This window comes from Massilia sp. P1_C10 (assembly GCF_056406475.1).
This window is the reverse complement of record NZ_JBFUAC010000008.1, coordinates 1-54,502: the sequence shown is the minus strand read 5'-3', so window position 1 is coordinate 54,502 and position 54,502 is coordinate 1. Positions and strand designations below refer to the sequence as shown.

General features: G+C 64.1%; 57 protein-coding genes, 1 tRNA gene, 1 rRNA gene, 2 pseudogenes and 1 riboswitch (1 of these 62 cut by a window edge). Of the genes and pseudogenes, 30 read left to right on the top strand and 31 right to left on the bottom strand.

The window, feature by feature from the left end; translation table 11 throughout:
- Positions 1-1,048 carry the 5' portion of a M1 family metallopeptidase gene (locus AC1D02_RS17205; protein WP_477319061.1) on the bottom strand. The gene continues 641 nt to the left of window position 1, outside the view, so 1,048 of the gene's 1,689 nt are visible here — the first part of the coding sequence; the start codon lies at positions 1,046-1,048; its stop codon lies off the left edge, out of view.
- Positions 1,049-1,191: 143 nt separating this feature from the next.
- Between AC1D02_RS17205 and AC1D02_RS17200 the strand changes: the two genes are divergently transcribed.
- Positions 1,192-2,364 carry a serine hydrolase domain-containing protein gene (locus tag AC1D02_RS17200; RefSeq protein WP_477319059.1) on the top strand — a complete coding sequence of 391 codons (1,173 nt, stop codon included), beginning with the start codon at positions 1,192-1,194 and terminating at the stop codon, positions 2,362-2,364.
- An 84-nt stretch (positions 2,365-2,448) separates the two neighbouring features.
- Here AC1D02_RS17200 and AC1D02_RS17195 read toward each other — a convergent pair whose 3' ends face one another.
- From AC1D02_RS17195 to AC1D02_RS17180, 4 genes and pseudogenes are all read right to left on the bottom strand, one after another.
- On the bottom strand, positions 2,449-3,165 hold the full coding sequence (locus tag AC1D02_RS17195) for a carboxylesterase family protein (protein WP_477319057.1): 717 nt from the start codon (positions 3,163-3,165) through the stop codon (positions 2,449-2,451).
- A 49-nt stretch (positions 3,166-3,214) separates the two neighbouring features.
- A complete protein-coding gene (locus tag AC1D02_RS17190; RefSeq protein WP_477319375.1) occupies positions 3,215-3,454 on the bottom strand; it encodes a PsiF family protein in 240 nt (79 codons plus the stop codon).
- Positions 3,449-3,568 (bottom strand): annotated as a pseudogene (locus AC1D02_RS17185) (PsiF family protein); the annotation flags it as partial. The gene AC1D02_RS17190 and the pseudogene AC1D02_RS17185, both read right to left, overlap by 6 nt.
- A gap of 124 nt (positions 3,569-3,692) precedes the next feature.
- On the bottom strand, positions 3,693-4,079 hold the full coding sequence (locus AC1D02_RS17180; protein WP_477319055.1) for an SRPBCC family protein: 387 nt from the start codon (positions 4,077-4,079) through the stop codon (positions 3,693-3,695).
- A gap of 136 nt (positions 4,080-4,215) precedes the next feature.
- Here AC1D02_RS17180 and AC1D02_RS17175 point away from each other — a divergent pair, with 136 nt between their 5' ends.
- Both AC1D02_RS17175 and AC1D02_RS17170 read left to right on the top strand, forming a co-directional pair.
- Positions 4,216-4,575, top strand: coding sequence for a DUF1428 domain-containing protein (locus tag AC1D02_RS17175; protein ID WP_477319053.1), 360 nt, complete (start codon positions 4,216-4,218; stop codon positions 4,573-4,575).
- A 31-nt stretch (positions 4,576-4,606) separates the two neighbouring features.
- Positions 4,607-6,373, top strand: coding sequence for a SagB family peptide dehydrogenase (locus AC1D02_RS17170; protein ID WP_477319051.1), 1,767 nt, complete (start codon positions 4,607-4,609; stop codon positions 6,371-6,373).
- A gap of 79 nt (positions 6,374-6,452) precedes the next feature.
- Here AC1D02_RS17170 and AC1D02_RS17165 read toward each other — a convergent pair whose 3' ends face one another.
- Positions 6,453-7,916 (bottom strand): amidohydrolase family protein, encoded by a 1,464-nt coding sequence (locus AC1D02_RS17165; RefSeq protein ID WP_477319049.1) that lies wholly within the window; start codon positions 7,914-7,916, stop codon positions 6,453-6,455.
- A 178-nt stretch (positions 7,917-8,094) separates the two neighbouring features.
- Here AC1D02_RS17165 and AC1D02_RS17160 point away from each other — a divergent pair, with 178 nt between their 5' ends.
- From AC1D02_RS17160 to AC1D02_RS17150, 3 genes are read left to right on the top strand one after another with little or no spacing between them, the layout of a single operon-like run.
- Positions 8,095-8,472: a hypothetical protein gene (locus tag AC1D02_RS17160; protein WP_477319047.1), complete on the top strand. Its 378-nt coding sequence runs from the start codon at positions 8,095-8,097 to the stop codon at positions 8,470-8,472.
- On the top strand, positions 8,469-10,142 hold the full coding sequence (locus AC1D02_RS17155) for a M48 family metalloprotease (protein WP_477319045.1): 1,674 nt from the start codon (positions 8,469-8,471) through the stop codon (positions 10,140-10,142). Before AC1D02_RS17160 ends, AC1D02_RS17155 begins: the two co-directional genes overlap by 4 nt.
- On the top strand, positions 10,139-11,665 hold the full coding sequence (locus AC1D02_RS17150) for a CHASE2 domain-containing protein (RefSeq protein ID WP_477319043.1): 1,527 nt from the start codon (positions 10,139-10,141) through the stop codon (positions 11,663-11,665). The genes AC1D02_RS17155 and AC1D02_RS17150 overlap by 4 nt, the downstream gene beginning before the upstream one ends.
- Positions 11,666-11,717: 52 nt before the next feature.
- Here the strand turns inward: AC1D02_RS17150 and AC1D02_RS17145 are convergent, their stop codons facing one another.
- Entirely contained in the window at positions 11,718-11,870 is a 153-nt protein-coding gene (locus tag AC1D02_RS17145) for a hypothetical protein (RefSeq protein WP_477319041.1), read from the bottom strand.
- A 37-nt stretch (positions 11,871-11,907) separates the two neighbouring features.
- Positions 11,908-13,083, bottom strand: coding sequence for a GGDEF domain-containing protein (locus AC1D02_RS17140; RefSeq protein WP_477319039.1), 1,176 nt, complete (start codon positions 13,081-13,083; stop codon positions 11,908-11,910).
- A 303-nt stretch (positions 13,084-13,386) separates the two neighbouring features.
- Between AC1D02_RS17140 and AC1D02_RS17135 the strand changes: the two genes are divergently transcribed.
- Positions 13,387-15,036 carry a M28 family metallopeptidase gene (locus AC1D02_RS17135; protein WP_477319037.1) on the top strand — a complete coding sequence of 550 codons (1,650 nt, stop codon included), beginning with the start codon at positions 13,387-13,389 and terminating at the stop codon, positions 15,034-15,036.
- Positions 15,037-15,088: 52 nt separating this feature from the next.
- Here the strand turns inward: AC1D02_RS17135 and AC1D02_RS17130 are convergent, their stop codons facing one another.
- Genes AC1D02_RS17130 through AC1D02_RS17120 form a run of 3 tightly spaced genes read right to left on the bottom strand, consistent with a single transcriptional unit; the run spans position 15,089 to position 16,254 of the window.
- Positions 15,089-15,478, bottom strand: coding sequence for an MAPEG family protein (locus tag AC1D02_RS17130; RefSeq protein WP_477319035.1), 390 nt, complete (start codon positions 15,476-15,478; stop codon positions 15,089-15,091).
- Positions 15,479-15,495: 17 nt separating this feature from the next.
- On the bottom strand, positions 15,496-15,918 hold the full coding sequence (locus AC1D02_RS17125; RefSeq protein WP_477319033.1) for an SRPBCC family protein: 423 nt from the start codon (positions 15,916-15,918) through the stop codon (positions 15,496-15,498).
- Positions 15,919-15,921: 3 nt separating this feature from the next.
- Complete coding sequence (locus AC1D02_RS17120; RefSeq protein WP_477319031.1) at positions 15,922-16,254, bottom strand: ArsR/SmtB family transcription factor; 333 nt, start codon at positions 16,252-16,254, stop codon at positions 15,922-15,924.
- A 187-nt stretch (positions 16,255-16,441) separates the two neighbouring features.
- Between AC1D02_RS17120 and AC1D02_RS17115 the strand changes: the two genes are divergently transcribed.
- Together AC1D02_RS17115 and AC1D02_RS17110 are read left to right on the top strand one after the other, a co-directional pair.
- Positions 16,442-18,505 carry a M13 family metallopeptidase gene (locus tag AC1D02_RS17115; RefSeq protein WP_477319029.1) on the top strand — a complete coding sequence of 688 codons (2,064 nt, stop codon included), beginning with the start codon at positions 16,442-16,444 and terminating at the stop codon, positions 18,503-18,505.
- A gap of 79 nt (positions 18,506-18,584) precedes the next feature.
- A complete protein-coding gene (locus tag AC1D02_RS17110) occupies positions 18,585-19,121 on the top strand; it encodes a DUF2058 domain-containing protein (RefSeq protein ID WP_477319027.1) in 537 nt (178 codons plus the stop codon).
- 10 nt (positions 19,122-19,131) lie between these two features.
- Here AC1D02_RS17110 and AC1D02_RS17105 read toward each other — a convergent pair whose 3' ends face one another.
- Entirely contained in the window at positions 19,132-20,067 is a 936-nt protein-coding gene (locus AC1D02_RS17105; protein WP_477319025.1) for a bestrophin family protein, read from the bottom strand.
- Between the two features lie 176 nt (positions 20,068-20,243).
- Between AC1D02_RS17105 and AC1D02_RS17100 the strand changes: the two genes are divergently transcribed.
- Positions 20,244-21,008: a lysostaphin resistance A-like protein gene (locus tag AC1D02_RS17100; RefSeq protein ID WP_477319023.1), complete on the top strand. Its 765-nt coding sequence runs from the start codon at positions 20,244-20,246 to the stop codon at positions 21,006-21,008.
- Here AC1D02_RS17100 and nudC read toward each other — a convergent pair.
- Positions 20,953-21,822 (bottom strand): NAD(+) diphosphatase, encoded by an 870-nt coding sequence (gene nudC / locus AC1D02_RS17095; RefSeq protein ID WP_477319021.1) that lies wholly within the window; start codon positions 21,820-21,822, stop codon positions 20,953-20,955. The genes AC1D02_RS17100 and nudC overlap by 56 nt on opposite strands.
- Before the next feature lie 83 nt (positions 21,823-21,905).
- On the opposite strand from nudC, the gene AC1D02_RS17090 reads away from it, so the two are divergent.
- The 3 genes from AC1D02_RS17090 (at position 21,906) to AC1D02_RS17080 (ending at position 23,252) form a co-directional block, all read left to right on the top strand.
- Positions 21,906-22,259, top strand: a complete 354-nt coding sequence (locus tag AC1D02_RS17090; RefSeq protein ID WP_477319019.1) for a winged helix-turn-helix transcriptional regulator — start codon at positions 21,906-21,908, stop codon at positions 22,257-22,259.
- Positions 22,249-22,878, top strand: a complete 630-nt coding sequence (locus AC1D02_RS17085; RefSeq protein ID WP_477319017.1) for a GNAT family N-acetyltransferase — start codon at positions 22,249-22,251, stop codon at positions 22,876-22,878. Before AC1D02_RS17090 ends, AC1D02_RS17085 begins: the two co-directional genes overlap by 11 nt.
- Positions 22,879-22,964: 86 nt before the next feature.
- The gene (locus AC1D02_RS17080) at positions 22,965-23,252 is read left to right on the top strand and encodes a hypothetical protein (protein ID WP_477319015.1); all 288 of its coding nucleotides are present in this window, start codon (positions 22,965-22,967) and stop codon (positions 23,250-23,252) included.
- Positions 23,253-23,260: 8 nt separating this feature from the next.
- Here AC1D02_RS17080 and AC1D02_RS17075 read toward each other — a convergent pair whose 3' ends face one another.
- Positions 23,261-24,724: an ATP-binding protein gene (locus AC1D02_RS17075; protein WP_477319013.1), complete on the bottom strand. Its 1,464-nt coding sequence runs from the start codon at positions 24,722-24,724 to the stop codon at positions 23,261-23,263.
- Between the two features lie 227 nt (positions 24,725-24,951).
- Positions 24,952-25,923 carry an alpha/beta fold hydrolase gene (locus AC1D02_RS17070; RefSeq protein WP_477319011.1) on the bottom strand — a complete coding sequence of 324 codons (972 nt, stop codon included), beginning with the start codon at positions 25,921-25,923 and terminating at the stop codon, positions 24,952-24,954.
- A gap of 111 nt (positions 25,924-26,034) precedes the next feature.
- Between AC1D02_RS17070 and AC1D02_RS17065 the strand changes: the two genes are divergently transcribed.
- A complete protein-coding gene (locus AC1D02_RS17065; RefSeq protein WP_477319009.1) occupies positions 26,035-26,718 on the top strand; it encodes a hypothetical protein in 684 nt (227 codons plus the stop codon).
- Positions 26,719-26,832: 114 nt separating this feature from the next.
- Here the strand turns inward: AC1D02_RS17065 and AC1D02_RS17060 are convergent, their stop codons facing one another.
- Both AC1D02_RS17060 and AC1D02_RS17055 read right to left on the bottom strand, forming a co-directional pair.
- On the bottom strand, positions 26,833-27,192 hold the full coding sequence (locus AC1D02_RS17060; RefSeq protein WP_477319007.1) for a GYD domain-containing protein: 360 nt from the start codon (positions 27,190-27,192) through the stop codon (positions 26,833-26,835).
- 617 nt (positions 27,193-27,809) lie between these two features.
- Positions 27,810-28,565, bottom strand: a complete 756-nt coding sequence (locus AC1D02_RS17055; RefSeq protein ID WP_477319005.1) for a toll/interleukin-1 receptor domain-containing protein — start codon at positions 28,563-28,565, stop codon at positions 27,810-27,812.
- A 739-nt stretch (positions 28,566-29,304) separates the two neighbouring features.
- Here AC1D02_RS17055 and AC1D02_RS17050 point away from each other — a divergent pair.
- The 4 genes and pseudogenes from AC1D02_RS17050 to AC1D02_RS17035 all read left to right on the top strand — a co-directional run bounded on the left by AC1D02_RS17050 (position 29,305) and on the right by AC1D02_RS17035 (position 31,543).
- The gene (locus tag AC1D02_RS17050; RefSeq protein ID WP_477319003.1) at positions 29,305-29,694 is read left to right on the top strand and encodes a plasmid mobilization protein; all 390 of its coding nucleotides are present in this window, start codon (positions 29,305-29,307) and stop codon (positions 29,692-29,694) included.
- Positions 29,684-30,097: pseudogene (locus AC1D02_RS17045) on the top strand (relaxase/mobilization nuclease domain-containing protein); the annotation flags it as partial. The gene AC1D02_RS17050 and the pseudogene AC1D02_RS17045, both read left to right, overlap by 11 nt.
- A gap of 328 nt (positions 30,098-30,425) precedes the next feature.
- Entirely contained in the window at positions 30,426-30,923 is a 498-nt protein-coding gene (locus AC1D02_RS17040; protein ID WP_477319373.1) for an IncQ-type mobilization protein MobB, read from the top strand.
- A 5-nt stretch (positions 30,924-30,928) separates the two neighbouring features.
- The gene (locus AC1D02_RS17035; protein WP_477319371.1) at positions 30,929-31,543 is read left to right on the top strand and encodes a DNA-primase RepB domain-containing protein; all 615 of its coding nucleotides are present in this window, start codon (positions 30,929-30,931) and stop codon (positions 31,541-31,543) included.
- A 63-nt stretch (positions 31,544-31,606) separates the two neighbouring features.
- Here AC1D02_RS17035 and AC1D02_RS17030 read toward each other — a convergent pair whose 3' ends face one another.
- From AC1D02_RS17030 to AC1D02_RS17015, 4 genes are all read right to left on the bottom strand, one after another.
- Complete coding sequence (locus AC1D02_RS17030; protein ID WP_477319001.1) at positions 31,607-32,389, bottom strand: hypothetical protein; 783 nt, start codon at positions 32,387-32,389, stop codon at positions 31,607-31,609.
- Entirely contained in the window at positions 32,389-32,688 is a 300-nt protein-coding gene (locus AC1D02_RS17025; protein WP_477318999.1) for a hypothetical protein, read from the bottom strand. Before AC1D02_RS17025 ends, AC1D02_RS17030 begins: the two co-directional genes overlap by 1 nt.
- Positions 32,689-32,849: 161 nt before the next feature.
- Complete coding sequence (locus AC1D02_RS17020; RefSeq protein WP_477318997.1) at positions 32,850-34,049, bottom strand: tyrosine-type recombinase/integrase; 1,200 nt, start codon at positions 34,047-34,049, stop codon at positions 32,850-32,852.
- A 178-nt stretch (positions 34,050-34,227) separates the two neighbouring features.
- A tRNA-Phe gene (locus AC1D02_RS17015) sits at positions 34,228-34,303 on the bottom strand.
- Between the two features lie 110 nt (positions 34,304-34,413).
- Between AC1D02_RS17015 and AC1D02_RS17010 the strand changes: the two genes are divergently transcribed.
- From AC1D02_RS17010 to AC1D02_RS16995, 4 genes are read left to right on the top strand one after another with little or no spacing between them, the layout of a single operon-like run.
- Entirely contained in the window at positions 34,414-35,646 is a 1,233-nt protein-coding gene (locus AC1D02_RS17010; RefSeq protein ID WP_477318995.1) for an FAD-dependent monooxygenase, read from the top strand.
- 28 nt (positions 35,647-35,674) lie between these two features.
- Positions 35,675-36,397: a DsbC family protein gene (locus AC1D02_RS17005; protein ID WP_477318993.1), complete on the top strand. Its 723-nt coding sequence runs from the start codon at positions 35,675-35,677 to the stop codon at positions 36,395-36,397.
- Between the two features lie 59 nt (positions 36,398-36,456).
- Positions 36,457-37,026, top strand: a complete 570-nt coding sequence (locus AC1D02_RS17000; RefSeq protein WP_477318991.1) for a nucleotidyltransferase family protein — start codon at positions 36,457-36,459, stop codon at positions 37,024-37,026.
- Between the two features lie 53 nt (positions 37,027-37,079).
- Entirely contained in the window at positions 37,080-38,888 is a 1,809-nt protein-coding gene (locus AC1D02_RS16995; RefSeq protein ID WP_477318989.1) for a M61 family metallopeptidase, read from the top strand.
- 71 nt (positions 38,889-38,959) lie between these two features.
- Here the strand turns inward: AC1D02_RS16995 and AC1D02_RS16990 are convergent, their stop codons facing one another.
- The 9 genes from AC1D02_RS16990 to rpe form a co-directional block, all read right to left on the bottom strand.
- Positions 38,960-39,547 (bottom strand): hypothetical protein, encoded by a 588-nt coding sequence (locus tag AC1D02_RS16990; RefSeq protein WP_477318987.1) that lies wholly within the window; start codon positions 39,545-39,547, stop codon positions 38,960-38,962.
- 108 nt (positions 39,548-39,655) lie between these two features.
- Positions 39,656-40,162 carry an energy transducer TonB gene (locus tag AC1D02_RS16985; protein ID WP_477318985.1) on the bottom strand — a complete coding sequence of 169 codons (507 nt, stop codon included), beginning with the start codon at positions 40,160-40,162 and terminating at the stop codon, positions 39,656-39,658.
- A gap of 2 nt (positions 40,163-40,164) precedes the next feature.
- Positions 40,165-40,965 (bottom strand): indole-3-glycerol phosphate synthase TrpC, encoded by an 801-nt coding sequence (trpC, locus tag AC1D02_RS16980; protein ID WP_477318983.1) that lies wholly within the window; start codon positions 40,963-40,965, stop codon positions 40,165-40,167.
- 10 nt (positions 40,966-40,975) lie between these two features.
- Complete coding sequence (locus AC1D02_RS16975) at positions 40,976-41,608, bottom strand: LysE family translocator (protein ID WP_477318981.1); 633 nt, start codon at positions 41,606-41,608, stop codon at positions 40,976-40,978.
- Positions 41,609-42,643 (bottom strand): anthranilate phosphoribosyltransferase, encoded by a 1,035-nt coding sequence (gene trpD / locus AC1D02_RS16970; RefSeq protein WP_477318979.1) that lies wholly within the window; start codon positions 42,641-42,643, stop codon positions 41,609-41,611.
- Between the two features lie 17 nt (positions 42,644-42,660).
- On the bottom strand, positions 42,661-43,224 hold the full coding sequence (locus tag AC1D02_RS16965; RefSeq protein ID WP_477318977.1) for an anthranilate synthase component II: 564 nt from the start codon (positions 43,222-43,224) through the stop codon (positions 42,661-42,663).
- 1 nt (position 43,225) lies between these two features.
- The gene (trpE, locus tag AC1D02_RS16960) at positions 43,226-44,722 is read right to left on the bottom strand and encodes an anthranilate synthase component I (RefSeq protein WP_477318975.1); all 1,497 of its coding nucleotides are present in this window, start codon (positions 44,720-44,722) and stop codon (positions 43,226-43,228) included.
- Between the two features lie 187 nt (positions 44,723-44,909).
- On the bottom strand, positions 44,910-45,608 hold the full coding sequence (locus AC1D02_RS16955) for a phosphoglycolate phosphatase (protein ID WP_477318973.1): 699 nt from the start codon (positions 45,606-45,608) through the stop codon (positions 44,910-44,912).
- The gene (rpe, locus tag AC1D02_RS16950; protein ID WP_477318971.1) at positions 45,608-46,279 is read right to left on the bottom strand and encodes a ribulose-phosphate 3-epimerase; all 672 of its coding nucleotides are present in this window, start codon (positions 46,277-46,279) and stop codon (positions 45,608-45,610) included. Before rpe ends, AC1D02_RS16955 begins: the two co-directional genes overlap by 1 nt.
- A 149-nt stretch (positions 46,280-46,428) precedes the next feature.
- Here rpe and apaG point away from each other — a divergent pair, with 149 nt between their 5' ends.
- Positions 46,429-46,803, top strand: a complete 375-nt coding sequence (gene apaG / locus AC1D02_RS16945; RefSeq protein WP_477318969.1) for a Co2+/Mg2+ efflux protein ApaG — start codon at positions 46,429-46,431, stop codon at positions 46,801-46,803.
- Here the strand turns inward: apaG and AC1D02_RS16940 are convergent, their stop codons facing one another.
- Positions 46,804-47,043, bottom strand: coding sequence for a hypothetical protein (locus AC1D02_RS16940; RefSeq protein WP_477319394.1), 240 nt, complete (start codon positions 47,041-47,043; stop codon positions 46,804-46,806).
- Between AC1D02_RS16940 and mltA the strand changes: the two genes are divergently transcribed.
- The 7 genes from mltA to AC1D02_RS16905 all read left to right on the top strand — a co-directional run.
- The gene (gene mltA, locus AC1D02_RS16935) at positions 46,934-48,145 is read left to right on the top strand and encodes a murein transglycosylase A (protein ID WP_477318967.1); all 1,212 of its coding nucleotides are present in this window, start codon (positions 46,934-46,936) and stop codon (positions 48,143-48,145) included. The two genes, AC1D02_RS16940 and mltA, sit on opposite strands and share 110 nt — an antisense overlap.
- Positions 48,146-48,359: 214 nt before the next feature.
- Positions 48,360-48,446, top strand: a riboswitch (cyclic di-GMP riboswitch).
- A 165-nt stretch (positions 48,447-48,611) separates the two neighbouring features.
- On the top strand, positions 48,612-49,109 hold the full coding sequence (locus AC1D02_RS16930) for a spore coat protein U domain-containing protein (protein WP_477318965.1): 498 nt from the start codon (positions 48,612-48,614) through the stop codon (positions 49,107-49,109).
- A complete protein-coding gene (locus tag AC1D02_RS16925; protein WP_477318963.1) occupies positions 49,096-49,869 on the top strand; it encodes a fimbrial biogenesis chaperone in 774 nt (257 codons plus the stop codon). Before AC1D02_RS16930 ends, AC1D02_RS16925 begins: the two co-directional genes overlap by 14 nt.
- A gap of 33 nt (positions 49,870-49,902) precedes the next feature.
- On the top strand, positions 49,903-52,662 hold the full coding sequence (locus tag AC1D02_RS16920) for a fimbria/pilus outer membrane usher protein (protein WP_477318961.1): 2,760 nt from the start codon (positions 49,903-49,905) through the stop codon (positions 52,660-52,662).
- Positions 52,649-53,125: a spore coat protein U domain-containing protein gene (locus tag AC1D02_RS16915; RefSeq protein ID WP_477318959.1), complete on the top strand. Its 477-nt coding sequence runs from the start codon at positions 52,649-52,651 to the stop codon at positions 53,123-53,125. The genes AC1D02_RS16920 and AC1D02_RS16915 overlap by 14 nt, the downstream gene beginning before the upstream one ends.
- A gap of 84 nt (positions 53,126-53,209) precedes the next feature.
- The gene (locus tag AC1D02_RS16910) at positions 53,210-53,986 is read left to right on the top strand and encodes an enoyl-CoA hydratase (RefSeq protein ID WP_477318957.1); all 777 of its coding nucleotides are present in this window, start codon (positions 53,210-53,212) and stop codon (positions 53,984-53,986) included.
- 388 nt (positions 53,987-54,374) lie between these two features.
- Positions 54,375-54,502 (top strand): 16S ribosomal RNA (locus tag AC1D02_RS16905); the annotation flags it as partial.

Sequence of the window (54,502 nt, the reverse complement as noted above, 5' to 3'; positions counted from 1 at the left end):
GCTGCATGTAGCTGCCCAGGCCTTCGTGGATCCACATGTCGTCCCAGTTGGCGTTGGTTACCTGGTTGCCGAAATACTCGTGGGCGAATTCGTGCTGCAGCAGCTCGTCGTAGCCGTACATGGTCTTGGCGTAGCCGTTGCCGTAGGCGTTGATGGTCTGGTGCTCCATGCCCAGGTGCGGCGTTTCGACCACGCCCATCTTTTCGTCGCCGAACGGGTAGGGGCCGATGCTGCTCTCGAAGAAGTCGAGCACCAGCGTGAATTCCTTGATCAGCTCCCTGGCCTTTGCTTCGCTGCTCGGCAGGTACCAGAAGCGCAGCGGGATGGTGTTGCCGAAGCGGCTGCGATAGTCCTCCGACAGCAGCTTGTACGGGCCGACGTTGACCGAGATGCCGTAGGTGCTCGGATTCCTGGCGCGCCAGTGCCAGGTGCGCCAGCCGTCGGCTTCGTCCATGCCCATCGCGACGCCGGCGCCGGCCGCCACCAGCGGCGCCGGCACGGTGAAGTGCTGGTCGATCACGCGCGCCTTGCCCATCGGATGGTCGATGCACGGCCAGAACAGGTCGCAGCCTTCGCCCTGCACGGCGCTGGCCACCCACGGCTGGCCGTCCGGCGTGGTCGACCAGACGAAGCCGCCGTCCCACGGCGCCTTCTTCGCCACGTGCGGCGCGCCGTGCCAGCGCACCCGCACGCCGAACTGGGCGCCGGCCGCGACCGGCTTCGGCAGCGTGATGGCGAGGCGTCCGTCCGGATTGCTGTACGCGGCAGCGGCGCCGTCGACCGTCACCGCGTCGATGGTGAAATTGTTGTCGAGGTCGAGCACGAAGCGCGACAGCGGCGCCGTCGCCTGGAACGTCAACGTAGCGTCGCCGCGGATGGTGCGCGAGTTCGGCTCGATGCGCAGCGCCAGGTCGGCCTTGTCGAACACGACGGCAAGCTGCTCGGGCGCGCGCTCGGCGCCGGAAGCGACGGTGCGTTCGGAGAGCCTGGGCGGGGCGGCGCAGGCGGCCAGCAGCAGGCAGGCACAGGCGATCAGAGTGGTTTTCATGGGAGCGGGGCGGTTGAGGGTGGGGAAATTTACCACGGGCAGGAATGGTGTTGCAATCGAACAGGTCTGCTAAAGTACAACGCTTGAAGAACTCAGGCTATTCCACGATGACTGTATGTACGCCCTTTGCCAAACGCGCGCTCATGATTGCTAGCGTCTCGACCACCCTGCTGGCCGCCGGCTGCGCGACGCTGCCCGGCCCGCAGCTCGACCACGCGCGCTTCGCCGAGATCGACCGGGCGATCGAGACGGTGATCGCCGACAAGCGCATGCCGGGAGCGGTGTTCCACCTGGAGCGCAACGGCGAGTCGTACGAGAAAGCGTACGGGTCGTTCACCTACGACAAGAATGCGCCGAAAGTGCACATCGACACCATCTACGACGCCGCGTCGCTGTCGAAGATCGTGTCGACCGCGCCCTCCATCCTGTTGCTGGCCGAGCAGGGCAAGATCGACCTCGAAGCGCCGCTGATCCGCTACTTCCCCGAATGCGGCGGCAAGGGCAAGGACGGCATGACGATCCGCCACCTGCTGACGCACAGCTCCGGCCTGCCGGCGGGCATCCCGGCGCTGCCGGCGTGGGAGGGCCAGGCGGCCGCGCACGCGCTGGCCTGCGCGCGCGACATCACCGACCCGCCGGGCGCCGCCTTCCGTTACTCGGACGTCAACTTCATCCTGCTGGGCCAGCTGGTGCAGAAGGTGTCCGGCATGCCGCTCGACGAGTTCGCCCAGCAGCACATCTTCAAGCCGCTGAAAATGACCGAGACCGGCTACCTGCCGCTGGCGCGCTTCCCGCTGGGCCGGATTGCGCCGACCCACGTGTCGCCGCTGAAGGACGAGGACAAGGCGCTGCATCCCGAGCTCGAGCATGGCGAGGTGCTGCAGGGCGTGGTGCACGACCCGACCTCGCGCCGGATGGGCGGCGTGGCCGGTTCGGCCGGCGTGTTCACCACCGTGCACGACTTGGCGCGCTATGCCCGCATGCTGCTGGCCGGCGGCGAGCTGGACGGCGTGCGCGTGCTGTCGCCCGAGAGCGTGCGCTTGCTGACCACGGTGCAGTCGCCGCCGGGCATCGCGCAGCTGCGCGGCATGGGCATGGACATCAACTCGCCGTTCGCGCGTCCGCGCGGCACGCTGTTCCCGATCGGCAGCTACGGCCACACCGGCTTCACCGGCTGCATCCTGTGGGTCGATCCGACCTCGCGCACCTTCTACGTGTTCCTGTCGAACCGCGTCTACCCGGATGACAAGGCGAATATCTTGCCGCTATACGGGCAGCTGGGTACGTTGGCCGCGCAAGCCGCCATGGGACGCTAATCGCCTGTCGTTCCGGCGAAGGCCGGAACCCATGCTGAGTATGCTCATGTTCAGCATGGGCTCCTGCCTTCGCAGGAGCGACATTCATGGTTTGCGGTGCTTGAGAAACCAGTCGAACAGCCCCGCGTCGGGACCGTACGCATACACCCAGGCGTCCACGTGGCCTGCGTCCGGCAGCACGGTATACTTCACGTTTCCGCCCGCGGCCTTCAGCGCCGCCACCATGCGCGCCGATTCCCCCTCCGGCACCGCGTCGTCCTTGGCGCCGTGGAAGGCCCAGGTCGGCACGCGCTTCATCTCACCGGCCATGACCGCGTTGCCGCCGCCGCAAATCGGCGCCACCGCGGCAAAATAGTCGGGGTAGCGGATCGCGAGGTCCCAGGCGCCGTAGCCGCCCATCGACAGGCCCGTCAGGTAGACGCGGCTGCGATCGACGTTGTACCTGGCCAGCACCTCGTCGATCATCCCCTTGAGCAGGTTGGCGTGAAACCACTCGCCGTCGGGCGCCTGCGGCGACACCACCATGAACGGGAAGCCGGGATCCTTTTCCGCCAGCGCGGGCGGGCCCCAGGCCTTTACCTTGTTCAGGTCGGTGCCGCGTTCGCCCGAGCCGTGCAGGAAAATGATCAGCGGGACGGGGGCGCCGTTGGCGGAGTATGTTTTCGGGAGGAAGGCCAGGTAGGGGACCTTCGAATGCACGGCGACGGTGTGCGCTTGCTGGCCTGTGGCGGCAGGCGTGGATGGCGCGATTGTCAGCGCCAGGCTGGCGGTGAGCATGTGGAACAGAGTGCGTGCATTCATGGCGGCGATCAGAAAATGGGGCCAGGTCCTGCGGACCTGCCCCCCTGCATCACTTCGCGCTCAGGCAGGTCTTCATGAAGGCTTTGCGGTCGTCGCCCTTTTTGCCCGTGGCTTCGGTATTGCAAACCTTCATCTTGTCCTGCTGCGTCATCGGTGCCGCGGCGCTCAGGCACGTCTTCATGAACGCCTTGCGCTCGTCGCCTTTCTTGCCGGCTGCATCCGCATTGCAAGTCTTCATTTTCGACTGCTGCGCCGTCATCTCGGGCTTGGCGCTCAGGCATTCCTTCATGAAGGTCTTGCGCTCGTCGCCTTTCTTGCCGGTGGCGTCGTGGTTGCAGGTCGCCATCCTGGTTTGCTGCGCGGTCTGCGCGGCCGGCGCCGCGGCGAATGCTGCGGCGGACATCGACAGTGCGAGACAAGCGATAAACAGTCGTTTCATGGTGTTTTCCCGTGGTGGTTGAACATGATAGTGAAATGTCATCATGCTACCAATCCACAAAAATCTCAAGGGAAACACCGTTGGAGGACTATCCCAGCGCCTTGGCCAGCGGTTCCCAATACATCTTGTGCCAGCCGGCCTCCAGGTGGGGCTTCATGTCCTCGCCGATGCCGCTGTGGTCGAACACCAGTTTGGTGCCCGCGCCCGACGGCGTGAAGTCGAAGCGCGCGATCGAAAACATCCCGGCCGGCCAGTTGCCGGCGCGCCAGGCCTGCACCATGCGCTGGTTCGGCACCAGTTCCAGGATGTGCCCGGTGATCATGCCGCCGAACAGCGACAGCGCGCCGCCCGCCCTGGCGTCGATCTCGGCCGGCGCGCCCGTCATCGACTGGAATTGCGCCGCATCGGTCAGGGTGGAATAAACTTTTTCCGGCGGCGCGGCGAACTCGATTTCCTGGTGCAGGGAGGTGAACATGGCGGTCCTTTGCGAGGTTGGTGAAAAGGCAAATCGTACTCCCAACGTGCGCACGGCAGCGCTCACTTGCCTTTTCACCAAGGGCTGCTAATCTAGACCTTCCAATTCGATGAGAGAACCAACAAGGAGAATCGCCATGTCTTACGTAGACGGATTTGTGGTCCCCGTGCCGCGGGAAAAACTGGATGCCTATCGCACCATGTCGCAGAAGTGCGGTGCGATCTGGAAGGAGTACGGCGCGCTGCGTTTTCGCGAGTGTGTCGCCGACGACGTGAAGCCGGGCCAGTGGACTTCGTTCCCGCAAAGCGTCAAGCTCGAAGAGAACGAAGTGGTGGTGTTCTCGTGGATCGAATATAACAACCGCGCGGAACGCGACGACATCAACGAGAAGGTGATGAAGGACCCGCGCCTCGCCGACTTCATGAAGCCCGAATCGATGCCGTTCGACGGCAAGCGCATGATCTACGGCGGCTTCGAGTCGATGGTCGACCTGTAGACGGCGGCGTCGATTTCGGGATCGGCCGGCCATGGTCCCGAAAATCGCCTGGGTGCTCGCGCCGCTGATGGTGTTTGGCGTGCTGCTGGCGATTGCGGCCGCGCGCGGGCGGCTGCCTTCGCGCCAGGCGTTCAACGTGCAAACCAGCGTGCTGCTGATGGCCTACCTGCTCACCACGGCGGGGCTGGGGATTTTTTGGGTGGCCAACCAGCAGCTGCCCGTGTTCGACTGGCACTACCTGTTCGGCTACTGCACGGTGCTGCTGGTCTCGATCCACCTGTGGTTCAACTTCCCGATCGCATGGCGCTGGCTGCGCGGGCCGAAGCGCGCGTCGCATGCGGCGCCCCCCGGCGTATTCAAGCCACTTGGCGTCGCCGCCGCGCTGGCTGCGGCGTTTTTGCTCGGCACGCGCCAGGGCGGCGAAGTCGCGGCGCCGCTGCCGGTGGCCGACGCCATGGTGCGCTATCACGAGCTGTCGTCCGATTCGCGCCGCAGCGTGTTCGCGCGCGCGCCCGGCATCGACTGGGGCGCGCCGCCGCCGGTATTCAAGGCGTATCCAAATGCGCGCCACGTCGCGCTGCCGCGAGATGAAGTCGGCACGGTGTCGCTGGGCGAGGCGTGGCGTGCGGTGCGGCCTCGCTCGGCCCCGCTGCGGCTGGCCGAACTCGGCGACATCCTGTTCCTGTCGGCCGGCGTCACGGCGCGCCGCGGCGGCAATGCGCTGCGCGCCGCGCCGTCGTCGGGCGCGCTGTTTTCCAGCGAACTGTATGTGCTGGCGCGCGAGATCGATGGCCTGCCCGCCGGCGTGTATCACTACGACCCCGACCTTCACCGCCTCGACATCATCGGTCCGGCGCCTGCGTTGTCCGATGCCGACGCGACGATCGTGGCCACCTCGGTGTTTCGGCGCACCGGCTACAAATATCGCGACCGCGCCTATCGATACGTGACTGCCGACACCGGGCACCTGCTGGAGAACATGCGCCTGGCCGGCCGCGCGGCGGGAATGCAGGCGGAGCTGGCCGCGCGCTTCGACGAGGCGCAACTGGCGCGCGCGATCGGCGTCGATGGCGTGGAGGAGGGCGTGCTGGCGGCGATGACGCTGCGGCGCGGCGAGGCGCGCACGCCGGCGCCGCGGCTGGTGGGGACGATGGCGCCAGGCGCCGGTGCGCTGGGCGTTACCAGCGCCGTGCAGCAGGCCACATCGCTGCGCATGGCCGCAGAACCGGATGCTGCTGTCGCCATCGCACTGCCGGCGCCGCAGCCGGCCGCCATGGCGTTGAAGCGCGTGATCGGCGAGCGCCGCAGCCAGCGTCGCTTTCACGCCGATCCGGTGCCGCTGGCGGCGCTGTCGTCCATCCTGGCCGGCATGGCGCAAGCGCCGCAGCTGTCCGACGCGGTCCGCATCCACATCGTGGTCAACCGCGTCGACGGGCTGGCGCCCGGGGTCTACCGCTACCTCGCGCGCCACGCGCTCGAACGGGTGCGCGCGGGCGACTTTGCCGCCGCGGCGCAATCGGCCGCGCTGTCGCAGGAAGTGATCGGCGGGGCGGCGGTGGTGCTGGTGCTGTCGGCCGAACGTGGGCCGATGCTGGGCGAAGGCGCGCGCGGCTATCGGCAGGGCTACCTGGAAGCGGGCATGGTGGGCGAGCGCTGGCTGCTCGGCGCGGCCGCGCGCGGGCTGGCGGCGTGCCCGGTGGGCGCGTTCTACGACGACGAGGCAGCCGCGCTGATCGGCGTCGACCCGAAGCGCCAATGGGTGCTGCATTTCGCGGCATTGGGACTGCCCGCCACATAGTTCAAGCCGCGGACCAAGAGCTGGGGTCAGGTCCGCCGGACCTGACCCCAATTTGGACTCCTCTTCAACTCTCGAAATTTCAGCGGATGCCCACCATCCCGCGCACCGAGGCATTCAGCTTGACCGGGTCGAAGCCCACGCCGTCCTTGAAGACGATTTCGACGTTCTCGACGTCGGCGATGCGGCGGGTCGGATCGCCCTTCAGCACGACGATGTCGGCCTGCTTGCCCGCCTCGATGGTGCCGATCCGGTCCAGCCGGCCCAGGTAGCGCGCGCCGTTGGCGGTGGCGATGCGGATCGCCTCGACCGGCGTGAAGCCGGCTTCCACCAGCAGCTGCAGCTCGCGCTGGTCGCCGAAGCCAGGCAGCACGCCGCCATTGCCGGTCGGGTCGGGGCCTGCCATCAGCAGGCCGCCGGCGCGCACGAACGCCAGTTCGAACGCCATCTCCTTCTTCAGCGCCGCTTCCAGCTTGGCCGCGCGCTCGGGCGTGGTGGCGGCGGCGGCGCGCGCGGCCAGGTGGCTGCGCAGCGATTCGGACGACATCATCGCCATCTGCCGGCGCGACAGCAGCGGCCGCGTCGCGACGAACGATTCGAACACCGGCAAGGTGGAAGTGACGGCGACCTTGCGCGCGACCAGATCGCGGATCAGCGCCTGCACCGGTTCGCTGGCGATGTCGCGCGACTCCCACGACGCGGCGATCGCGGCGCCCGACGGGCACACGTCCTGCTTGCGGTTCGGGACAAATTCACTGTCGGTGAAAATCGGCCCGTGTTCGAGGTTGTCGATGCCGAGCGCCGCGGCCTGGCGCCAGTCGACCGCGCACAGGTGGCCGGTCACCTTGGTGCCGTGCTTGTGCGCCTCGTCGATCGCCGCGCCCAGCACCGGCGCAGAGATGTTCATGTAGGCCTTGAACGAGGTCATGCCCTCGCTGGCCCAGAACGCGACGGTCTTGCGCACCTGGCCGGTCTGTTCCATCAGTGCCAGCTGCGGAAAGAAGCTGTCCTTGCCTTCGAGGTAAGGGCCGGTGACGTCGATGTGCGGGCCGGGAATCTGCTGCGCGTCGATCATGCGGCGGATATTCAGGTCGGTGTACGGCTCGATGCTCCCGGTGGTGCGCATGGTGGTCACGCCGGCCGCCAGGTACATGCGGGGCGCGCTGAACGCCAGCTCGGTGACGAAAAAGCCGGGCGGCGGGATCTTGTCGTCTTCGTCCATGTTGATCGACGCCGTGTACATCAGGTGGTTGTGCATGCCGACCAGTCCTGGCATCACGCTGCGCCCGGCCAGCTCGACCACGTGGGCGCCGGGCGGCGGCGCCTTGGCCGCGTCGGTGATCGCTGCGATGCGGCCATTCCTGACGATGACAGTGCGATGTTCCTGCGCCGGGCCGCCGGTGCCGTCGATCACCTTCACGTCGGTCAGCGCGATCAGCGGCTGGTCGAACCGGATGAACTTGCGCACTTCGGGCGACGGCGCTTGCGCCATCGCGTTGGCGCCGATGACCGACGCCAGGAAAACCAGTTTGCCGCAGAATCGCATTGCGTCACTCCCGAAAAGTCTGGAGCGCATCGTGCCACGGAAGTGGCGGCGCGGCAACGATCAGCCGTGGCAGCATCGAAAAATTGCCGAAAAATAATTATTATCTTCACAAATATGCATAGTTGAAATAGACTAACTTTTCATTAATTCCATAACAATATTTCAAAGGAATCGATTCATGAGATTGCGTACCTTGACATGCGGCGTCGCCGTCGCCCTCGCTACGGTCGGCCTGAGCGCCGGCGCCGCCGAACCGGTTGGTACCATCGTCGCCATCAGCGCGATCAGCAGTCCGCGCCTGAGTTTGTATTCGGGGACGACGGTCGACAGCAAGGTCAAGGAACTGCCGAAGGACACCGTCCAGATGCCGTTGAAGGTGTCGGACGTGGGCGAAGGCGAACGTTTCCTGCGGATCGAGCTCGATGGCGACCGCTACTGGGTGCGCAAGGTGCAGGTCGATGTGCTGCGCGCCGTCACCACCGGCTGCCTGGCCGCAGCCGCCGCGCCGACCGAAACCGGCGGCATCCGCGGCGCCAACCGCGGCTGCGCCAAATGACGCGCGCCGGCGCCATCGCCGCCATCGCCGTGTGCTGCGTGTGCATGTCGGCGGCGCTTGCCCAGGAAGAGCCGGCGCCGGCCAGCCAGGGCAATTTCTTCAGCAAGATGTTCGGCACCGACACCCGGCCTCAGCTTGAGCGGCTGCGCGCCAAACCGTACCAGCCCTCGAACCAGGCGATCGGGGTCGAGCGCGACCTCCTGAACCAGCGCGCATCCGCCTATGGCCTGGTCAGCGCGGACGGCCTTGAGAAATACGCGAACCGCGTGCTTGACAAGCTCAAACAGGCGGCCGGCATTCCGGGCCTGCCTGGCTCGGTGTACCTGCTCGCAACCGACGACCTGGCGGCCGTCACTACGGCCGACGGCAACATCTACATCAGCTACCGCTGGTTCGAAAACCTGAACCAGTCGACCTACGCGGTGGGGCAGGAAGACACGCTGGCGGGATTGCTGGCGCACGAACTGGGGCACATCGCGCTGGGCCATCACAACAGCGACATGTTCTCGATTGCCGCCAAATGGGCGCAGCGCTATTACACCCAGGCGATCGCCATCAAGACCGCGCTCGAACAGAAATCGAATGGCGCCGTGGCGCTGCCCGCGGGCGCGGTGCAGAACGTGAAGAAGATGCAGTTGATGGTGGAGGTGATGGACAAGATGCTGCATCCGGCCTGGAAGCGCGGACAGGAGGAGGAGGCCGATGCGTTCGCGGTCGACGTGACCAAAGCGGCCGGCTACACCTACCAGGAAGGCGTGAAGCGCTTCCTCGAGATTAACAACAGCGCCGCGCAGGCGCAGCAGGAGCGCGAGAAGCAGCGCCTGACCGCGATGCAGTCTGATGTCGACGCCTCGCTCAAGGCGGGCAACCTCGACGCCGCCATCAACGGCGTCGGCAAGCAGCTTGGCGACCAGATGAAATCGATGCTCGGCGCGACCCATCCCGATCCGGTCGCGCGCACCGCGAAGCTGGGCGAGTACGTCGCCAAGTACCACAAGTCCGACTGGTACGAAGATGCGGAGCCGGCGCCGTCGAAGGAGTACCTTCGCGAGGCCAAGACGACGCAGAACGCCGAGCTGTTCGAGATGTACAACAAGGCGTTCGAACTGGAGAACCAGTTCGCAACGCTCGATCCCGACAAGATCCGCAAGGCGGTTGCCGACGGCGACAAGCTGACGCGCAAGATCGGGCTGAAGAATGTCGACCGCAACAACTGGCTGCTGTTCTACGAATACGCGCGTGCGATGCGTTTCGCCGCCGAACTGGCGCCGTCGGCCAGCGTGGCCGAAGCGCCGGCGCCGGTAGCGGTGGCGCCCGCGAAGCCGGGCAAGAAGGGGAAAGCGGCGCCGGTGCAGGCGCCCCGCGAAGCGCCCGGCCTGAAGCAGGAAGAACTGGACCTGGCCCTGACCAGTGGCGAGGCGGCGATGAGCTTCAAGCCTTACGAGGACAGCATCAAAATCGCGCTCAAGGCGGGCAACCGCGCGCAGGCGCTTGAGCTGTTGACCAAGACCGACAAGAAGTTCGATCTGGCGCGCAGCACGCTGCCCAAGACCATCGCGTTTTACCGCCAGGCGGGGAAGCCGGAACGCTCGTCCGAGCTGGCCACGCTGTGCGAGACGCGCTACATGGACATGCGCGACGAATGCCGGAACGCGGCCAAAGCCCAATGAGCGGCCAGGAAACCGACAAGATGGGCGGGCCGCGCAAGTTCTGGTGGACGTTCGGCTTGTACCTGCTGGTCGGGCTGACGCTTGCCTATATGTCGGACTGGCTGCCGGTCAGCGAAGGCGCTAAGCGCGTTTTGACGCGCGTGTGGGGACCGGTGCTGACCGCCGATTATCCGGCGACGGGGCGCGAACAGATCACGGTGCTGGTAGCTGACGATGACGATCTGCGCGAATACGGAGAGGTGTGGCCGGTGTCGCTGGGATTTCATCAGCGCCGCCTGCAGGAGCTGCTGAAGTTTCGGCCGAAGGCGGTGTTCTTCGATATCGTGTTCCTCGACGATCGCAAGGATCCGGACCTGGAAGGCTTCATCGACGCGGCGTGTCGCGCCAGGGTGGCCGGCGTGCCGATTTTCGTCGGATCGCTGACAAGCGCCGGCATTACGCAATCGCGCACCGAACGTGCAATGATGACGCGCCAGGTCGAGGTGGGCGGGCGCAGTTTGCCCTGCGTCGAGCCGGCCTATCTGAATCTGCGGATCGACGGTTTCGACCAGTCCGTGTGGGAATACGACCTCGCGATCGGCGCGCACCACGACGCGGCCCATGACGGCGCGCCGCAATACCTGTCGCCGGCGGCGCGCCTGTACTCGGTCGAGCATCAGCTCGACGCCGCGGAATTGCACGAGCCGCTGGCGCTGGTGTGGGGTACGGCGCCCGACCCGCTCAACCTCGAGTGGCTCAATAGCGACTCCGGCGCCGAACGCAAAGGCGTGCCGTGCGCGTCGACCTGGCACTGGTATCGGGTGCTCCCGGTCGGCAAGGTGGGGCCGCCGCTTTGTCCGTACCAGCAGTTGTTGCCGCTGCGCACACTGAAGGGCAATCACGGCTTGAGTGGCGGGGACCTGCGCGCAGCGATCGAGGGCAAGTACATCATCTACGGCACCAACCTGCAAAGCACCGCCGACCTGATCGTCTCGCCGTATCACGGGCGGATCGCCGGCGCCTTTCTTCATGCGATGGCGCTCGATAACCTGCTTTCGTTCAAGGGTAAACCGAAAGCGGCAGGAGAATTCGGCCACCCGTGGTGGGGCGCGGCGACCTTGTTCATTACGTTTGCGGTGGTGGTGATCTCCGCCTTCCTCGCGCTTAATTCGCTGCGGAAGCGCACGCCATTCGCGGATCATTGGGCGGAGCTGGGCGGGCCCATGGCGAACCGGCGGGGGCGGCTGGGCGTGCTTGGCCCGGCGCTGCGAGCCTGGCTCAAACCTCGGCTGATTGCGGGCGCGATCGGCCTGGCCATTATCGGCGCGCTGATCTTCGTTAGCTACTACTGGCTCAGGCTCGGTCCTCTGGTCTGGATCGAATATGTGCTGTTTCCGATCGCTCTGGAGATGCTGCATGTCGGAGAAGGGATCGAACGTCGCTGGGAGAGTTTGATGGCGCTGTTCGAGAAGCCCGCCGGTGGAAAAAAGCACCACGGCGACGCCACGCCGCCGCCGCAGGCCGATCGCGCCAGCGCGAGCTAGCCGGCTCGCGCGAAAGATGCAGCTGCCGGTTCTACCCGGACCAGTCCGTAACTCATGTTGTCGAACCAGGCGCCGAACAGCAGCGGCAGTCCTGACGTAAGCCCGCGGCGAACGGCATTTGCCAAACGCGTTCGCTCGGGTCAAAGGTGATCAGGTGGCGCAGCTCGGCCAGCAGCAGCGATTGCAGTTTGTTCGAACGCGTCATCGATCGGCCTTCCGGGAATTCCAGCCGATTATTTAGGTCAAATGATGAATTCGGGCGCTGGCCTGCCCGCGGGACCTGAGTAGGCCAGGTGGTCGCTGTCGCACACCACGCGGTTGCGCCCACCCGACTTGGCCATGTACAGCGCCGCGTCGGCGCGCGCGATCAGCTGTGCAATGGTCTCGCCGTCGCGGTATTGGGCAACGCCGATCGACACCGACAGGCCAAGGTCGGCGCAGATATCGGTGAACTTCAGCGTCTCGACGTGCGCGCGGATGCGCTCGACCAGCACGGCAGCCGCTTCGATCCGGGTTTCGGGCAGCATCAGCAGGAATTCCTCGCCGCCGTAGCGCCCGAACGCGTCGATGTCGCGCACCTGGCGCGCGACCGCATGGGCGAAGGTGCGCAGGACGGTGTCGCCGGCGGAGTGGCCGAAGGTGTCGTTGACGCGCTTGAAGTAGTCGATGTCGAGCAGGCAGACGCAAAACGCGCGGCCGGCGCGCGCGTTGCGGTGCTGCTCGCGTTCGATCAGTTCGAGCAGGTGGCGGCGGTTATGGCTGCCGGTCAGTTCGTCGCGAATGGCCAGCGCATTGATGTAGTCGAGCGCCTTCTCAAGCTTGATGAAGCCGCGCGTCTTGGTCACTTCGAACATCAGCACGAAAAACACAACGACCACGAACAGGCCCAGTTCCACCACGAAGTACAACAGCGACATGTTGGCGATCGGCGGCGCCGGCAGCGCGACTCCCATCAGCGGCAGCGCATATAGCAAGGCCAGCGTGATGCCGCTCATGGCAAGCCAGAACATCGCGGTCGCGATCCCGCCGATCAGCATCGCCGCCACCGGCGGCGTAATCAGCCAGCCGGTGGCGGGGGAGCTGACGCCGCCCAGGTGATAGTTCAGGTAGACGAAAGTGAAAAACGCAGTGCCGACGAAGACTTCGCGCGCGAGGAAGATGCTGCCGCGGGCGCGCAGCAGGAACGGCGCCGACAGCGTGCCGGCGCAGCACAGCAGAAGCGACACGCAGCCCGCCGGGTCGCCCAGCGCGTAATAGAACGCCGCATAGGCGGGGCTCGCGAGCACCGCGAGCACCGCGGCGTTGACCAGGTTTTGCGCGCGGTTGTGCGCCTCGGGCGTAGCGCGCGCCGCGGGCGGGATGAACCACTCGATCGCCAGCGCGTAGCGGCGCATCCAGTGCGATCCTCGATTTTTCATGAATACATTTTTTCCGTTTTTCTCACGCGCCATACGATACATCGAAGCGCGGTCCGCACCGTTGCATGGTGACCAAGAGTCACCCGGCGTCACGTTTTCATTACTTAATAGTAACATGTAAAGCCGATCGGAAATGTCCGACAAGAATTTTTCTGTTTGACGCGCGCGGCCGCGCAGGCGCCCGATGCGAGTCCGCCTGTTTGACCATGGCGCGGTTTGTGATGATACTGTTGCGGAGCCGCGCCGGATCGCCGATCCGCGCGCGCCGGTTCGATCCTAAAAATAACGCAACGGAGACACGCATTGAAAAACGCCACCCTCGTTCTGCTGGCTTGTGCCGCAGCCAGCGCCAGCGCCGCAGACGCGCCCAAGTTCGACGCCCATCGCCTGTCGCAGGACGTCAAGGTCCTCGCCTCCGATGAATTCGAGGGCCGCGGCCCGAACACGCCGGGCGAAACCAAGACCGTCGCCTACCTGATCGAACAGTTCAAGGCGGCCGGGCTGAAGCCGGGCGGCGACCTGGCCGGCGGCAAGCGTGGCTGGACCCAGGACGTGCCGCTGGGCCGCTTCGAGATCAAGGGGCCGGTCAGGCTGACCGTGCACGACGGCAAGGGCAGCCAGTCGTACGCGCAGGGCGTCGAGATGGCGGTGCGCGCCGCGATGAACGGCTCGCGCATGGTCGACTTCAAGAGCGCCCCGCTGGTGTTCGTCGGTTACGGCGTCACCGCGCCCGAGCGCAAGTGGGACGATTTCAAGGGCGTCGACCTGAAAGGAAAGCTGGCGGTGGTCCTGATCAACGATCCGGATTTCGAAACCGGCGAGGGCGAATTCGGCGGCAAGGCGATGACCTACTACGGCCGCTGGACCTACAAGTACGAGGAACTGGCCCGCCGCGGCGCGCTCGGCACGATCATCGTGCACGAAACGGCGCCGGCCTCGTACGGCTGGCCGACGGTGAAGAACTCCAACACCAACGTCATGTACGACATCGTGCGCAAGGAGCCGGCCAAGGCGCACGGCGCGATGGAAGCCTGGATCCAGCGCGATGCCGCGGCGGACCTGTTCAAGCGCGCCGGCCTCGATTTCGACGCCGCCAAGAAGCAGGCGCAAAGCCGCGACTTCAAGCCGGTCGAACTCAAGGGTGTCACCTTGTCGGCGCACTACGCGGTCGATGCGAAGGTGATCAAGTCGAAGAACGTTGCGGCGCTGCGCGAAGGCAGCGAGCGGCCGAACGAGTACGTGCTGTACAGCGCGCACTGGGACCACCTCGGCGTCGGGCTGCCCGACGCGAAGGGCGACAAGATCTACAACGGCGCGGTCGACAATGCGACCGGCGTGGCGGCGCTGCTGGAACTGGGGCGCGCGTACGCGAAGCAGCCGGCGCCGCAGCGCAGCGTGGTGTTCCTCGCGGTGACGGCCGAAGAAAAAGGCCTGCTCGGGTCGGAATACTACGCGTCCAATGCGCTGTATCCGCTGGCCGCGACGGCTGCCATGATCAACATGGACGCTTTGAATCCTGAAGGACTGGCGCGCAATTTCACCATCTCCGGCAATGCGAAGCTGGACCTGCTCGACCAGCTGACGGCGAAGGCGAAGCAATGGGACATGGTGTATTCGGCTGATCCGAAACCGGAAGCGGGCTACTTCTTCCGCTCCGACCACTTCCCGATGGCCAAGCGCGGCGTGCCGGCGATTTCGTTCAAAGGCGGTAACGATTGGGTGGATGGGGGCATCAAGGCGGGCAAGGGCTGGGCCGAAAGCTACACCACCAACAACTACCATCAGCCGTCGGACCAGTGGAACGAGAAGTGGAGCTTCACCGGCATGGCGCGCGACCTGGAGCTGCTGTACGCGGTCGGCGCGGACATCGCCAATTCGAAGGCATGGCCGAATTGGTCGCAGGATTCGGAGTTCCGCGCGAAGCGGGATGAGACTTCGGCGCAGCGCAAGTAAGCACGCGGCGCCGGCAAAGACGGAGGGCAGGTCCGGCGGACCTGCCCTTTTTTTACACGGCCAGGGTCATGCCGGCGCCGATCAGGCCGCCGATCACCATCGCCAGATTCGTGAACAGGGTCAGCGCGACGCCTGCCGGACGGCTCTCAGGATTCTTGATGTACAGGTGCGAGTAAAGCGCCCGTCCGGCGATGAACAGGACGCCAGGCAGGATCGCCCAGCGCGCGCTGACGAAGTGCCCGAACAGGATCAGCGCGGGAATGAAGATCACCAGCTGTTCCATGGTGTTCTGCTGGACGCGGAACATCCGTTCCCATGTTTCATGGCCGGTGCATTTCGGCGCCGGCACGCCGTATTTGCCGCGCAGGAGGCCGACGCGGAAAGTGAAGTAGGTGTACTGCAGCAGCGCGACCAGGATGATGACGGCGATGGTGTTGTTCATGGTGTTCCTTATAAAGTTTAATTCAGGCCCTTGAGGCCCAGGTTTGCCAGGCAGCCCAGCCAGCCTTGCTTGTGATGCTCGCAGCTCGCCTCGTCGACGAACTCGGTGTGAACCAGCTGCAGGCGCGACTGCGCCTCGCCGAGCGGGGTGAAATCGAGCGCGACGCGCGTGGTGTGCGGGCTGGTTTCGAACTTCCAGCTGAACGCCAGCTTTTCGTCCTGCGCGATTTCGAGATACTCGCCGCCCACCACGTGGCGCTCGCCGCCCGGCTCCTGCATCACCAGTCGATAGCGCCCGCCGACGCGGAAATCGACGTCGGCTTCGAGCACGGTCAGCTCTCCCGGGGCGAACCAGGTGCGCATCAGGTCCGGCTTGGTCCAGGCCGCGAACAGCCGGCTGACCGGCGCATTGAAGTCTTGGCTCAGTTCTAATTGGTGCATGTTTTACTCCGGTTTTTCGATGGCGGCGCCCAGTGCGTCGAGACGCTGGCGCCAGAAGTTGCGATAGATGCTGATCCAGTCGAGGGCGATCGTTAGTTCGTGCGGCGCCAGCGTCAGGTGGTGGGTGCGTCCCACCACCCGCCGGCTGACGATCTTCGCGTGCTCCAGCACCTTGATGTGCTTCGACACCGCGGCCAGCGACATCTCGAAATGCGACGCCAGCTCGCCGACCGTGTGCTCGCGCTCGGACAGCCGGCGCACGATGTCGCGCCGGGTTGCGTCCGCCAGTGCCATGAACACCAGGTCCAATGCCGCATCCTGATTGCTTGTTGCCATTCCGATCCTCAACTGAATGGTTGAATTATAGGCCGTCCGAACAATTCATTCAACCATTTAGTTGAATATCGCCATCCATTCCCATCAATTTGCGTTCTGTCGCCCGAAACTGGCCGGCCGGCGCCCGATCCGTTACAGTGCGTCGCTCGCTGGGCGCCGTGTCCCGAACAATATTGGAGAAAACATCATGAAAAGAACCTTGTGCAGCAGCGCGATCGTAGCCCTGCTGGCCGGCATGGCATGCGCCAACGCGGCCGAACCATCGGCGACCGTCGCGGCCAGCGCCGCCGCCCCGATTTCCGGCGTCGACGTCGGATCGATCGACCGCGGCGTGCGCTCCCAGGACGATTTCTTCCGCTATTCGCAGGGCAAATGGCTGCACGACGTCGAGATCCCGTCGGACCGCGCCAGCTGGGGCGCCTTCAACATCGCGCAGGACAAGGTCGAGAGCCAGATTCGCACGCTGATCGAGCAGGCCGACCAGGACAAGAACAAGAAGGCCGGCTCGGACGCGCAGAAAATGGGCGACTTCTACGCCAGCTACATGAACGAGCAGCGCCGCAATGAACAGGGCATCGCGCCGCTGAAGGGCGAGCTGGCGCGCGTGGCCGCGCTGCGCGACAAGAAGGACATCGGCGCGCTGGTCGCCCGCTTCGGCCGGATCGGCGCCGGCGCTCCGTTCGAGATGGGCGTCCACCAGGATAACAAGGCGTCGACCCGCTACATCGTCGACATCGCGCAGTCGGGCCTGGGCATGCCGAACCGCGATTACTACATCACGCCGGACGACGCCAAGCTGGCCGACACCCGCGCCAGGTACCAGGCGCACGTCGAGAAGATGCTGGCGCTGGCCGGCCACGCCGACGCCGCCGCCGAAGCCGCGCAGATCGTCGCGCTCGAAACCGACATCGCCAGGGCGCATTGGAGCGCGGTCGAGAACCGCGATCCGGTCAAGGCCTACAACAAGGTCAGCATCGCGCAACTGAAGGCGCTGGCGCCGAGCATCGACTGGACCGGCTACCTCAAGGGCGCCGGCGTGGCGGGCAAGATCGATTCGCTGATCGTCAGCCAGCCGACCTACCTGCAGCGCCTCGACGCCGTCGTCAAGGCGACCCCGCTGGCCGCATGGAAGTCGTACTTCGAGTTCCGCCTGATCAGCGCCTACGCGCCGTACCTGTCGCAGCCGTTCGTCGACGAGAGCTTCGCGTTCCGCGGCGCGGTGCTGTCGGGCGCCAAGGTCAATCGCCCGCTGCAAAAGCGCGCCATCGCCGAAGTCAATCGCTCGCTGGGCGAGGTGGTCGGCAAGGTCTACGTCGAGCATCACTTCCCGGCCGAGCGCAAGCAGCAGGTCGAGCTGATGGTGCAGAACTTCCTGGCCGCGTTCAAGGAAGGCATCGAGACGCTGGACTGGATGACCGAGGCGACCAAGAAGCAGGCCCAGGTCAAGCTGTCCAAGATCAAGGTGAAGGTCGGCTATCCGAACCGCTGGCGCGACTACTCCGCGCTGACGATCGCGCGCGACGATCTGGTCGGCAACGTGATGCGCGCGCGCGAGTTCGGGCACCGCTTCGAGACCGGCAAGCTGGGCAAGCCGGTCGACCGCGACGAGTGGGGCATGACGCCGCAGACCGTCAACGCCTACTACAACCCGGAGATGAACGAAGTGGTGTTCCCGGCGGCGCGCCTGCAGTCGCCGCTGTACGACGCCGACGCCGAGCCGGCGATCAATTACGGCGCGGTCGGCATCTCGATCGGGCACGAGATCAGCCATGCGTTCGACGACCAGGGCGCGCAGTTCGACGGCGACGGCAACCTGCGCAACTGGTGGAGCGACGAAGACCGCAAGCAGTTCGCCGCGCGCGGCAAGGTGCTGGTGGGACAGTACGGCGCGTACAGCCCGCTGCCTGGCTACACCCTGAACGGCGAACTGACGCTGGGCGAAAACATCGCCGACAACGCCGGCGCCATCATGGCCACGCGCGCCTACAAGATCTCCCTGCACGGCAAGCCGGCGCCGGTGATCGACGGCTTCACCGCCGAGCAGCGCCTTTTCATGGGGCTGGCGCAGGCGCGCCGCGGCAAGGCGCGCGATCCGGCGCTGATCGCCCAGGTGAAGTCGGACCCGCATTCGCCGGCCGAATTCCGCGTCAACGGCAGCCTGCGCAACCATCCGGGCTTCTACGAGGCGTTCGACGTCAAGCCGGGCGACAAGATGTACCTGGCGCCGGAGCAGCGCGTCATCTTCTGGTAACAGAGGTACGGGGTCGGGTCCGGCGGACCTGACCCCATCTTTGCTATGCTGTCGAAAAGTCCCATCACGGAGTAGCAAAATGGTTTCGTTACAAGAGCAGTTTCTGAAGGCCGGCCTGGTCGACAAGAACAAGGTCAAGCAGGCCAACCAGGAAAAGAGCAAGCAGAAGAAGGTCGAGCGCCGCACCGGCACCGAGACCGTCGAGGAATCGCGCCTGGCCGCGCTCGAGATTCAGCGCAAGAACGCCGAGCGCGCCCGGGAAGCAAACGCCCAGCGCGACGCGGCCGCCAATCAGAAGGCGATCGCCGCGCAAATCGCGCAGATGGTGCAGAAGAACCGCCAAAGCAAGGGCAATGGCGACATCGCCTACAACTTCACGCATGGAACGAAGATCGAACGGATCTACGTGTCGGCGGCGGTGCAGGAGCACCTGAAAGCCGGGCGGCTGGTGATCGTCTGCCTGGGCGGCGCCACCGAACTGGTGCCGCGCGTGATCGCCGACAAGATCGCCGAACGCGATCCCGCGCTGGTGGTGCGGGTCAAGAAGGCCGCCACCGCGGTGGAAGAGGACGATCCGTACGCCGCATTCCAGATCCCCGATGACCTGATGTGGTAAGTCCCTGCCGCTACGTCAGCAAGTGATCCACCGGTGACAGCGGCGCCGGCACCTCGGGATCGCCCAGCGCTTCGCGCAAATCGATTTCGATGGTGCGGCACACGGCGTCCAGCGCCAGGTCGTTGGCCGAGGTGCCGAACGGCTCTTCGATTTCATCGCCCAGCGCATCCAGCCCGAACACCGTGTACGTGATGATCGCCACCACAAAGGGTGTCATCAGCCCGATCGTGTCGACCAGCCCGAACGGCAGCAAAAAACAATACATGTAGGACGTGCGGTGCAGCAGCAGCCGGTATGAGAACGGGACGGGCGTATTCTTGATGCGCTCGCACGCGGCGCTGGCGCCCACCATCCCCGTCATGGTGGCGTCGATCGACGCGGCCAGGCAGCAGTCGACCTGGCCGGCGCGGATGCAGTCGCCCAGGTCGGAGCCCATTTGCAGCATCAGGAAATGCGGCCTGTTCGACGCGCGCTGCAGGTCCTGCCACTCGCCGGCGCGCAGCAAGGGCTTCAGGTCGCCGGCGGCATCCGTGTCGCGCAGGTGGTGGCGCAGCGCGTGGGCGTAGCCGATGGCGCGGTAGATCATGCGCGCGCGAACATCGCTGAGCGCGCGCTCGACCGGCTGGCCGGTGTCGATCAGGCTCAGACACTGGCGCGCGAGGCTGCGGCTTCGCAGGACCATTTCGCCCCACTGCTTGCGGCCCTCCCAATACCGGTCGTAGGCGGAGCTGCTGCGGAAACCCAGGAAGATCGCCAGCGGCAGTCCGATCAGGGTGAACGGGATCGTGGTCAGCGTGATCTTGTGGTGCAGCAGCGCGCCGCCGCTCCAGGTCACGGCGATCGCCAGCAGCGTGGTCACCAGCAGGCTTTTCCAGATCCGCCCCAGGATAGAGCCGCGCATCGTCAGGAACAGCCTCAGCCCGGAAGGGCGGTCACGCACGATCATGGTCGACTCCATCGAATTCGGAACAACGATTATGGCGGCTGGGGCGGTTTTTGGAAAATTTCATGCCATCGACGGCCTATTCCGTGAATTCTGCAATCTGTCGCACGTCGCGGGAAAAAAATCGCGGGCAGCGTCAGAATATCGCTCATCAACTACAACAATAAAAGGTGAACCTCATGTCTCTCCGTGAAATGGCCGCGCAGCGCCCCATCCTCGCCGCCGTGCTGTGTGCCGGCCTGCAGTTCCTGATTACCACGCTGATCCTGAAAGCGGGCGTCGCGTTCGCGCCGCCGGCGGCATTCGGCAAGATCAAGCTGGTCGCCTTCGCGTCGACCGTGATCCTGCCGCTGGTGCTGGTGCAAGTTCTCGGGCTTTGGCGCCAGGTCGGGCTGGAACTCGGCAAGGCCAAGCCGGGCCACGTTTTCTTCGCCAGCATGCTGCTGTGCGTGATGTTCCTTGCGATGGGCGTGCATCCGATGGAGAAGCGTCCCTTCCTGCCGGAGCTGCTGATCCAGTTCATCAATGCATTCGGCGAGGAGCTGCTGTTCCGCGGCGTGATCTTCGCGATCCTCCTGACCCTGCCGCGCTGGCAGGCGATCGCCATCTCGGGCATCCTGTTCGGCGCCATGCACCTGATTCACGGCTTCATGGACGGCGACTGGAACCACGCGATGTGGTGGGCGGCGGCGACCTGCCTGTCCGGCGCGATGTTCGCTGCGGTGCGCTACGGTACCGGCAGCCTGTGGCTGACCATCATCCTGCACATGCTCCTGAACCTCAGCAAGATCTACTCGAACATCGAACCTGCCGCGGGCCCGGCTGCGCTGCTGATCGCCGAACGGGTGGCCTACGGCTTCGAGATCGCGCTCACCGCGTATGTGATTTTCAGCGCGGCGGCGCGTGACAAGGTGCTGCGGGTGCGTTCAACCAGCGCTCAATAAGCAGGCGGCCGATCACACCTGGCGGCGGCAGCAGGAGGGTTCCGGCGCCGGGGTCGGCGAGCGATTCGCGGTCGACCCAGATCGCATCCTCGATTTCGCCCGACGCGAGGATGGGCTGATCCGGCTCCACATGCGCGATGAATCCGAGCATGAGCGAATTGGGATAAGGCCAGGGCTGCGCCGTCACGTAGGCCGATGACTGCACGGCCAGTCCGACCTCTTCCACCACCTCGCGGCTGACCGCCTGCTCGGGCGTTTCGCCGGCTTCGACAAAGCCGGCCAGCGGCGCGTAGTACCCTTTCGGGAACGCGGCCTGTCGCGCCAGCAGGCATCGCGCGCCGTCGGTCACCAGCGTGATGATGGCCGGTTCGACCCGCGGGTACGACTCATGGCCGCAGGCCTCGTTTGCGCACACCCGTTTGTTCAGGTCCGTCAGGTAAGCGGACGGTGCGCCGCAGGTGCCGCAAAATCCGCTCCGGTGCAGCCATGCGCCCATGTGCAGGGCGCGGGCGGCATGCTGCAGTTCGGCCGGCGAGGAGCGCCCAAGCTGGAACAGGCCTAGAAAGCCGGTTTGCCGCGCCGGCCGGAACGGCGCAGCTTCCGCCGCGCGCGCCACGCCAATCCGGATCGCGGCATAGCGGTCGCGCCCATCGAGCGAGCCGAGACGCACCCAGTAGGTCTCGTCGTCCGATAACGCCAGCTCGTGCCGGTCGAACCATGCGATCGCGCGCGCGCCTTCGACGCCTTTGACTTCGCCGTCGGCGACCAGCATGTACAGCGCAGCTTCGGGATGGCGGCTTGTGATCGGCGGCATTCGGTTCTCCTTTTCTTGCTACTATGGTGGCTGCTACGGATAATGTAGCACAGTGCTACGCTTTCCGTAGCAAAAGGATATTCATGGCTATTCCAAAACCCGGTGCGCCGGTGCGCGGCTCGCCCACTGGCCGTCCGATCATGGCGCTGCTCGACCTGCTCGGCCGCCGTTGGGCGATGCGCATCATCTGGGAACTGCGCGACACGCCGCTGACGTTTCGCGAATTGCGCGAGCGCTGCGACGCGATGTCGCCCACGGTGCTGAACCGGCGCCTGCACGAACTTCGGGAAACCGACATCGTGGAAGTGGCGGAGCCGGGCGGCTACACCTTGAGCCGGTCCGGAAAGGCGCTGCTGGAAGCGATGACGCCGTTGCTGCAGTGGTCCAGCGACTGGCAACGGCGGCTGTCGGCCAAGGAGGCGCGCGATGAGCGTTGACCTTGACCTGCTCGCGCGCTGGCTGGCCGGCTGGAGCCTGGCGCGCGGTTTGCCGCCGCCGGCGCACGCAGATGGCGGCTTGACCGTCGAAGTGGGATGGCCGGATCAATTGCGGCGCCACGTGTTCGCCGACGCCGGCCGCGCGCTGCAGGACTGCGCGTCGCGGATACACGCGCCCTTCATCCATCTGAAAGCGGCGGTCGATGCCGATGCGATGCGGCGCGCGCTGCCCGCGCAGTGGACGATCGAAGCGCCACGCTATGTCATGGCCCGCCCGGCGGCGATGGACCGGCCGGCCGCGCTTCCCGCCGGTTACGCCGCCAGGGTGGACGCCGTAGGTCCGGTTTATTTTGTGCGCATCGCCGACGCGGCCGGCCAGACTGCGGCGTCCGGATTCGTCCTCATCAATGGGGTCACCGCCGTATTCGACCGCATCGAGACGCTCGAGGCCCATCGCCGCAAGGGGCTGGGCAGCGCATTGATGTCCGCGCTGGACGCGCTGGCGGAGCGTGCGGGCGTATCCGAGCGCCTGCTGGTGGCGACCGGCGAGGGGAGGGCGCTGTACGAGAGCCTGGGTTGGCAGGTGCTGGCGCCGTATTCGACCGCGATGCGGGCGTAAAAATTCACGCCGGCTGCATACTGGCTTCACACTCCTGTAGCAGAATCGGTCGGTCGCATCTCAATCAACGCTTTGGAGGAAACGCCATGCCCGCAACTAACGGCAACAGCTTGCACCGTCCCGTCATCAAGGTCCTGGTGGGGACCGCACTGCTTTTGCTGATTCCCTTGGTGGCGATGCAGTTCACCCGCGAAGTCAACTGGACACTGAGCGATTTCGTCGTGGCCGGGGGATTACTGGCCGGGACCGGCCTGCTGTACGTGATCGGCGCGAGCCGGATGCGCAGCCCGCGCAACCGCACCATGCTGGGCCTGGCGCTGGCGGCGGTCCTGCTGGTGGTGTGGGTGGAACTTGCGGTCGGCATTTTCCACTGATTCGCAGCCTAGACCGACGGCATCGGCAGGCGCACCGAAAACATGCTGCCGAGGTTTTCCCCGGCGCTTGCGGCCGTCACCGTGCCCTCGTGCGCCTCCACCAGGTTCTTCACCAGCGCCAGGCCGAGACCGAGGCCGCCTTCGCGGCCGTTTTTCGGCCGCTCGGCCTGGACGTACAGCTCGAACAGGTTCGGCACCAGCTCGGGCGCGATGCCGATGCCGTTGTCGGTGACGGTGATGACCACCACGCGGTCGATCACCTGAAGGTCCAGCGAAATTTTGCCGCCGTCGGGGGTGTAGCGCACAGCGTTGGTCAGCAGGTTGCCGACCACCTGCAGCAGGCGCGTGCGGTCGCCATGCACGATCGATGGCGTCGCGGGGACCGCCACGGAGACGGCATGGCCCTTGCGGCCGGCGAATGGCGCGAGCTGCTCGATGGCGTCGTTGATCACTTCGTTGACATCGATGGCGGCGCGTTCGATCAGCACCTGGCCGCGGCTGATGCGCGAGATGTCGAGCAGGTCTTCGACCAGGCGCGTCATGTGCCCGACCTGGCGCGCGACGATCTTGCCGACCTGGATGGCGCGCTCCGCCGACGGCCCGGTCAGCAGGACCTCCGCGGCCATGCCGGCGGCCGACAGGGGGCCGCGCAGCTCGTGGCTGAGGATCGACATGAACTCGTTCTTGCTGTCGTCCGCGGCCACCAGCATGCGCGCTTTTTGCGCCAGCACCGCGTTGACCGTTTCAATGCGCAGGTTGGTCTCTTCGAGGCGTTCCGAGATGACCAGCAGTTCTTCCTGGCGCGTATTCAGTTCTCCGAGCGCCGTTTCGAGCTCGCGATTGTATTTGCGCGCATCCGACAGCGCCAGGGTGTTGGGCAGTTCTTCCAGCTGCGTCAGCAGGTAGTCGATGGTGCGCGCCGTCATGCGCGGCGCGTTCGGCGCCAGCGTCTTGGCGGCGGTGATCTGCGTGCCCACGCCGGACTCGGTCTTGATCTCGAAGCGGTCCATCAGGCGCCGCGCCGACAGGATGCCCACGCCCAGTCCCGCGGCGGAACGGTAGCGTCCCTCGATGATCTCGTCGAGATCGGCGATGCCCGGTCCTTCATCGTGCACGGTCACGACCAGCTGCTGGATGCCGGGGCGCTGGGCCAGCGAAAAGCCGACCGTGCCCTTGCCGGCGTATTGAAAGACGTTGCGCGCCAGTTCGGAGACCACCGTCGAAATGCGCGACTGGTCCACCGTCGCAAACCCCAGCAGGGATGCGATCTGTTGGGCGCGCTGGCGCGAGGCGAAGACGTCATGCTCGCTCTTGATCCCGATGCTCAGGATGGCAAACGCGGGCGCGGCGCCGTCGTCGATGACGGCGGCGGCGCTGAAGATCGGCGCCGCGGTTGCGGAAGTTCCCAGGCGATGCACCGGGCGATGTCGGGCGACATGCGGGGCGGCAGTCTTCAGGGGCAGGTATTTCAAATTGGACCTTTCCGGTCGCGGCAGGGTTGTATTGTCGCCATGCATCGGATAGATCCCAGCGACAATCCCGCAGATTATACAGGGGTCTCTTGTGGGAAATCTCCGACATCGATGGATTCTTGGTTGCTTCCTTGGATGGATCGACAGTCGCTCGTAGCGAGCGCGCATGCAGCAGCTGTTAGGGAGCTGCTATTGTTTTTTTTGGGCGCGGTCGCAGGCGGGCCGGATTATCTCAGAAAGTCGGTAACGACGCGGGTGAACCGTGCCGGGTCGTCGAGAAAGAGGAAATGTCCGGCGCGGTCGAACTCGACCAGTTTCGCCTTCGGCAAAGCACGTGCGATCGCGCGCTGCGACGGCATGCCGATGGCGTAATCCTCGGTGCCCGCCAACACCAGCACCGGCATCGACAGCTTCTGCGGCGCGGCGAAGCGGTAGCTGGTAAAGCCGCCGCCGAAGAAGGTGCCGGACATCTCGCCGGTATTGCGCAATCCGCTGGCTTCGTCCACGCCGGCCTGCTGCCTGGCGAGCCGCATGTCCGGGAACATCACCTCGTCGTTGGCGCGGGCGCGATCGTTGTCGTCGAGCGCGTTGAAGGCCAGGTCGCAGTCGTTGCGCGGCTGGCCGCCGTTGCCCGATGTATCGGCGCGGGCGCGTTCCAGCGCGGCCGGATAGTGCGCCGCCAGGTAGTCGACGCGCGCCCGGCATGCGGCCGGGATGTCGGTCGCCGCGCTCACCAGCACGACGCGCGAGACGTGCTGCGGATATTTGGCCGCGTATTCTAGCGCCAGCGCGCCGCCGAACGAATGGCCCATCAGGGCAACCTGCGGCACGCCAAGCACGCGGCGCAAGCCCTCGAGGTCTTCGACCAGCTGGGGCAGGGTGTAGCCGCCGGTCCACGGCCGCTCGGAACGGCCGCTGCCGCGCTGGTCGTAATACACCACGCGCTGGCTGCGCTCGAGCGCCGGGCCGGCCAGCACCGAGAAGCTGTGGCTGTTGTAGCCGGGCCCGCCGTGCAGGAAGATCAGCGGCGGGGCGCCCTTGACCGCGGCGCCGCCGACCTTGTACCAGTAACGCACGCCGTCGATCACCACCTGATGCTCGCCGGCGCTCAAGGCGCCTTGGGCGGCCAGCGCGGGCGACATCGCGCCGCACAAGGCGGCCAGCATTATCGGGTGCTTCAGGTATCGGATCGGGGTCATGCGGAACGCCTCTCTAAAAGTTGCCCAATTGAAATGGTGGCAATTGTAGCAATCGTGCATGGGGGAAGGCAAGTACACTGGCCGACATTGGCAATAGTGGTTGAGGACGGCATGCGGTATATCGATTTCAGTTCTTGGCAGGGGGCGATGACGACGGTGATCGGGCTGGCGATTTTCACCTTGCTCGGCGTGGGCATCCGCGTGGTCATGATGCAGACGGTGCAGCAGCGCCGCGAGCGCATGAACCGCCAGATCAACGAGCGGCTGAAGACGCTCATTTCCGCCTACCGCACCCTGGGAGGATCCTTCACGGGCCAGTTAACGGTCGATCCGACGCATCTGCGCGACTTGCGCGCGGCGGGGCAGCCGGCGGCCGAGGAACGGCGCGTGGAGGAGAGCGCGAGTTCGGACCGGTCGCGCCGCATCCGAGATGCCGTCGAGGCGGCGCTGGCCGACATCCTGCTGCTCGGCACCGAGGAGCATTGCCGGTTGGCCGGGCAGGCGGCGAGCGACCTGGCCGCCGGGCGTCCCATCCACACGGCGGACCTGGTGATCTCGCTGCGCGGTTTCATCCGCGCCGCGCTCGACCTGGGGCCGATTCCCGGCGACGTGGTGATACCGCTGCAGGGGCCGACGCGCGCTCAGGGCAGTGGCGGCGGGCGCGGCAAAGCTGAAGGCGAGCGCGCCGGCGGCAAGGGCGGGGGCGGCGGCAACGCCGAGGGCGGCGGCGGCATGGGAATGGGCATGGGCATGGCGATGGGCGCCGGCCACAAGGACGCCGACCACCCGGGATAGCACGTCAGCGACCTAGGCGTTACCCGAGATTGTCCCGGCGATCGCTTATCGGGATGCGGTAAGCAAGGGGTGTAGACTTGAGTCAGATCAGCTTGGCCCGGCATTCCGGTCCGCTCATCCTGAGCCGCTGCTCGAATGTGAGCCCGCCTGCCCACCGGGTAGCTGGTAGGCGATGGTTCGCGCGCGGGCGAGAGCGTCCAGCGTATCCTCGACTGTGAGCAGTGCGGTTGTCTCAAACTTTGACACCGCCCCACCGCCGCCAATCGCTATCGCGACCGCCGCCATCGAGACGCTGTCGGGTGCCTCCCAGAGATTGTAGCCGTCGTAGGTGCCGAATGCGTACCAGAAGCCATGCAACTTGCCGCCAACCGACTCGATGTACTCACTGGCTGCTTTCCGACGGTCTTCAGGGTTCTTCATTAACCGAGCCCAAGTTTCTGGGGTGTAGCTAAAGCGGGTAAGGTAGAGAGCCATTGCACAATCCTCCTGTACGGTCGCCTCCTGGTGAGGGACAATCATCCAGATAATTGAAGAGCATAAACCTGCGGCGGAACGTCTGAACGACGCCGATCAGCGACGCTGCTGCGACGTACATGAAGATACCATGTACTCAATCGGATGGGGAGTTGTGGGTTGGTCGTGCGTTCGGCATCATTCTGCAGAGGGCGTGCGCTCTGGACCGGAAATTGACCGGACACGAGGACTACGCATACCACAAACGAAAACGCAAACCGGTGAGGGTTGGCGTTGCGTGAACTATATTCTTGGTGGCCCGGGGCGCAACCGAACGCAAGCCCGCTCTAAGGCTACGAGCGTATTCCATTTCGAGTTGCCCCATAAGTTGCCCAAATTACCAACTCTCTAGCGGATTCGATTCACGAAATTCATCTTCCAACTTCTGTCGAATCCATACGAATGTTAGGTGATACGGGGAGATTTTTCAAGTCGCAATTCGCTCCTCTTCCTATTGGGCTTTTTGGGAAAAATACCACCTTGGCGAGCATCTTCTGGTGGGGCGCGACCACATTGAATTTAACGGTTGACGACCATTATCCCCAACCCTGCGATAGGTAAGAATCTCACACCGCCTACTATTCACCTTTCGATCCGTTCTGGACTAAGTACGCGCGGCCTTGGTCCGTTACCCATAGATATTCGGTGTTAGCGCCCCCTTTCCTTACTAGGCCTTGTGCAATCGCTTGGTCTCGCGCGAACGCGTATAAAAGATTGGAAGTGTTCATTTCATTTTTTATCCAGCCTGCTCCCATCAGGCCGCTATCGTCCGCTTGTTCGTACAACGCACCTACCGCCGACATAAATTTTTCTACGGGTCCTGGAGCTTTCTGCTTAGGAGGTTCGAGCGATACGCTGAAAGGATCGTTCCCGAGTGGCGGTTTAATGTAGAGCGGTGCCGCTAAGATATCGCGAAGCAGCTCGTCCATGCCGGATTCAAAAACATCCGCGTTCGATAAGTCGATGTATTTCTTGGTAGCCAGGAAAGCCGGAGTAACCTTTTCCAATCCTTTCTGACGGATTACAGGAATTATAGTGGTCGAGCCGATAGTTTTCATTAAGTCGGCTGTAACTATCATTCGCTCATAGCCAACACCCCCGGTGCCGGAATCAGCTTTTTGCACATATCTCTCCGTGCAGATCATAATTACACGCGTTGCCCGTTTGATATTTTGTTCCATGAACTGCGGCAAGTCGCTGCCCGGGCCGAGATCCCACTGGTCGAGGATCGCGTCTACTCCGCTTGTCCTCAACCTTATCGCGAAATCCAACACCCACCGCTTGTGTTCTGGAGAGTCGTGAGAATAAGAAATAAAAACAATCGGCGCGGCCATACGAGCTCCAGTAAGATTCGATTTTAAACTTTATCACGTATTGCCGTTCGGCGATTTTGACTTGGGGCGATTCCGCGAAATGGCGGCAAAACGATGTTTATCGCCCCGCACTTCTTACAGTCCACGCCGGGACGCGTTCGCTGTTTCGATTCCGTTGGCGGGAAGGGCGTAAGCGCTGGCGACAAATGATTCAGCAGGCAGGCGATCTGCTGTAGTCGACTTTGCCGTCTCTTGTACCGGTAAATCTGCCGGCGGGGGCGATTCGAGCCGAGCGCAGGCGAGGAAGCCCGCTAGGGCGCACCCCCGCGTATCACGGTGCTCCTCAAGAGCACCGTTCGCTGAGGCGGTGCCGGACGGCACATGGTGTTCGTTAGCCCGCTGAATAGATATGCGTTTGCGTTCGCATGCGCTGCGGGAGAAAGGACAGCTTGGCGAGATCACATGTGATGTGATCATTGCTGGCTGTTGAACCCGGCTTCGTGTTGAGGCCGTCGCGTGATTTTCTTTCGGCGGTGTCAATGGCGCAAGTTATCGCCCGCGGGAATTTTGCCGTTGTGGAATTGCTAACGCCGCTTGATGCAGCTCATCGGCAACCGGTGCAATCCGATTACAGTGGTGGTCGGCGAGTCGCTGGTTAGGAGCAAGCCATGTTTTCGCTTCGCTCAAACGGCTTGCCCTGCGGGGCCTTCTCTCGCTGCGCTCGCCACAACCCAAAGTCAAAACCATCCACCTGCGCATCATGCCGCCCGATGTTTCCACGCCCAGATCCGCTGGCGGTCGTCCCAAGGGCGATCCGGCAGCCCTTCGCAGCGCAACCATCGGCGTGCGCGTTTCAGCCGGCGAGTATGCGATGCTTCGGGCCAAAGCCGCACAGATGCAAATGGCGCCAGCGCAGTGGCTGCGCGAGGCGGCCCTTGCACGGCGACTGCCATCACCGCCTGTTGCCGCCATCAACCGCGAGCAATACGCTGAACTCGCGCGGCTGTCAGCGAACCTCAATCAGCTGGCCAAGCTTGCCAACGAAGGTGCGAGGGTCACCGTTGCAAAGTCTCTCCTCATGGCCATCGGCGCAGAGACCAAGCGATTGCGCCTGGCGCTGCTCGGGATCGGAGTTGGCCATGATCGCTAAGGCAGTGAAGGGAACTGGATTTCGCGGCGTCCTTCAATACGACCTGGAGAAGGACCAGAGCCGAATCATCGACAGCAACATGGAAGGCCGCAATGCACGCGACCTGGCCGCGGAGTTTGGCGAGATCAGGAAGCTGCGCCCAGGGCTTGGCAAAGCGGTGCTGCACGTCTCGTTGTCTGCCGCACCTGGCGAACATCTGGATGACACGCAATGGACGCAAATAGCCCACCGCTATTTGGCCGGAATGGGGCTGGACAAGAATCAGTATGTCGCCACGCGTCACGTCGATACGGACCATGAGCATATTCACCTGATCGTCAATCGCATTCAATTCAACGGCGACGTCACGAGCGACAGTCACGACTACCGCCGCCAACAGTTGGTCATGCGCGAAGTAGAGCGAGACATGGGATTGCGCCAGGTTGCGTTGTCGTTCTATGCGGAGCGACATGCGGCGACACGTGGCGAGATAGAGGAGGGACTGCGCACCGGCATACCCTCGACACGCCAGCAGTTGCAGCAGCTTTGCGATGTCGCGGCGCGGGACTGCCCAAGCTTCACGGAATACGCCTCGCGACTGGAAGCAGCGGGCGTGGATCTCTTGCCGGTGACGCAGTTAGAAGGATCGAAATTGTCGGGCATTTCGTATCGCCTCGACGGCGTCATGATGAAAGGGAGCGATCTGGGCAAGCGCTACAGCCCGGCCGGACTATCGAAGCTAGGAGTAGGGTATGTCAAAGAGCGAGACCTTGAAGCAGTTAGCCGCAGCATCGAACGCAGCGCGATTGGCAGAAATGGGGCAGCAGATCGCGGCATTGCGGAGGGCGCGCATCGAGAGCGCGGAGCAATTGGCGGAAATGCTCGAGCCGTTGGCGCGATCGATGGCCGCGCTTGCGGTCGAGACGAGCGAGACGTTGTCGACAATCGGGCAGCGCAGCCGTCAGTTGGGCGAGCAATTTCAGATAGAGACGCAAGCCGCGACGGCGTCCCTGGAGAAGGCTTCGACGATGGCGCACTTCGCGGCGGCCCGCTTGGCCCAGGAGAGCCGCAGATCGATCTGGAGCATCCATCTGATTGCGCTCGCGACAGGAGTGATGAGCGCGATCCTCGTGAGCTTATTTTGGCTTTGGCTGGCCCCGCCGATGATCAACAACCAGGTGGACGTGGGGGAGATCGTGCGCCAGTTAAAGCCAGAGATCGCAGCCTTGAAGCCATCGAGAGGCAAATAGCGGCGATGGGAGGCGAGCGATTTGATGTTCGAATCCGGAACCTCGCGCGAGGAACTGAAATGGAACGGAATTGGTCGCCGAAGGAGCTGCGGCGAAGCGTTCCTTGGCTTAAGCGGATGAACGCGTTAGGTCATGATGTTGGGATCCGGCCTTCGGACCCGCATGGGCTAATCCTGATCTCGAATCTCGATCGAGCAAGGCTGGTGAAGGTGCAAGCCTTGGGGCTCTCGCCGGCGGTCACCCTGGAGACCAGTCCACAGGAATTCGAGGCGTGGATCAAGCTATCCGAAACGCCAATAGCGGATAGCATACGGTCTGCCATTTTGGCCGGCGCAAAACAACACCTCAAATTTCCTGAGACCCGCGGCGATATCTACGCGTATGGTTACCTTGCTGGCATGACGAATCACACTGCGGCATTGAGGGGCCGCGGCCCGAGCAGATTTGTGATTGAGCGCACGGCGGATGGCGCCGTCGCGAAAAGCGGAAAACAGCTAATCGACGCTATTAAGGAGAGCTACAACCGAGTCGCTGCAGCTCCCGAAGAGAAGCCGAACGAACCTATCGAGCGTCACATAGTGGATCGCAACCTTCAGCGCGAACGCGGACCATCGAGATGATTTGGGCCCTCCGTTCTGATTAGAAGCATGGCGCCAGAGTACTGGTGACAATCGACTGTGGATTCAATCGGAATGCGAAGACTCAACCTTCGCGCATGATGATTTTTTGTGGCGCTGCAGCTGCCTCTCAACTGCCTCGATCAACTGCTCGTCGCTGCCTCCCCATACAAATTCGACAGCTGCGCCGTCGGCGCGTGCGCGCGGCAGTTTTAACCGCACCCGCCCGCGCGGACCGGACTGCTCTGCGCGGATCAGCCGTTGGTCTCCCAGCCATAAGGAATAGCGCTTAGTGCCTGCGCGCACTTCAAAACGTTCTAGGTAGCGGTGTGCCGCGCTAGCCACGAAGTGCTCGATGCATTCAACGAAGTCTTCGAGATCGGATAGGTTCGTTTCCTCCGCCAGTCCTGATGTTTGCTGCAGCTCCCGCAACTGGCTGGCCGGAGTGCGGGGCCTTTGCACGACTGCACCCGGCCCGTTTAGACCAATACCATCGCGGATATTGCAGCCGTACTGGCGTATGTAATTCATCTCCACCGCAAAAATGTTCTGATCGTCTGGGACGTTGCACAGGTAGTGCAGCGAGATTGAGTGACCCGAGTCCACGGCGTCGGCAAGCGCGACATGCACGCGACGGTAATCGCGGCCTTTTTTGTACGGCACCCCCTTCAGTAATTTATCCACGTTGCGACTGTAATGTTGCCGCGGCCGTTTCTCGCCACCGTTGGCCTTACCAACGTAACGGCCGATAACTTTCCCGCTTAAGTCGGCAATCTCCCACATGTAGATCAGCGGTGCTTTTACATCGACGCCTGCTTCCTGAAGCGCGTACGACATCTTCTTACTCATCAGCTATCTCCAGGCGCGCGTACGAGGCGGTACGCATAAGGAAAGCCGGCAGGACAGTGCTGCTGTGCCTTCGCTTTCCAAACTTCGAATTCCGCGATCTCCCCTCCGCGGCGATAATACATCGCCGCTAGGTCTGAGGATGCACAGCGATCTCCTTCATCGGTGTCGCGCTCGTAGCTGGCTGCAAAATGGCGCGCTTCTACTAGGTCCTTGTTTCCGCGCTTGTCCCATAGCTGGTACGAACCCATAGCGCCCACAGAGGAAAGTAAGAGCACCACGGCGATTGTCTTTTTTTGCAAATCAGGCTTCCAGGTTAGTGACTACACTACTTTGATTAATGCACAATTTAGCACATCACGGCACGCGACTGGAAGGAGCCTTCGGTGCTAGGCTGCGTTACTTCCCGGAGACCAAACATGACCGGGTTTTGGCCTGTAAAGTACGTACGGCGTCCTCTTGCTTAAATTCCGGCGGTCCCACCCAATCGCAACTTATCCAAGTAGTCCGCCCACTGTTGCATCATCGCCGTTCTTTCGGGAAGATGCGCAGTGCGGTTGTAAGCACGGCCATGCGGATCGCGCACGGCGTGCGCCAGCTGGTGTTCGATTAAATCGGGACGAATCCCGAGCACTTCGTCCAGGATCGTCCGCGCCATCGCGCGAAAGCCATGCCCGGTCATCACGTCACGCTCGATACCCATGCGACGCATGGCTGCGAGGATGGCGTTGTCGCTCATTGGCCGTTCCATCGTTCGACCGCAGGGGAACACGTAGTTCCCCGCTCCGGTAAGCGGGTGGAGTTCGGTGAGGATGGCGATCGCCTGGCGTGACAGCGGCACAATGTGGGGAGTCTTTGTCTTACTGGAGGTGAAGCGCCACAGGCCATTGGCCAGGTCGACGTCAGCCCACTTCGCCGTGCGCAGCTCGCCCGGCCGGACGAACACCAGCGGCGCAAGGCGCATGGCGGACGACACGATAAAGCTTCCCTGGTAACCGTGCAGGGTCCGCAGGAGTAGGGCGACTTCGTCTGGTTCGATCACTGCGGGGAAGTGACGGACCTTTGCCGGCGGGATCGCGCCGCGCAGATCGACGGTAGGATCGCGCTCCGCACGCTGCGTGGCGACTGCATAGCGAAACACCTGGCTGCAGTTCTCGCGCGCCCTGTGGGCCGTTTCGATGGCGCCGCGTTCCTCGATGCGGCGCAGGACGGCCAACACCATCGCGGGTCCGACGTGGCCCACGTTCTTCGATCCGACCCAGGGAAATACATCGCGTTCCAGCCTCCGAATGATGCGCACTGAATGTGACTCCGCCCAGCTCGGGGAAAACTTCGCGAACCATTCGCGTGCGACGGATTCGAAGCTGTCAGGATCGCCGTCCCTGCAAGTCACTTGGTTCTTCGCTTTGCGCTGCGCGCCGGGATCGACGCCATCGTCCAACAGCTGGCGGGCCTCATCGCGTTTCATGCGCGCTGCCTTGAGGCCGACCTTCGGATATACGCCGAGGGACAGGCGCTTCTCCTTGCCGTCGAAGTGGTAACGGAACCGCCACCATTTGCCGCCGCTTGCGGCCACTTCCAGATAGAGTCCGGGGCTGTCGGACAGCCGGTAATTCTTGTTCGCAGCCTTTGCTGCACGTATCGCCAGGTCGTTCAGGGGCATGTCACACCTCCAGGTTGGGGCAACTTTATCCGGGCTGGGGCAACTGCTCTTGATGTTGCCCCAAAAAGTGACTGGAAGTTGGCGCACTGTGGCGGACTCTGGCGGACGTAAAAAAACCGCATTCTCCTATGAGAAATGCGGTTTTTGCGTTCATCTGAGACGGACTGAACATAATTCTTGGTGGCCCGGGGCGGAATCGAACCACCGACACAAGGATTTTCAATCCTCTGCTCTACCGACTGAGCTACCAGGCCAAGAGGCATGATTATAGACACCCCAACCCAGCTTTGCAAGTGTCGGCCGACAACTTCTTTCAGAAATTGCTGCCGCGCGGCGCAAAACTGTCGCCTTTCAAGCCGCTATAATGCGACGGATGAACAGCCAACCTACCTCTACCGCGCGGCACGACAGCGATGTCTGCATCGTCGGCAACGGCGCGATCGCCAAGACCACCGCGCTCGGATTCGCCCAGGCCGGCCATCGCGTCACCTTGCTGGTGCCGCCATCGGCGCCGCAACCGGCCGCGCCGCCTCCGGGCTCCGAACAGCCGTGGGACGTGCGGGTCTACGCCGTCAACCACACCGCACACACGCTGCTGTCCTCACTTAAAGTGTGGGGCGCGCTTGATGCGGCCCGCGTGGCGCCGGTCGAGGCGATGGTCGTCAACGGCGACGGCAAGCAGCCAGGCGACCTGGCGTTCGACGCCTTCGGCGCCCACGTCGGCTCGCTCGCATGGATCGTCGAGGACCGCAACCTGGGCCAGGCGCTCGACGCCGCGCTCAAGTTCGCGCCGAACGTTAATATCGTCAGCGGCCGCGCCGCCTCCCTGGCCAACCATGCCGACGGCGCCACCGTGACGCTCGACGATGGCGCCGTCATCGCCTGCGCGCTGATCGTCGGCGCCGACGGCGGCCAGTCGTGGGTGCGCGGCCAGTGCGACATCGGCCTCGATTACCGCTCCTACCACCAGCGCGCGGTGGTCGCCAATTTCAGCTGCGAGAAGCCGCACCACGGCGTCGCCTATCAGTGGTTCACCTGCCACGAAGGCATCGTCGCGCTGCTGCCGCTGCCCGGCAACCGCGTATCGCTGGTGTGGTCGGCGCCCGATGCGCTGGCCGAGACGCTGATGCGCGAAACGCTGTCCGAGATGGCGGTGCGCCTGGCGCTGCTGTGCGAGGACAAGCTGGGCGCGCTGCGGCCGCTGCAGCCGGAGTGCGTCAAGGACCTGCCGCTGGCGCTGATCCGCCCGCACGCGATCACCGCGCCGCGCGTGGCGCTGGTGGGCGACGCCGCGCACGTGGTGCATCCGCTGGCCGGCCACGGCATGAACCTCGGTTTTGCCGACGTCGCCGCGCTGCTCGACACCGTCGCCGCGCGCGAAGGCCACCGCAGCATCGGCGACGAGCGCGTGCTGGCGCGCTACGCCCGCGCGCGCAAGGAAGACGTGCTGTTGATGCAACTGGCCACCGACGGCCTGGCGCGCTTGTTCGGCACGGATCTCGAACCGGTGCGCGTGGTGCGCAATTTGGGGCTAAACTTGCTGGATAAGTTGCCCATGCTCAAGCGTCGGCTGATGGCCCACGCGATGGGCAAGTGAACATTTTAGTAATCAAGACAGGAACATAATGAGTAAATCACAAATCGCGGTGCTGTTGGCGGCCGCCCTGGTGGCAGCTTGCGCCGGCGCCGAGTCGCCGGTCGAAGCGAACATCAAGAAGGTCGTCGAACCGCGTCTCGGTCCTGGCGTGAAGATCGATTCGGTCAAGGAGACCCCTTACGCCGGCCTGTACGAGGTGCGCGCCGCCGGCGACATCCTCTACACCGACAAGAAGGGCGAGTACCTGATCATCGGCCACGTCTACAACGCCAAGACGACCGAAGACCTGACCAAAGCGCGCATCGACGAGATCAACAAGATCAAGTTCTCCGACCTGCCGGTCGAGATGGCGCTGAAGACCGTCAAGGGCGACGGCAAGCGCGTGATGGCGGTGTTCGAAGACCCGAACTGCGGCTACTGCAAGCGCTTCCGCCAGACCACGATGAAGGAAATCGACAACGTCACCGTCTACACCTTTATGTACAACATCCTGTCGGACGATTCCTTCGTCAAGTCGAAGAACATCTGGTGCGCGGCCGACCGCAACAAGGCATGGGACGACTGGATGGTGTCCGGCAAGGCAGCACCCGCGGCGCCCGCGAACTGTACGACGCCGAACGACAAGATCGTGGAGCTTGGCCATCGCCTGCGCATCCAGGGCACGCCGGCGATCTTCTTCGCCGACGGGAGCCGCATTCCGGGCGCGGTCGACCTGAAGACGCTCGAAGCGAAGTTCTCCAGCCTCAAATAACCCGGCTGTCAAGGTCTGACCCCGCGGGGTCGGACCCCGGTGTACATCCAGACCCTGCCATGACCGAAACTCTCCCCGTCGGCATCCTGCTCGCAGCGGGCAGGGGCCGCCGTTTCGACCCCACAGGACAACGCAACAAACTGCTCCAGCCATTCGCTGGCGGAGAGCCGGTGGTCGTCGCCAGCGCGCGGACGCTGCTGGCGGTGCTGCCGAAGGTTATCGCGGTCGTGCGCGATGCCGACGTCGCTTTGCTCCTGCGCGCAATCGGCTGCGACGTCACGGTTTGCCCCGATGCCGACGAAGGCATGGCGAGGTCGCTGGTCCACGCGGTGCGCCACTCGCTGCCCGCGCAGTCCTGGCTGATCGCCCTAGGCGACATGCCGCACGTGCGCGAGGCGACCATCAGGGCGCTGGCCGATGCGGTGGCCGATGGAGCGACAATCGCGGCGCCGATGAACGCGGGACGCCGCGGCAACCCGGTCGCCTTCGGCCATGCATGCCTCCGGCACTTGCTGGCGCTGGAAGGCGATCAGGGCGCGCGCGGCGTGCTCGGCCTGCATCCAGTGACAGAAGTGACAGTGAACGATCCCGGCATCTTCGCCGACATTGACCTGCCGTCCGATCTGTAGCGGCCAGGAAAATCCGGCTACACTAGCGACTCCTCAGCGGGAGATAACACACCATGAAAAAAACAAACCCAAAAAAGCAGCCCGCCATCCAGTACACCATTGTGCCGAAGGACCTGGCCGGCCACCTGTTCGATGTGACCGTCACGGTCGCCTCGCCGGCGCCCGAAGGTCAGGAGTTCGCGCTGCCGGCGTGGATCCCGGGCAGCTACATGATCCGCGAGTTCGCGCGCAATATCGTCCAAATCCGCGCCGAAGCGCACGGCAAGCCGGTTGCGCTGGCCAAGGTGGACAAGCATTCGTGGCGCGCGGCGCCCGTCGACGGTCCCCTGACCGTCAGCTACGAGGTCTACGCCTGGGACCTGTCGGTGCGCGCCGCCCACCTCGACCAGACCCACGGCTTCTTCAACGGCACCAGCGTCTACCTGCGCGTTCTCGGACAGGAGCACATGCCGCACCAGGTCGACATCCAGCGTCCGCATGACCCAGCCGCCAAGTCGTGGCGCGTGGCGACTTCGCTGCCGGAGCAGGGCGCCAGGCGCTACGGTTTCGGAACCTATGTCGCCGCGGACTACGACGACCTGATCGACCACCCGGTCGAAATGGGCGACTTCGCGCTGGCCACCTTCAAGGCGCACGGCATCCCGCACGACATCGTCATCACCGGCCGCGTGCCGAACCTCGACATGGCGCGCCTGCAGGCCGACCTGAAGGCGATATGCGAAACCCAGATCGCTTTCTTCGAGCCGAAATCGAAAAAAGCGCCGATGGACCGCTACGTGTTCCTCACGCTGGCAGTCGGCGACGGCTACGGCGGTCTCGAGCACCGCGCCTCGACCGCGCTCATTTGCGCGCGCGCCGACCTGCCGGTGGCGACCACGCCGAAGAAGCTCGAGGCCACCGACGGTTATTTGAAATTCCTCGGCCTGTGCAGCCACGAGTACTTCCACACCTGGAACGTCAAGCGCATCAAGCCGGCCGCATTTGCGCCGTACGACCTGCAGGCCGAAACCTACACGCCGCTGCTTTGGCTGTTCGAAGGCTTCACCAGCTACTACGACGACCTGCTGCTGGTGCGCGCGGGCCTGCTTGGCGAAGAGGCCTATCTCAAGCTGCAGGCCAAAACCGTGGCCAGCGTCCTGCGCGGCAGCGGACGGACCAAGCAGAGCGTCGCCGATTCCAGCTTCGACGCCTGGGGAAAGTACTACCGCCAGGACGAGAATGCGCCGAACGCCATCGTCAGCTACTACACCAAAGGTTCGCTGGTGGCGCTGATGTTCGACCTGACCATCCGCGCCAGGACCGCCGGCAAGAAGACGCTGGACGACGTGATGCTGGCGCTGTGGCAGCGCTACGGCCGCGAGTTCTACGCAACGGCGGCGCGTGGCGTGACCGAGGCGGAAGTCGAAGCGCTGTTCGACGAGATCAGCGGCCTGAAACTCAAGCCGCTGTTCGAACGCTACGTGCGCGGCACCGACGACCTGCCGCTGGCAAAGCTGTACGCGCCGTTCGGCGTGAAGCTGGCGGACGAACGCAAGGCCGCCAAGCCGTCGTTCGATGTGGCCACCGGCCGCGATGGCGGCGACTGCAAGCTGACGCAGGTCCACGAGGGCGGGGCGGCGCATCGCGCGGGACTGTCGGCCGGAGACGTGCTGGTTGCGCTCGACCGCGTCCGCGTGTCCGGCAATCCGTCGAACCTCGATTCGCTGCTGGGGCGCTACCGCGTCGGCGACTCGGTCAAGGTGCACGCGTTCCGGCGCGACGAACTGATGACGTTCAACGTCGAGCTGCAGGGCGACCGCGTTCCCGCCATCGCGATGGAAGTGACGCTCAGCGACAAGAAGCTGAAACGCCCGAGCGCTTGAATGCGAGCTGCGGCGTCGAACAGCCGGGGTCAGGTCCGGCGGACCTGACCCCGGGGGTAGGCCGCGGCGCATCAACCCGCCGTCGCAACCGCTCCAATCACCGCCAGGATCCACACGACGCAGCCGACCGCGATCCACGCGTAATTCGCGCCCGTCAGTTTGCTGTTACGCGTGCCTTCCGGATCGCCGCAGCTTTCGTTGATCAGGCACTGCGCCTTGTAATAGAAAAACCACAATGGAAAGATCATCGCCATCGACAGGTAATCCGTCACCGGCGAGCCGATCGATTTACGCGACAGCTTATCGAGCACGCTGCTGACCAGGATCAGGATCACCAGGAAGGTCGCGTGCGCGCCGTTCTCCCACTCGTCCAGTGATCCGCCGGCGTGCGCCTTGACCCGCCGGAACAGCGAATGGAAAAAGAAGATCCCGAAAATCGCCCGCGCCACAGGCCAGAATTTCCGCTCCTTCGCGTCCGGCTGCGCACTGCGCTTGTAGCACGACCACTGCTTGTACATCCAATAGATCGAATACAGCCCCAGCGTGGCGACGAACAGGATGGTGAATTTGCGCTTCGCGACAATGTAGAAGCGATCGGGTTCGACGGCGGAGGGAAGCTCGGCTTCGGGGATGCTGGCAGTGCCGGTGGCGTCGATCATCGTTCTTGTTCCAATGCTATAACAATTAACCAATTGTTAATGTAGCACGAACAAATCGAGCCGGGGCCTGGTTCCCCGGACCTGGCCCCATTTTCTGTCGCGACGCGCCTACTGCACCGGCGCCAGCGTCCGCAGCTGGAAGCGATAATCGGCGTTGAACAGAAAGGTCTCGGAAAACGTCAGCGACTTGCCCGGCCCGCTGGCCAGGTTGAACGGCTTCGGCAAGGGCCCCGCCCGTTCCACCGACGCCAGCGCGACTTTCGACGCATCATGGTCGCGCGAGCGCTGCACCGAGACTTTGGTCGGCTTGCCGGTGTGGTCCACCGTGATGCTGAGAACGACGATCGCCGGCAGCATGGGCGGGAGCTTGCCGCTGAAGGTGTAGTCGGCGTTGGACCGCATGATCTGCGCGGCGACGTCGGACTTGTAGGTGTCCACGCTGTCGAACGAGGTGCGCTGGCCCGGCAAGATGCTGCTGGCAGGCGCCGGCGCTCGCCACTCCGCCTGCGGCGCCGAAGCCGGGGCAGGCGCGATGGCCGGTAGACGGTGGCCGCACGCGGCCAGCAACAGCAGCATGCATGCGCATGCCGCCTGGTACTTCGATACGGGTTTCATGATCAGTCGAACAGCCTGGCAAGTTCCATCCCCGGGTCGGGTTTGCGCATGAAGGCCTCACCGACCAAAAATGCATGCACGTTCGCGTCGCGCATGCGCCGCACGTCTTCCCGCGCCATGATGCCCGACTCGGTCACCACCAGCCTGTCCGCCGGAATGCGCGGCAGCAGGCCGATCGTGGTGTCGAGCGAGGTCTCGAACGTGCGCAGGTTTCGGTTGTTGATGCCGACCAGCGGCGAACGCATTTTCAGCGCCGCCGTCAATTCATCGCCATCATGTACTTCGACCAGCACATCCATTCCGAGTTCCATCGCGCAGGCTTCCAATTCGGCCATCAGACCATGATCGAGCGCGGCGACGATCAGCAGGATCGCGTCGGCGCCCATCGCGCGCGCTTCGTACACCTGGTACATGTCGATCATGAAGTCCTTGCGGATCACCGGGATGTCGACCGCGGCGCGCGCCGCCCGAAGATAATCGACTGAGCCTTGAAAGAAGTTTAGGTCAGTCAGCACCGATAAACAAGCCGCGCCGTGACGCGCGTAGGTCTCGGCGATGTTCGCCGGCCGGAAGTCTTCGCGCAACACGCCTTTCGACGGCGACGCCTTCTTCACTTCGGCGATCACGCCGGCGTGGCCGTCCGCGATCCGGCGCCGCAGGCTCGCCTCGAAGCCGCGCAAACCGGCGCGCAAGGCGGCGTCGCCTTCGACTTCGCTGCGCAGGCTGGCCATGCCGCGGTATTTTTTGGCGGCGGCCACTTCGTCAGCCTTCACGGCGAGGATATTATTCAGGATATCGGACATAGTTGACTACTCAAGTAATTTTGGACAGGGCCAGCTTGACGCCGAGCCAGGCGAACAGGCCTCCGGTGGCGCGATTGAGCCACAGCGAGGTGCGCGGATTGAGTTTCAGGCGCGAGCTGGCCCGCGCGGCGAACAGCGCCAGGCCGTTACACCACAACATGCCGTTGATGTTGAAGATGCAGCCCAGGATGATGAAGGCGACCGCCTTGTGCGGCGCGTCGGCGTCGATAAACTGCGGCACAAAGGCGAGAAAGAACAGCGCTACTTTCGGATTCAGTACATTGGTCAGGAAGCCCTGCGCGAAGATCTTCCGGTAGGGCAGGGGCGCCAGCGCGACGGGCGCCGCGGCGTCGCGCGGTTTGCTGCGCAACAGGCCGAACGCCAGGTACAGGATGTAGGCCGCGCCGATGTATTTGACCACCGTGAACGCGGTCGCCGACGTCGCCAGCACCGCCGACAGTCCGAGCGCCGCCGCGAAGATGTGCACGAACACGCCGGCGCCGATGCCCAGCGCCGCCATGCAGCCGGCGCGCGCGCCCTGGGTGGCGCTGCGCGTCATGATCAGCAGCGAGTCCGGCCCCGGCATGATGTTCAGCAGCAGGCCCGACACGACGAACATGCCCAAGTCGTGGATGCCGAACATTTAGCTTTGTCCGAGCTGCTGCGTCACCTGCACGAACTGATCGAGCTTGGCGCGCGCCGCGCCCGACTGGATCGTCGCGCGCGCCTTCGCCAAGCCGTCCTCGATCGAGCCGGCCACGCCGGCCGCATACAGCGCGGTGCCGGCGTTCAGCGCGACGATGTCGTAGGCGGCGCCCGGCTGGCCGGTCAGCGCTTCCATCATCATCGTCTTCGACTCGGCCGAATCGGCGACTTTCAGGTTGCGGCTGGCGATCATCGGCAGGCCGAAATCCTCCGGATGAATTTCGTATTCGCGGATCTCGCCGTCGATCAGTTCCCCGACCATGGTGGCCGCGCCGAGCGAGACTTCATCCATGTTGTCGCGCCCGTACACCACCATCGCATGCTGGGCGCCGAGGCGCTGCAGCACGCGCACCTGGATGCCCACCAGGTCGGCGTGGAACACGCCCATCAGGATATTCGGCGCGCCGGCCGGATTGGTCAGCGGCCCGAGGATGTTGAAGATGGTGCGCACGCCCAGTTCGCGCCGCACCGGCGCCGCGTGCTTCATCGCCGCGTGATGGTTCGGCGCGAACATGAAGCCGATGCCGGTCTGCGCGATCGACTGGGCGATCTGTTCGGGCTTCAGGTTGATGTTGGCGCCGAGCGATTCGATCACGTCGGCGCTTCCGGACGACGACGACACGCTGCGCCCGCCGTGCTTGGCCACGCGCGCGCCGGCCGCAGCGGCGACGAACATGGATGCGGTCGAGATGTTGAAGGTGTGCGCGCCGTCGCCGCCGGTGCCGACGATGTCGAGCAGGTTGGTGGTGTCGGCCATCGGCACCTTGGTCGAGAACTCGCGCATCACCTGCGCGGCCGCGGCGATCTCGCCGATGGTTTCCTTCTTCACGCGCAGGCCCATGGTGATGGCCGCGATCAGGGTCGGCGACATCTCGCCCGACATGATCTGGCGGAACAGGTGCAGCATCTCGTCGTGGAAAATCTCGCGGTGTTCGATACAGCGCAGCAGGGCTTCTTGTGGGGTGATCTTCATGGCGGGGTCCGGTGGTGTCAGCGTTCGAGGAAGTTCTGCAGCAGCTTGTGGCCGTGTTCGGACAGGATCGACTCGGGGTGGAACTGCACGCCCTCGATGTCGAATTCCTTGTGCCGCACGCCCATGATCTCGCCATCGTCGGTCCACGCCGTCACTTCCAGGCAGGACGGCAGCGACGAACGCTCGATCGCCAGCGAGTGATAGCGGATCACCGTGAACGGGCTTGGCAGCCCTTTGAATACGCCCACGCCGGTGTGCGCGATCAGCGAGGTCTTGCCGTGCATGACCTGCTTGGCGCGGATCACGTTGCCGCCGAACGCCGCGCCGATGGCCTGGTGGCCGAGGCACACGCCCAGGATCGGCACCTTGCCCTTGAACTCGCGCAGGATGTCGACCGAGATACCCGCCTGCGCCGGCGTCTTCGGTCCCGGCGAAATGCAGATCCGGTCCGGATTCATCGCGGCGATGTCGGCCAGCGTGATTTCGTCGTTGCGCACCGTGTGCACATGCTCGCCCAGCTCCCCGAAGTACTGCACCAGGTTGTAGGTGAACGAGTCGTAGTTATCGATCATCAGCAGCATGTCAGAGCTCCCCATCCAGGCCGTCCTGGACCTGTTCGGCGGCGCGCAGCACGGCGCGCGCCTTGTTTTCGGTTTCCTGCCATTCCATCTCGGGGATCGAATCGGCCACGATGCCGGCTGCCGCCTGCACGTACAGCATGCCGTCCTTGATCACGCCGGTTCGGATCGCGATCGCCACGTCCATCTCGCCGCCGAAGCTCAGGTAGCCGCAGGCGCCGCCGTAGATGCCGCGCTTGGTCAGTTCGAGTTCGTCGATGATCTCCATCGCGCGTACCTTCGGCGCCCCGGTCAGGGTCCCCGCCGGGAAGGTGGCGCGCAGCACGTCCAGGTTCGACATGCCGTCCTTCAGCTTGCCCTCGACGTTCGAGACGATGTGCTGAACGTGCGAATACTTCTCGACCACCAGCCGCTCGGTGACGTTGACGCTGCCCGTTTGCGAGATGCGTCCGAGGTCGTTGCGCGCCAGGTCGATCAGCATCACATGCTCGGCGATCTCCTTCGGGTCGGCCAGCAGCTCCTTCGACAGCTCGGCGTCGCGCTCCGGCGTCGAGCCGCGCGGGCGGGTGCCGGCGATCGGGCGCAGCGTGACCTTCTTGCCGCCGGAAGGCAGGGTCTCGTTGCGCACCAAAATCTCGGGCGAGGCGCCGACGATCTGCATGTCGCCGAAATTGTAGTAGTACATGTATGGCGACGGATTCAGCGAGCGCAGCGCGCGGTACAGCGTCAGCGGCGAATCGACGTAGGGCTTGCGGATGCGCTGGCCGATCTGCACCTGCATCAGGTCCCCGGCCATCACGTACTCGTGGGCGCGCGCCACCGCCTTCAGGTAAGCGTCCTTGTCGAAGTCGCGGATCGCTTCGGTGCGCACCGAGCTCGAAGTGACCGGGGCATCGACGCCGCGCCGCAGCATCATGCGCAGGTCCTTCAGGCGCTGGCGCGCTTTCGGATAGGCCTCGGGCTGGGTCGGGTCGGCGTAGACGATCAGGTACAGCTTGCCCGACAGGTTGTCGATTACCGCCAGTTCCTCGGTGACCATCAGTTGGATGTCGGGCAGGCCCAAGTCGTCCTTCGGCGCGCCGTCCGCCAGCTTGCGCTCGATGTGGCGCACGGTGTCGTAGCCGAAGTAGCCGGCCAGGCCGCCGCAGAAGCGCGGCAGGCCGGGACGCAGGGCCACCTTGAAGCGCGCCTGGTATTGTTCGATGAAGTCGAGCGGATTGCCTTCGTGCGTCTCGATCACGCTGCCGTTCTTGACGATCTCGGTGCGCGTGCCGAAGTTGCGCAGCACCGTGTTGGCGGGCAGGCCGATGAACGAGTAGCGCCCGAAGCGCTCGCCGCCGACCACCGATTCGAGCAGGAAGGTGTTCTTGCCGGTGTTCTGGGTCTGGGCCAGCTTCAGGTACAGGGTGAGCGGCGTTTCGAGGTCGGCGAAAGCTTCCGAAATGAGCGGAATGCGGTTGTAGCCTTCGTTGGCCAACGATTTGAATTCGAGTTCGGTCATGCTTTTCTCCAGGCCGCCGGGGGAGGGATGGCGGCGTAGGGTTTCAAAAAACCTGCCGGCGCGCGGGCGCGGGCAGCAATCGACGTGGGTTACTTAGCCCAGGATTGCCAGCGTCGCCAAAGCCAGGCCTCAAGGGCGCCGGTTTGGTTGACAGTGTGTTTTTTGGTGAAAAACATGTGTGTTTGCGTCAGTTTGCGATGCGGTTATGCGAACTTATCAGGGTTGCCGCTTCGAGCAGCGATTCAACTATACCATCGCTTTCGATTTCGTGTACAGGCTGGCCGTGGTTATAACCATATGGCACAGTGAGCACGAAACAGCCGGCCGCGCGCGCCGCTTCGGCGTCGTTCGACGAGTCCCCGATCGCGACCACCTGGCCTGGGGCCAGCGCGAAATCGGAGCACACCTGCAGCAGTGGCATCGGGTCCGGCTTTTTGCGAGGCAGGCATTCGCCGCCGTAGACCACCTCGAAGTAGGGCGCCAGTCCCTTTTTCGCCAGCAGCGGCGCGGCGAATGCGATCGGCTTGTTGGTCACGCAGGCCATGCGCAGGCCCATCGCGCGCATCGCATCGAGGCCGGCCAGCACGCCGTCGTACAGCGCGCTGTGGTCGCCGTTGATCGCCAGGTAGTGGCGCTGGTAGGCGGTCATCGCGTCACCGATGCGCTGCTCGACGCCGGCCGCATCGAAGTCGATCGCCAGCACGCCGCGGATCAGGTTCTCCGAGCCCTTGCCGACCAGCTGTTCGATGCGCTGCGCGCTGATCTCGGCCAGGCCGAAGTCGGCGCGCATGCGGTTGATCGCGACATGGAAGTCCGGCACCGTGTCGAGCATGGTGCCGTCCAGGTCCACGATCACGCCGCGAATCGGCGCATGCCCGGCCTTCATTATTTGCCGGCTTTGGCCAGTTCCGCGCGCATCGCGTCGATCACGCCCTTGTAGTCCGGCTGGCCGAAGATCGCCGAGCCGGCCACGAAGGTGTCGGCGCCGGCTTCCGCGGCGGCGGCGATGTTGTCGACCTTGATGCCGCCGTCGACTTCCAGCAGGATATCGCGGCCCGACTCGGTGATCATGCGGCGCGCGATGGTCAGCTTCTTGAGCGCTTCGCCGATGAATGACTGGCCGCCGAAGCCCGGGTTGACCGACATGATGAGGATCATGTCGATCTTGTCCATCACGTGGTTCAGGTAGTGCATCGGCGTGCCCGGGTTGAACACCAGGCCGGCCTTGCAGCCGTTGTCGCGGATCAGCTGCAGCGTGCGGTCAATGTGCTCCGACGCTTCAGGGTGGAAGGTGATGATGTTGGCGCCGGCCTTGGCGAAGTCCGGGATGATGCGGTCGACCGGCTTGACCATCAGGTGCACGTCGATCGGCACCTGCACGTGCGGGCGGATCGCCTGGCACACCAGCGGGCCGATCGTCAGGTTCGGCACGTAATGGTTGTCCATCACGTCGAAGTGGATGATGTCGGCCCCGGCGGCGACGACATTGCGCACTTCCTCGCCGAGGCGGGCGAAGTCGGCGGACAGGATGCTGGGGGCGATCTGGAATTTGGTCATGGCAGGTGCGAGGCAAAAATAGGAATGCGCTATTTTACGCTGTCGCCGCCACTTGCCTTGCGCGGCTCACGGTTTTGTTGTGCAATGTATGATGGATGCCCGGCCCTGCGGTCGATTCATCCAGTCAACAACAATACGAAGGAAACGCGATGGCCGCCTATGACTTTACTGTTTCCGTCAGGACGCAATATATCCCGGAGCAGTCCGACCCGGAACGCACCAATTACGTGTTCACCTATTCGATCACGATCAAGAACACCGGCACCGTGGCCGCGCAGCTGATCGCGCGCCACTGGGTCATCACCGACGCCGCCAACCATGTGCAGGAAGTGCGCGGGCTCGGCGTGGTCGGCCATCAGCCGCTGCTGCAGCCGGGCGAACAGTTCGAGTACACCAGCGGCACCCAGCTGGCGACGCCGCAGGGCTCGATGTACGGCGAATACTTCTGCGTGGCCGAAGACGGCCACCAGTTCGAAGCGAAGGTTCCGGAATTCGTGCTGACCATGCCGCACACGCTGCACTGATCAGGGCTTGTCGTCCCCGGAGTCGTCCCGATCCGGCTTCCGGCCCTGGAACATGGTCCACCAAACGATAAACACCAGCAGGAACATCGCCACGCCTGCTTCCAGAATTAATAGCCACATATCGATCCTTATGAACTCAACCCGCCGCAGTCTACTCGTTTCGCTGGGCGCCGTCGCCTTGGCGATGTCCGCCTGTACCACCGCGCCGCCGAAACCGGAGCCGCGGCCCACGGTGATCATGCCGCCGCCGGTCGGGCCGGTCTTCGTGCCGGCGAAGCCGCCGGAGCCTGTCGCCACGCCGCTGATGACGCCGACCACCTTCGAAGCGCTCCCCGGCTGGCAGCAGGACGACCTGCGCGAAGCGTGGCCGGCCTTCCTCGCCTCATGCAAGGTCCTGGCGCGCAAGGATGACTGGCGCGATGCCTGCACGGCGGCCGGCGGCGTGAACCCGGCCGATGGCGCCGCGATCCGCGCCTTCTTCGAGAGCCGCTTCGTGCCGAACCAGGTGCGCGCGGCCGACGGCGCGGACACGGGCCTGATCACCGGTTACTACGAGCCGATGCTGCAGGGCGCCCGCAAGCGCGGCGGCGCGTTCCAGACCCCTCTATATAAGGTGCCGGACGATCTGCTCACCGTCGACCTGGGCGGCGTATATCCGGAACTGAAGAACATGCGCCTGCGCGGCCGCCTGGTCGGCAAGAAGGTCGTCCCGTACGACACGCGCGCAGAAATCGAACGCGCCGTCATGCCGGGCAAGGAGCTGCTGTGGGTGGACGACCCGGTCGAGGCCTTCTTCCTCGAGGTGCAGGGATCGGGCCGCGTGCGGCTGGCCGACACCGGGGAGACTGTGCGCGTGGCGTTCGCCGACCAGAACGGCCATCCATACAAAGCGATCGGCCGCTGGCTGGTCGAGCAGGGCCAGCTGCCGGCGGCGCAGGTGTCCGCCCAGAGCATCAAGGCCTGGATCGCGGCTCACCCCGAGCGCCGCCAGGAACTGTTCAACGCCAATCCGAGCTACATCTTCTTCAAGGAGGAGCGCCTGCCCGATCCTTCGGTCGGCCCGAAAGGCGCGCTGGGCGTGCCGCTGACCCCCGCGCGATCGGTCGCGGTCGACCAGCAGTTCCTGCCTCTGGGCGCGCCCGTATGGCTGGCGACCACGCGCGCGGGGAGCGAGGCGCCGATGCAGCGCCTGATGATGGGCCAGGACACGGGCGGCGCGATCCGCGGCGCGGTGCGGGCCGATTTCTTCTACGGGTTCGGCAAGGAAGCGGCCGACAACGCAGGCCTGATGAAGCAGCGCGGCCAGATCTGGGTGCTGCTGCCGAAGGCCGCGGGCCGCTAACAGACCGGGGGCTGGGCCGGCACATCCATTACAAAAATAGCATTCTTTTGGTTAATATTAATTGCTAATAAGCAACTAATGTGCGCATTTCTTGCTTTTATTTAAAAGAATGTGTTGTTTTGTAGCGAAATCTATGACACGAATCTGAAATATATTCGGTGAACTTTTTTGCGTTCCGGAATACACTTGATCTTGTCGTGCAGTAATTCGTAAATACGATAAATGGCAAACTCGTCGAAAGGCGAAGGACGCAAAGCTTCTGGTCTAACGGGTAATACCCTATGACAGCAGGGCCGCCGTGGGATCACAAAGAACGATGAATTTCGATCTTTCATGGATTCCCTGACACCTTGAGTTTTCTGAAGTAAGCGTTCCTGATTTAAAAAAAATGAGGCGTCGTGCCGGTCCGCTGGTGGCGCTTCGAAAATATCAATCGCTATCAATTAGCAAACTCAGGGAAATTACAATGTTAAAATTCAATTCAAAAGCACTCGCAATCGTACTGGCAGCAGCAGGTATGGCATCGGCAGGCGTCGCGGTGGCGGACAACGCGCAGGGCGTCGTGACGGTGAACGCAACGCTCGCCGCGGGCTGCACAGTGAGCACTGGCACCATCACTATCGCTTCCTTCACTGCGCTGGCCTCCACTGCTGCCCAGACCGGCAACAGTGGCAGCACCTTCAAGGTCGCCTGCACCACCGGCTTGACGCCGACGATCTCCTCGGCCTCGCCTCGAATCATGAGCATGACCGACGGTAGCGGTACCCACACTTTGCCATTCAGCCTGAGCCAGACTTCCGCCGGAACCAGCTTGTCAACTGACAGCGCCGCTGGCGATTCCTTCACCACCCCGGATGGTTCCCCGCAGACGGTGCCGCTTTTCGCAACGGTGCAGTCGGCGGACTTCGGTGCGTTGCCGGCGGGAAGTTACACCACCAATGTGACCCTGGATGTTGCTTACTAATGACCATGCGCATTGGCGCCGCAGCGCAGCCCACTCACGCGCCCTGATTTTCAAGCTGTTGGGGTGGGGCAGTCTGGGCACGCTGCTCGCCCTCGGGGCCGGTGCGGTCAATGCCGTGACGATCACACCGGTACTCGTCGAATTATCGCCAGCGCGAAGGATCGTTTCGGTTGCGGTGACGAATCCGTCCGATCGCGCTGTGACCTTCCAATCCGATGTTCTGGCATGGAGCCAGCCAGACGGCAAGGACCGTTTCGAAGAAACCGACGACCTCATGGTGGTGCCACCGATTGCGAGCATTGCGGCCGGCGCCAGCCAGATATTCAGGATCACACCACGTACTCCGCCCGGCCCCCAGGAGCGGGCCTACCGCCTGATCCTGGAAGACGTGACGGCCGAAACTGCCGTGTCCGCCAATGCCGCCACGGTCAATATCCGGGTGCGCCATAGCCTGCCGGTGTTCGTCTCCCCATCTGGCAAGCCCGGCACAGCGGTGCGTGTCGCCGAATGCGCGTCGGAGGCCGCCGGAAAGGGTTGTGTCCGCCTGTACAACGACGGCGATCGCTATATAACGGCGAAGACACTCACCATCGATGCTGCCGCCTGGCACAAGGAAGTCCTCCTCGGCACTCGGCTGCTTGCGGGCGCCTGGCGCGAGTTGAACTTCGATCTTCCGTCCAGTATTGCCGGACCGCTCACGGTCAAGGCACTCACCTCGGCCGGTGAGTTTGCTGGCCAGTTACGCCCGATGCCGCGTTAAACCGGTGTTGGTTCGCCGCCCGCGTGATTCGTAATGCCGGCTCTCTCCGCCCCGGCAGCCAGGACAATTCTGGCCGCGACCCTAATCCTTGCCGCAGGTTCGCCGGCGCTGCCCGCGCGCGCCGATAGCGCCGACCAGGCGATCGAGGATGTCTCCGTTGTCCAACAGCCCGGCTCAGCGACTGCGCGATTCACGTTTCACGCACCGATGCTGCAGATGCCGACATTTTTTATGCTGGACGCGCCGGCACGCCTGGTGATCGATTTCGCGGGCATCGAGCAAAGCAGGCGCCGCACCTTTTCCTTCGTCGCGGGTCCGATCCAATCAGCAGCGCTGATCGGCGCGTCCGGGCGCACGCGCGTGGTGCTGTCTTTGCGTGAACCAGTCCAGCCGGTGTTTCGGATGGATGGCAACGACCTCCTGATGACGCTGTCACCCGCGGCCCCGGCGGCTGCTATCGCCGCGGCTCCCGGCGCGAAACACGAGCCCGCCAACATCCAGTCCGGCATCCGGAGTAAAAATCGCAGCGAGCCGCAGCCTGAAACCCTGCTCGTCGAGCTGACCGTCAACGATGAACCGATGCCCGGCATCGTCCTCGCGCAACGCTTGGCTGATGGCCGCCTGGCCCTGCCGCTCGAAGCCTGGCAGCGCGCGGGACTGCGTCCGGCCGGCGTGCCCGTGACGCTGCCCGGCAAGCAGACAGGCTATGCGCTCGAGTCGGTGCCCGGCCTTGTGTATCGCATCGACCGCGCACGCCTGATTCTCGCGCTGACCGTGCCGGCGGCCGCTTTCGATGCCTCCTCTGTGTCCTTGCGCCGCGCGCAGGCCGGCACGCCGGACCGATCCGCGTCGGGCGTGTATTTCAATTACGGCCTGGTCGCTGAGCGCCAACCAATCGGAAGCCCAACGTTCGGCGGCGCTGTCGACGCAGTGGTTTTCACGCGCGGCGGGGCGCTGGTCGCCGGCGCCGTGGTCCGCAGCGACCACACCGGCCGCAGCGCTAAACGCACCGATACCTATTGGCGCACCGATTGGCCGGACCAGATGAAGGCGCTGGTGATCGGCGATGCTGTGGGCAGCTCCGGCGCCTGGAGCCGGCCGGTACGATTCGGTGGAATCCGGTATGGGCGCGACTTCGCGCTTGCGCCCGGTTACATCGCTTACCCTTTGCCGACGGTGACCGGTTCGGCCGCACTGCCGTCGACGGTGGATGTGCTGGTGAATAATCAGCGCCAGTCGAGCGCCAGCGTGAAGGCCGGACCTTTCGACCTGACCAATGTGCCGGTCGTCAGCGGCGCCGGTGAAATCAATCTGGTTGTGCGCGATCTGCGCGGCGTCGTGACCTTACTGACCCAGGGCTATTATTCATCTCCGCTGCTGCTGGCGCCGGGCCTGTCGGATTTTTCGGCGGAAAGCGGCGCTTTACGCCGAAACTATGGTGGCGCGAACGATCGGTATGACCAAGTCTTCGCTGCCGGATCCTATCGATACGGCGTGAACCCCGCGCTGACCGTCGGCGCACGGACGGAAATGCAAAGGACACGCCAGGCCCTCGGCGTCGAAGCCGCCGGGCTGCTCGGCACCGTTGCGGTCGCGAGCGCGGGGGCGGCTTGGTCGCGCAGCGCGGAAGACGGCGCGCCGGCGCGCAGCGGCGCGCGCTGGCTTGCCGCAATAGAACGAACAAGCCCGCGCGGCGGCGGCGCGATCCGATGGGAGCACTTCGACGCCGGCTTCGCCCAGTTTGGCGCCGTCAGCGGCGAGATTCGGCCGAAGGATCGCCTCCAGGCCAACCTCGGCCTCGCACTCGGCGCCGGCAAGTCGGCGGGAACGAGCTACGTCCGCCAGACCAGCTGGTCCGGCGAGCGCTTCAGCCTGGCTGGAATTAATGTCGGCGTGGCACTGCCGCGCCACTCCTTCCTGTCCGCCTATGCCAGCCAGCAGTTCGAGCCCGTGGTGGCCCGCAGCGCTGGGCTGAATCTGATCGTGCCGATCGGAAATCAAACAACCTTGGCCGCCACTATTGGCCACACCAGTGCCGGCGGGACGGCTGCTACCGTGCAGGCCAGCCGTTCGGCGCCGCCCGGCGAAGGATGGGGCTGGAATCTACGTGCCACCGATGCTGCCGATCGTCAGGTGCAGGCGGGACTGGTACGTAGTTCGTCCTATGGCTTGTTTGGGATCGATGTCAACGCCGGCGCCGGGAGCAACGCAATTCGCGTCAGCGCCGACGGTTCGCTCGGCTGGTTCGAAGGTTTACCGTTCGCAGCCAAGCGTATCGACCAGGGTGCGTTCGCCGTGGTTCGGGTAGGCGATATCGAGGGCGTCGCGGTCTCGCGCAGCAGTCAGGTGGTGGCGACAACCAACAGCCGTGGACTCGCCTTTGTGCCCGGCCTGCTGCCGTATCAGGCGAACCTGTTAACGCTGGAGTCAGATAAACTGCCATTGGACGTCAGCATCGGCAGCGTCAGGAAAGAAGTTGTTCCGTATGCGCGCAGCGGCGTATTGATTGATTTTCCGGTGCATCGGGCGCGCAACATACTCGTGACATTGAACCAGGCGAGCGGCGCCCCGGTGCCGGCCGGCGCGATGGTGACGGTGTCGCCGGAGAATAAGGAATTTGTTGTGGCCAAGCGCGGAAAGGTCTACCTGATGGATGTTCGGGGCGCTACCCGGATCGACGTGCGCTGGCCGGAGGGAAGCTGTTCGCTGCCGCTCGCGGCCGGTCCGGCGCGCAGTGGCGAGACCCAGGTCGGTCCCTTGATTTGCCAGGAGCAGCACGATGGCGCCAGGTGACGCGGCCGATTCGCTATGGCGGCATGTGCGAACCCATCTGGCGGGCGCCGCGCTGGCGCTGGCGAGTACTGGCGCGCTCGCCCAGTCCTGCACTGTGGCGCCTGGGGCGACTCTTGCCTTTCCCGTCGTCGTCGCGCTCGCGAGCAGCGGCAACCAGACCACCGACACCGGGCAAAGCCTGAAGGTCGCTTGCGACAGCAGTGTCGCAGGAACTCTGCGGCTATATTCCGACACGGCGCGCGTGATGAGCAATGGCGCGCGCAGCCTGCCGTTCAACCTCAGCCTGATCAGCGGCGCCGCGAGCAACGATTTGCCGACTGTACCGCCGGGCGCGTCCTTCGACATCATCCGCGATGGCCAGCTGCATACGGTAACCCTCTACGCCAAGATATTCGCACAGAACTTCCAGGCGCTGCCGGCCGGACAGTATTCCGCTTCGATCATGTTGACGGTGGAATACTGAGCTGGCCTCCAAGCGAGCAACTTGGGATCCTGACCGGCTACAATCGCGAACCGAAGTGTCCAATATCCTAAAAAGGAGTAGTCCATGGAATACACAGACCTGCTGATCGAAACCCACGGCCGCGTGGCCGTGATCCGCCTGAACCGTCCAAAGGCGCTGAACGCCCTGAACGACAACATGATGAACGAGCTCGGTAACGCGCTCTACAAGTTCGACGCCGACAAGGACATCGGCTGCATCGTCCTGACCGGCAGCGAGAAGGCCTTCGCGGCGGGCGCCGACATCGCGGCGATGGCGGAGTACACCTACGCCGACACCTACCCGGACAACTACATCGGCCGCAACTGGGAGCACATCCTGAATGTGCGCAAGCCGGTGATCGGCGCGGTAGCCGGATTCTGCCTCGGCGGCGGTTGCGAGCTGGCGATGATGTGCGACTTCCTGATCGCCGCCGACAGCGCGCGCTTCGGCCAGCCTGAAATCAAGGTCGGCGTCACGCCCGGCGCCGGTGGCACCCAGCGCCTGCCGCGCACGATCGGCAAATCGAAAGCGATGGACTTGCTGCTGACCGCGCGCATGATCGACTCGGCCGAAGCCGAGCGCACCGGCCTGGTGTCGCGCGTGGTCCCCGCCGACAAGCTGATGGAAGAGGCGATCGCCGCGGCGACGGTAATCGCATCGATGTCGGTGAACGTGGCGATGGCCATCAAAGACAGCGTCAACCGCGCCTTCGAAACCACGCTGACCGAAGGTGTGCGTTACGAGCGCCGCTACTTCCACGCCGCATTCGGCACGCCGGCGCAGAAGGAAGGTATGTCCGCATTCCTGGCCAAGCGTCCCGCCGATTTCAAGGGACTGTAGCAAATAGGCCTTGCGCGGTTCGGGGCGGCTTGCTATAGTTCGCCTCCCCGCAAATCGCGGGGCGCTTTAAAGGGTGCAGCGGAGGTCTCGGACCGAAGCGGCACACGAAAAAAAAGAGCGTGACAGGATCGGCGAAATGCTTCATAATCTCGCCTCTCTGCTGATGAACACAACGCTTCATCGACATGCAGGGCAAGCAGTACCGAATAAGTTCTTTAACAATTAACAGTCGATAAGTGTGGGCGTTTGATGAAGGTGCCAGTGACCTCGGTCACTGAATACTTAAATTATCAAATGTTCACAAAAAAGAAATATAGGCGCTACGAAAGTAGTGGCCTGTCAGTATTTTGAGTGAGCGATCTGTCCGCAAGGACATTAAACAGAGATTGAACTGAAGAGTTTGATCCTGGCTCAGATTGAACGCTGGCGGCATGCCTTACACATGCAAGTCGAACGGCAGCGCGGGGCAACCTGGCGGCGAGTGGCGAACGGGTGAGTAATATATCGGAACGTATA

Coding starts and splice junctions, on each gene's coding strand:
- AC1D02_RS17120 (WP_477319031.1), bottom strand. CDS start 16,254: ATGGCAACAAGCAATCAGGATGCGGCATTGGACCTGGTGTTCATGGCA.
- AC1D02_RS17085 (WP_477319017.1), top strand. CDS start 22,249: ATGAGCGTTGACCTTGACCTGCTCGCGCGCTGGCTGGCCGGCTGGAGC.
- AC1D02_RS17065 (WP_477319009.1), top strand. CDS start 26,035: ATGCGGTATATCGATTTCAGTTCTTGGCAGGGGGCGATGACGACGGTG.
- AC1D02_RS17110 (WP_477319027.1), top strand. CDS start 18,585: ATGGTTTCGTTACAAGAGCAGTTTCTGAAGGCCGGCCTGGTCGACAAG.
- AC1D02_RS17090 (WP_477319019.1), top strand. CDS start 21,906: ATGGCTATTCCAAAACCCGGTGCGCCGGTGCGCGGCTCGCCCACTGGC.
- AC1D02_RS17195 (WP_477319057.1), bottom strand. CDS start 3,165: ATGAATGCACGCACTCTGTTCCACATGCTCACCGCCAGCCTGGCGCTG.
- AC1D02_RS16990 (WP_477318987.1), bottom strand. CDS start 39,547: ATGATCGACGCCACCGGCACTGCCAGCATCCCCGAAGCCGAGCTTCCC.
- AC1D02_RS16925 (WP_477318963.1), top strand. CDS start 49,096: ATGTTGCTTACTAATGACCATGCGCATTGGCGCCGCAGCGCAGCCCAC.
- trpE (WP_477318975.1), bottom strand. CDS start 44,722: ATGACCGAACTCGAATTCAAATCGTTGGCCAACGAAGGCTACAACCGC.
- AC1D02_RS17010 (WP_477318995.1), top strand. CDS start 34,414: ATGCGACGGATGAACAGCCAACCTACCTCTACCGCGCGGCACGACAGC.
- AC1D02_RS16995 (WP_477318989.1), top strand. CDS start 37,080: ATGAAAAAAACAAACCCAAAAAAGCAGCCCGCCATCCAGTACACCATT.
- AC1D02_RS17175 (WP_477319053.1), top strand. CDS start 4,216: ATGTCTTACGTAGACGGATTTGTGGTCCCCGTGCCGCGGGAAAAACTG.
- AC1D02_RS17115 (WP_477319029.1), top strand. CDS start 16,442: ATGAAAAGAACCTTGTGCAGCAGCGCGATCGTAGCCCTGCTGGCCGGC.
- AC1D02_RS17130 (WP_477319035.1), bottom strand. CDS start 15,478: ATGAACAACACCATCGCCGTCATCATCCTGGTCGCGCTGCTGCAGTAC.
- trpC (WP_477318983.1), bottom strand. CDS start 40,965: ATGTCCGATATCCTGAATAATATCCTCGCCGTGAAGGCTGACGAAGTG.
- AC1D02_RS17050 (WP_477319003.1), top strand. CDS start 29,305: ATGCCGCCCGATGTTTCCACGCCCAGATCCGCTGGCGGTCGTCCCAAG.
- AC1D02_RS17055 (WP_477319005.1), bottom strand. CDS start 28,565: ATGGCCGCGCCGATTGTTTTTATTTCTTATTCTCACGACTCTCCAGAA.
- AC1D02_RS17080 (WP_477319015.1), top strand. CDS start 22,965: ATGCCCGCAACTAACGGCAACAGCTTGCACCGTCCCGTCATCAAGGTC.
- AC1D02_RS16910 (WP_477318957.1), top strand. CDS start 53,210: ATGGAATACACAGACCTGCTGATCGAAACCCACGGCCGCGTGGCCGTG.
- AC1D02_RS16985 (WP_477318985.1), bottom strand. CDS start 40,162: ATGAAACCCGTATCGAAGTACCAGGCGGCATGCGCATGCATGCTGCTG.
- AC1D02_RS16915 (WP_477318959.1), top strand. CDS start 52,649: ATGGCGCCAGGTGACGCGGCCGATTCGCTATGGCGGCATGTGCGAACC.
- mltA (WP_477318967.1), top strand. CDS start 46,934: ATGAACTCAACCCGCCGCAGTCTACTCGTTTCGCTGGGCGCCGTCGCC.
- AC1D02_RS17180 (WP_477319055.1), bottom strand. CDS start 4,079: ATGTTCACCTCCCTGCACCAGGAAATCGAGTTCGCCGCGCCGCCGGAA.
- AC1D02_RS17170 (WP_477319051.1), top strand. CDS start 4,607: ATGGTCCCGAAAATCGCCTGGGTGCTCGCGCCGCTGATGGTGTTTGGC.
- AC1D02_RS17155 (WP_477319045.1), top strand. CDS start 8,469: ATGACGCGCGCCGGCGCCATCGCCGCCATCGCCGTGTGCTGCGTGTGC.
- AC1D02_RS17005 (WP_477318993.1), top strand. CDS start 35,675: ATGAGTAAATCACAAATCGCGGTGCTGTTGGCGGCCGCCCTGGTGGCA.
- AC1D02_RS17160 (WP_477319047.1), top strand. CDS start 8,095: ATGAGATTGCGTACCTTGACATGCGGCGTCGCCGTCGCCCTCGCTACG.
- AC1D02_RS17100 (WP_477319023.1), top strand. CDS start 20,244: ATGTCTCTCCGTGAAATGGCCGCGCAGCGCCCCATCCTCGCCGCCGTG.
- AC1D02_RS16930 (WP_477318965.1), top strand. CDS start 48,612: ATGTTAAAATTCAATTCAAAAGCACTCGCAATCGTACTGGCAGCAGCA.
- trpD (WP_477318979.1), bottom strand. CDS start 42,643: ATGAAGATCACCCCACAAGAAGCCCTGCTGCGCTGTATCGAACACCGC.
- AC1D02_RS16920 (WP_477318961.1), top strand. CDS start 49,903: ATGCCGGCTCTCTCCGCCCCGGCAGCCAGGACAATTCTGGCCGCGACC.
- AC1D02_RS17040 (WP_477319373.1), top strand. CDS start 30,426: ATGTCAAAGAGCGAGACCTTGAAGCAGTTAGCCGCAGCATCGAACGCA.
- nudC (WP_477319021.1), bottom strand. CDS start 21,822: ATGCCGCCGATCACAAGCCGCCATCCCGAAGCTGCGCTGTACATGCTG.
- AC1D02_RS17165 (WP_477319049.1), bottom strand. CDS start 7,916: ATGCGATTCTGCGGCAAACTGGTTTTCCTGGCGTCGGTCATCGGCGCC.
- AC1D02_RS17150 (WP_477319043.1), top strand. CDS start 10,139: ATGAGCGGCCAGGAAACCGACAAGATGGGCGGGCCGCGCAAGTTCTGG.
- AC1D02_RS17070 (WP_477319011.1), bottom strand. CDS start 25,923: ATGACCCCGATCCGATACCTGAAGCACCCGATAATGCTGGCCGCCTTG.
- AC1D02_RS17125 (WP_477319033.1), bottom strand. CDS start 15,918: ATGCACCAATTAGAACTGAGCCAAGACTTCAATGCGCCGGTCAGCCGG.
- AC1D02_RS17060 (WP_477319007.1), bottom strand. CDS start 27,192: ATGGCTCTCTACCTTACCCGCTTTAGCTACACCCCAGAAACTTGGGCT.
- AC1D02_RS16955 (WP_477318973.1), bottom strand. CDS start 45,608: ATGAAGGCCGGGCATGCGCCGATTCGCGGCGTGATCGTGGACCTGGAC.
- AC1D02_RS17190 (WP_477319375.1), bottom strand. CDS start 3,454: ATGAAGGAATGCCTGAGCGCCAAGCCCGAGATGACGGCGCAGCAGTCG.
- AC1D02_RS17000 (WP_477318991.1), top strand. CDS start 36,457: ATGACCGAAACTCTCCCCGTCGGCATCCTGCTCGCAGCGGGCAGGGGC.
- AC1D02_RS17145 (WP_477319041.1), bottom strand. CDS start 11,870: ATGACGCGTTCGAACAAACTGCAATCGCTGCTGCTGGCCGAGCTGCGC.
- AC1D02_RS17030 (WP_477319001.1), bottom strand. CDS start 32,389: ATGAGTAAGAAGATGTCGTACGCGCTTCAGGAAGCAGGCGTCGATGTA.
- AC1D02_RS17035 (WP_477319371.1), top strand. CDS start 30,929: ATGGGAGGCGAGCGATTTGATGTTCGAATCCGGAACCTCGCGCGAGGA.
- AC1D02_RS16975 (WP_477318981.1), bottom strand. CDS start 41,608: ATGTTCGGCATCCACGACTTGGGCATGTTCGTCGTGTCGGGCCTGCTG.
- AC1D02_RS17105 (WP_477319025.1), bottom strand. CDS start 20,067: ATGATCGTGCGTGACCGCCCTTCCGGGCTGAGGCTGTTCCTGACGATG.
- rpe (WP_477318971.1), bottom strand. CDS start 46,279: ATGACCAAATTCCAGATCGCCCCCAGCATCCTGTCCGCCGACTTCGCC.
- AC1D02_RS16940 (WP_477319394.1), bottom strand. CDS start 47,043: ATGATCACCGTGGGCCGCGGCTCCGGTTTCGGCGGCGCGGTGGTACAG.
- AC1D02_RS17020 (WP_477318997.1), bottom strand. CDS start 34,049: ATGCCCCTGAACGACCTGGCGATACGTGCAGCAAAGGCTGCGAACAAG.
- apaG (WP_477318969.1), top strand. CDS start 46,429: ATGGCCGCCTATGACTTTACTGTTTCCGTCAGGACGCAATATATCCCG.
- AC1D02_RS17200 (WP_477319059.1), top strand. CDS start 1,192: ATGATTGCTAGCGTCTCGACCACCCTGCTGGCCGCCGGCTGCGCGACG.
- AC1D02_RS16965 (WP_477318977.1), bottom strand. CDS start 43,224: ATGCTGCTGATGATCGATAACTACGACTCGTTCACCTACAACCTGGTG.
- AC1D02_RS17140 (WP_477319039.1), bottom strand. CDS start 13,083: ATGAAAAATCGAGGATCGCACTGGATGCGCCGCTACGCGCTGGCGATC.